Genomic DNA, 45,456 nt, shown 5'->3' with positions numbered 1-45,456 from the left:
GGGCCGGGGGTGGGGTCCAGCGGCGGAGTTCTCGCTTGGCGAGTGAGTTGCGGTGGACCTCGTCGGGGCCGTCGGCGAGGCGCAGGGTGCGGGTCTGCGCCCAGAGGGCGGCGAGTGGAGTGTCCTGGCTGACGCCCGCGCCGCCGTACCCCTGGATGGCCTTGTCGATCACCCACTCCGCCATCGCCGGCGTGCCGATCTTGATGGCCTGGATCTCGGTGTGCGCGCCCTTGTTGCCGACGGTGTCCATCAGCCACGCCGTCTTGAGCACCAGCAACCGGGCCTGCTCGATGCGCACCCGGGACTCGGCGATCCACTCCCGGACCACGCCCTGCTCGGCGAGCGGCCGGCCGAACGCGATCCGGCCGAGCGCCCGCTTGCAGAGCAGTTCCAATGCCCGCTCAGCCATTCCGATCAATCGCATGCAGTGGTGGATGCGGCCCGGACCCAGCCGGGCCTGGGCGATGGCGAACCCGCCGCCCTCGGCGCCGATCAGGTTCTCCGCCGGCACCCGCACGTCGGTGAAGTCGATCTCGGCGTGCCCGCCGTGCGACCCGTCGGTGTAGCCGAAGACGGTCATGCCCCGACGGACGTTCACCCCCGGGGTGTCGCGGGGGACCAGCACCATGCTCTGCTGGCGGTGCCGGTCGGCGGCCGGGTCGGTCTTACCCATCACGATGAAGATCTCGCAGCGCGGGTCCATCGCGCCGGACGACCACCACTTGCGCCCGTTGATGACGTACTCGTCGCCGTCGCGGGTGATGCTGGTGGCGATGTTGGTGGCGTCGGAGGAGGCCACGTCCGGTTCGGTCATGCAGAACGCGGAGCGGATCTCGCCCTCCAGCAGCGGCAGGAGCCAGCGCTCCCGCTGCGCGTCCGACCCGAACTCGGCCAGCAGCTCCATGTTGCCGGTGTCCGGTGCGGCGCAGTTGACGGCCTCCGGCGCCAGGTGCGGGCTGCGCCCGGTCAACTCGGCGAGCGGGGCGTACTGCAGGTTGGTGAGGCCGGCGCCGTAGCGCGGGTCGGGCAGGAAGAGGTTCCACAGGCCGCGCTTGCGGGCCTCCGCCTTCAGCTCGGCCAGCACCGGGGTACGCGACCACGGGTCGCCGGCGGCGACCTGCTCGGCGTGCACCGGCTCGGCCGGGTAGACGTGCTCGGTCAGGAACCGGGTCAGCTCGTCGCGCAGCTCCTCGGTCCGGGTGTCGTACGCGAAGTCCATCACCGCTCCCTGGCGGCGGTCAGACCGTGCGCGACCAGCGGTGCCACCATGTCGCCGATCCGGTCGAAGCCCGCACCGAGGGTCTGCCCCAGGGTGTGGCGGTAGTGGATGCCCTCGCAGATGACCGCGAGCTTGAAACAGCCGAGCGCCACGTGCCAGTGCAGCGGCCCGACGTCGACGTCGCTGCGCCCGGCGTACCGGTCGATCAGCTCGGTGCCGGTGGGGAAGCCGGCGCGCGGGCCGAGACCGTCGGCGACCGGGTTGCCGGCGGCCGTCTCGCTGCCACCCAGCACGTCCCAGTACGTCAGGAGCAGCCCCAGATCGGCGAGGGGGTCGCCGAGGGTGGCCATCTCCCAGTCGAGCACCGCGTGCACGGCCACCGGGTCGGCCGAGGCGAGGAGGTTGTCGAGCCGGTAGTCGCCGTGCACGATCCGGCCGGCGTTCGCCCCCTCCGGCGCGGTCGCGGCGAGCAGGTCGCGCAGCTCGTCGATGCCGGGCAGCGGGCGGCTGCGGGAGCGGTCGAGCTGCCCGGCCCAGCGGCGTACCTGCCGGGCGAGGTAGCCCTCGGGGCGGCCGAAGTCGCTCAGCCCGACCGCCGCCGGGTCGACGGTGTGCAGGGCGGCGAGGGTGTCCATCATCGCCAGGGCGAGGGCGCGGCGACGCTCGTCGCCCAGCGGGTCGGTCTGCGCGCGGGTGCGGAACACCTCCCCGGGTGCCCGTTCCATCAGGTAGAACGGGGCGCCGATCACCTCCGGGTCGGCGCAGAGCAGCAGCGCGTCCGGGACCGGCACCTCGGTCGGCGCCAGGGCCGAGATGACCCGGAACTCGCGGGCCATGTCGTGCGCGGTCGCCAGCACGTGCCCCAACGGTGGCCGGCGCAGCACGACCTCCCGGTCGCCGAGGCGCAGCAGGTAGGTGAGGTTGGACTTGCCGCCGGCGATCAGCTCGGCCCGCAGTGGCCCCACGGCCAGCCCGGGCCGGTGCCGCGTCAGATAGCCGGCGAGCCGATCGAGGTCGACGCCGGCGGGGGAGGCCGTAACCGGGTCCGGCCGCAGCGCGTCGGCGGCCGGATCGGTCATCCGACTAGTTGATGGCAGCCTGTTCACGTTGTCAAGGTCGGATTTTCCTCTCGGGACATGCCTCTGCAACAGGGACGAAATGGTCAAGGACCAGGCTGGGACCAGCCTGCCGGCCGTCGCCGGCCCGCCGAGCGGAGGGACAGACATGTTGCTGCGAGTTCGGGTCACCCTGCCGGACCGTCCGGGCACCCTCGGCCAGGTGGCTCGCACGCTGGGCGTGTCCGGCGCAGACATCGTGCAGGTGGTGGTCCTGGAGCGGCTCGGCGGGCGCGCGGTGGACGACTTCACGGTGGTCTGGCCGGGTGCGGCCCGGGTCGAGCGGCTGCTGGCCGGTCTCGCGGCGATCCCCGGTGTGCGGGTCGACGGCGTGTGGCGGGCGATCGGCGCGCCCACCACCACCGGTCAGGACGCGGAGCTGCTGGCCCAGGTCGCGGCGAACCCGGCCGACGGGCTGGCCACCCTGGTCGACGCGGTACCCGGGCTGCTGGCGGCCGACTGGGCCGTCGCCGCGGTGGTCCCGGTGGACTGGGCGTCCCGCAACGGAGGTGGTGGCGCCACCGTCGGGCACGCCAGCTGGCGTGCTCCCGTACCGCCGCGGTTGCCGGAGGTGACCCCGCTGCGCGGCCGGTCGATGACCACCCCCGACGGCACCCACCACGCGATAGTGCCGTTCGGTCGGGCCGGCCTGGTGCTGGTGGTGGCCCGCGAGCACAGCGAGACGCTCTGCGCCGCCGGGTTCCACAGCACCGAGGTGGACCGGCTCAGCCAGCTCGTCCGGGCCAGCGCGGTGATCCTCGGTGACCGACTGGACCTGGTCGGCGCGCCCCCGGTGAACGCCGGTCCCTGACCTGCACGAGGAGTTCCCGGGCCGACACCGGTGAGCAACCGGCCGGCAACAGCCGGGGGCGAGGCTCTTGGGTGGGGAAGGGAGCCAACCATGACGTTGTGGCGGATCCGAGCAACGGTGGACGACCGGCCGGGTTACCTGTCGGTCCTCACGGCGAGCCTCGCGCTGCGCGGGGTCAACATCCTCACCGTGCAGGTGCAGCCCACCGAGCAGGGCGCGGTGGACGATTTCCTGGTCGACGCGCCGGACGCGCTCGACGAGACCGAGCTGATCGCCGCCGTCGAGCGCGGGCGTGGACGGGACTGCTGGGTGGCGCGCAGCGAGGCGCGCGGCCTGGCCGACCAGCCCACCCGGGTGCTCGGGCTGGCCAACCGACTGGTCCGTGACCCGGACGCGACGGGCGAGGCGCTTCGGACGCTGCTCGGCACCGACTCGGTCAGCTGGCGGCCCGCGTCGACCGGCTTCGACCGGGGCATCACCGGCACCAGCATGCTGTTGGCCGACCCGGCGGGCGGCTCGTTCGCGCTGCGCCGGGCCGCGCCCGCCTTCACCCCGGCGGAGTACGCCCGGGCGCAGGCCCTGGTCGAGCTGGCCGCCACCGTGGCGCGCCGGGCCGCCGAGCAGGTCACCCTGGTGCTGCCCGACGGTGCCGAGGTGGCCGTGCGGCCGGCGTGCGTGGACGACCTGTCGGGTGTGCTGGAGCTGCACGAGGCGTGCTCTCCGCGCAGCCGGCACCGGCGCTACTTGGGCGGGGCGGCGTTGCCGCAGCAGGCTCGGCTGCGGCGACTGCTGGAGCCGCCCCGAGGGTTGACGCTGGTCGCCACGGCCACCGGCCCCGACGGTGCCGCGGAGTCGGTGGTGGCGATGGCGAACCTGCTCGGCGAGGGCGACGAGGCCGAGGTGGCGCTGCTGGTACGCGACGACTGGCAGCGGCGTGGGCTCGGCTCGGCGTTGCTGCGCCGGCTGGCCCGGCACGCCGACGCCGCCGGGTACGCGGCGCTGGTGCTGCACGTCCAGGCCGAGAACACCCCGATGCTGCGGACGCTGCGCCGGCTCGACCGGCCCAGCTTGACGGAGCGCGACGGGCCTCTGCTCACTCTCACCGTCCCGCTCGCCTCCCCGGTCCCGGTCGGTCGGACGAACACCGCCCTGTCGTCCGGCGCGTAGGTAGGGCCGTACGCCGTTCCCCGGTCCCCGCCACCGTGGCGGGGACCGGGGGTGTCGATCAGGTGGCGGGGTAGCTGTTGTAGTCGGGGAAGTTGCCGTAGAGCCGGTCGTCGCCGCCGACGGTGACGGCCTGCACCAGCAGGTCGCCGCCGACGAACGCGCCCTTCCACGAGGCGCCCCGGCCGCCGAACGCCTCGTCGCGGTCACCCCGCGAGCGCGGCTTGTTGATGCCCACCTTGAACGCCTGCAGGTCCACCGCGAGCTTGCCGGCCACCTCCTCGTCGTCGCAGGCCAGGGACGCGACCAGCGCGCCGTTGGAGGCGTTCATGGCGGCCAGCAGTTCGTCGGTGGTGTCCACCACGACGATCGTGTCGACCGGCCCGAACGGTTCGGCGTGCATCAGCCGGGACCGGCCGGGCGGTGCGAGCAGCACCGACGGCGCCACGTACGCCGAGGTGTCCTGTCCGGGCAGGAACGGGGCGCCGGTCAGCTTGCCGCGGTGCAGCGGCACCGCGCCGCCACGGGCCGCCTCGTCGACCTTGCGGTGCAGCTCGTCGGCCTTCGCGGCGCTGATCAGCGGCCCGAAGTCCAGCTCGGGCAGCGGGTCGCCGGCGGTCCAGGTGTCGTCGACGGCGAGCGGGTGGCCGAAGCGGACGCTGCGCACGACGGGCAGGTACATGTCGAGGAACTCGTCGACCAGGTCACGTTGCACGACGAACCGGGGGTACGCGGTGCAGCGCTGCTTGCCGTACTCGAAGCCTTTCTTCAGGTGCGTGGCGAGTAGGTCCCACTGGGAGAAGTTCCAGATGCCCCAGGCGTTGAGGCCCTCCTGCTCGATGAAGTGCCGCTTGTCGCTGTCGAGCAGCGCGGCGGCCACCTTGCCGCCGTTGGAGCGTCCGCCGACGAACGCCACCGCGCCGATCTCGGGTGCCCGGACCAGCACTTCGGACAGTTCCTCGCCGCCGCCGGAAACGAGGGTGGCGGGCAGCCCGGCGCGGCGCATCAGCGCGTGCGCGACGGTCAGGCAGACGGCGCCACCCTGAGACGGGGTCTTGGCGATGACCGCGTTGCCGGCCAGCAGTTGGACCAGTTCGGCGTGCACGAGGACGCTCATCGGGTAGTTCCACGACGCGATGTTGCTGACCGGGCCCGGCAGCGGCTCGCGGCCGTCGGCGAGCATCCGGTCGATCTCGCCGGCGTACCAGCGGACGCCGTCGAGCGCGCGGTCCACGTCGGCGCAGGCCAGCCGCCACGGCTTACCGATCTCCCAGACGAGCAGCAGCGCGAGCAGGTCACGGTGGGCGTCCAGGGCGTCCAGGGCGTCGGCGACCCGGGCCTTGCGCTCGGCGAGCGGGGTCTGCGCCCAGTCCCGGTGCGCGGCGGCGGCGTGCGCGACGGCGGCGCTGGCCGTGTCGGCGTCGATCCGGGGCAGGTTGATCACGACGGTGTTGTCCACCGGGGTGCGGGCGGGTGTGGGACGGCCGACGGCCCGCCATTCTCCGTCGACCAGGTTGTGCAGGGTGGTGACGCCGTCCACGGCGGCGCCGAACGCCTCTGGCGTGGCGGTCACCGCGCGGGTGAGGACGTCGGACCAGGCGGTGCCCTCGGCGAGTCGTCGTGCCATCGCGTTCTCCTCAGGGTCGACCGGGGAGCGGCGGCGTCGATGGCACCGCTGGTGATCCGTACTGTCTCGCGGACAGTAGTGGGTCAGCAACAGTACGTTTGTCTGGCTGAACGCCGTCGGCGTCGTCGGCCCCGACGGCTGTCTGAGCGGCGAGCCTCTGAACTGCGAAGACGGCCACCTTTGTATTGAGATCGATCGATGGTGCGATGTCCTCGATGGAGTTACCCGCGAGTACGCTCGTGCCAGCGTTGCGGCGCTGGCGGCATTGGCGGGCTTCCCAAGTGACGGTGCGCCCATTACATTGTCGATTATCCATGGGAGCGCTTCCACGGCTGCCCCTGGTCACACCGCCACCCCGCTGTCGCCGGTGGCCGCGCCGCCCCAACGCCGTCCCGCGTCGGTGCGACCACCGGCGGCGCCTGGAACAGGAGCCCGCCATGCGCCATCTGACCCGGCCGGTTCCCGGCCACGGCGGCCGGTCGCCGGTCGTCGACCAGCCCTGGCCGCGGCAACTGCTGGCCGCCGGCATCGCCCTGCTCACCGGGCTGTCCCTCGCGGTCGCCGCCCCGCTGGCCGCAACCGCGTCCGCCGCTCCGGCGAGCTTCAACTACGCCGAGGCGTTGCAGCAGTCGCTGCTCTTCTACGAGGCGCAGCAGTCCGGTCGACTGCCCGATTGGAACCGGGTCTCCTGGCGCGGCGACAGCGCGCTCACCGACGGCGCCGACGCGGGACTGGACCTCACCGGCGGCTGGTACGACGCCGGCGACCACGTGAAGTTCGGCTTCCCGATGGCGTTCAGCGCCACCATGCTCGCCTGGGGCGCGGTGGAGTACCGCGGCGGCTACACCGCCTCCGGGCAACTGCCGCACCTGCTCAACAACCTGCGCTTCGTCAACGACTACTTCATCAAGGCGCACCCGTCGGCCAACGTCCTCTACGGACAGGTCGGCAAGGGCGACGACGACCACAAGTGGTGGGGTCCGGCCGAGGTGATGCCGATGGCGCGGCCCGCGTACAAGATCGATGCGAGCTGTGGCGGCGCGGACCTGGCGGGGGAGACGGCGGCCGCGATGGCCGCCTCCTCGATGGTGTTCCGGCCCACCGACGCGACCTACGCCGACAAGCTGCTGGGCCACGCCCGGCAGCTCTACACGTTCGCCGACACCGTGCGGAAGTCCTACCACGAGTGCATCACCGACGCGACGAGCTTTTACCGCTCGTGGAGCGGCTGGCAGGACGAGCTGGTCTGGGCCGCGATCTGGCTGCACCGGGCCACCGGCGAGGCCAGCTACCTGACCAAGGCCGAGAGCGAGTACGACAAGCTCGGCACCGAGAACCAGTCCACCACCCGCTCCTACAAGTGGACCATCGCCTGGGACAACAAGCAGTTCGGCGCGTACGTGCTGCTGGCCAACCTGACCGGCAAGCAGAAGTACGTCGACGACGCCAACCGGTGGCTCGACTACTGGACCGTGGGAGTTAACGGGCAGCGGGTGCCGTACTCGCCGGGCGGGATGGCGGTGCTCGACTCGTGGGGCGCGTTGCGCTACGCGGCCAACACCTCGTTCGCCGCCCTGGTCTACAGCGACAAGACCACCGACACGACCCGCAAGGCGCGCTACCACGACTTCGCCGTCCGGCAGATCAACTACGCGCTCGGCGACAACCCGCGCAACTCCAGCTACGTCATCGGGTTCGGCGCCAACTCGCCGCGCAACCCGCACCACCGCACCGCGCACGGCTCCTGGTGGGACAGCCAGACCGTGCCCGTCGAGACCCGGCACACCCTCTACGGCGCGCTGGTCGGCGGCCCGTCCGCGGCCAACGACGCGTACAGCGACAGCCGGTCGGACTACGTGATGAACGAGGTGGCCACCGACTACAACGCCGGCTTCACGTCCGCGCTGGTCCGGCTGACCTCCGAGTACGGCGGCACCCCGCTGGCGAACTTCCCGGTCGCCGAGACGCCGGACATCGACGAGCTGACCGTGGAGACCACGGTGACGCAGGCCGAGCCGCGAGCCACCGGGCTCAAGGTGATGGTCTACAACAAGTCGGCGTTCCCGGCCCGCGCCCTGACCAACGGCACGTTCCGGTACTACTTCCGGCCCGACGGCACCGGCGCGGTGCAGGTCACCGCCGGCTACACCCAGGGCTGCCCGTCCCCGACCACCGCCAAGCAGTTCAGCGGTGACATCTGGTACGTCGAGGTGGACTGCACCGGGTACACCATCGCTCCGGCGGGCCAGTCGCAGCACCGGATGGAGGTCCAGTTCAAGATCGGTGTGCCGGAGGGCGGCACCTGGGATCCGACCAACGACCCGTCGTACCAGGCCACCGCCGGGCCCAACCGCAAGGTGCCGCTCTACGCCGGCAGCACCCGTGTCTGGGGCGAGGAGCCGGGCCCGGTCGTACCGGACACCACCAAGCCGACCGTCCCCGGTACCCCGGTGGCGTCCAACCTCGGCCCCCGCACGGTCACCCTGACCTGGGCGCCGTCGACGGACAGCGGCGGCAGCGGCCTCGCCGGCTACGACGTCCGCGAGTTCATGGTCGGTAACGACGTGGTGGCGACCCGGCGGGTCACCGAGAACTCGATCACCATCACCACGCTGCTGCCGAAGCGGACGTTCGAGTACACCATCGTGGCGCGCGACGGCGCGGGCAACGAGTCGGCGGCCTCGCCGAAGCTCACCGTGACCACGCCACCGGCCGGCACCGCCGACACCACCCCGCCGAGCACCCCCGGCACCCCGGTCGCCTCGGCCGTCACCGCCACCGGGCTCACCCTGGCCTGGACCCCGTCGACCGACAACGTCGGCGTCACCGGTTACCGGGTCTACCGCGAGGCCGGTGCGACCGACGTGCTGGTGGCCTCGCCGACCGGCACCACCCAGGCGGTGACCGGCTTGACCGCCTCGGCGGCGTACCAGTTCTACGTGGTGGCCGTGGACGCGGCCGGCAACACCTCCGCGGCGTCCGCGCCGGTCGCGGTGACCACCGCGCCCCCGCCGGTCGGCGGCACCTGCTCGGTGGGGTACGCCACGAACGACTGGAGCACCGGCTTCACCGCCACGGTGACGATCACCAACACCGGCACCAGCGCGATCAACGGGTGGACGCTGCGATTCAGCTTCCCCGGCGGGCAGACCGTCAGCCAGGGCTGGTCGGCGACTGTCAGCCAGACCGGCGCGGCGGTCACCGCCACCAGCCTGTCCTACAACGGCACGATCGCGCCGGGGGCGTCGGTGAGCTTCGGCTTCAACGGCAACCACAGCGGCAGCAACCCGAAGCCGACGGCCTTCACCGTCAACAACGCCGCCTGCACGGTGGCCTGACCCGCACCCGCGTTCGAGATCTTGGACAGTTTCCGTTCCGCGCGGACGGAAACTGTCCAAGATTCATTTTTGGGCCGGGCGTCGACGGGGTGCGGTCGAGGTCCAGCCTGCGGCTATGAGAGCGCAGCGGACCGTCTCGGCGACTTCGCCGGGGCGGGCGCGGACCAGCCAGACGGGAAAGCGCAGAATCCGGTCGCCGCCGGCCCAGACGTCGTTCTGCCGGCGCATGTCGTCCGCCCACTGCCGGGCGTCCATCTTGTGCGCGCCGTCGATCTCCACCTGCACCCGTCACTGGCGCGAGTACGCGTCCCGCCAGCGGTTCCGACCCGCCGCGTCGACCCGATGCTCCCTCAGGTCCGGAGCGGGCAACCGGTGCCGGTCAACACGATTCCTCGACAGATCGATCGCCACCGTCCGGAGCGGATCCGACCCCACACCGTGCCTTCGCTGAGCAGACGGGACACCTGCGCGGTCGTCAGGACACCCGACTGCTCGGAGGCGAGCCAGTCGAGTTCGTCGGCGTCGTCGGCGGGCAACATTCCCGGGAGTCTCGTCACCGTCCGGCGTTCCCGCCACCAGATCTTGGACAGTTAGCGTTCGCGCCGAACGGAAACCGTCCAAGATCTCGTCAGTCGGTCAGGTCGTCGGCGAGCAGGTCCATCAACAGGCCGTCGTGCCAGCGGCCGTCCTCGCCGCGCTCGTAGCGGCGCAGCACCCCCACCGGACGGAAACCCACCTTGGCGTACGCCCGGATGGCGGCGCTGTTCGCCGCCGCCGGATCGATGGTGAAACGGTGGTGGCCGTACTCGTCGATCAGGTGCCGGGCCAGCGTACGGATGGCGTCCACGCCGAGCCCGGCACCGCGCGCCGCCGGATCGAGGAAGATGTCCAAGCTCGCGTGGCGGTAGTCCGGGTCGGACTCGGCGTACCACTGGATCGCGCCGATCACCCGGCCGTCGTGCTCGATGGCGTACAACGTCAGGTCGTCGTCGTCCAGGTCGGCGCGGACGGAGTCGGCGAGGTCGGTGCCGCCGCGCCACCACCGGCGTACCTCCGGGTCGGCCCGGATCGCCGCGAGGGCCGGCACGTCGGCGACCGTCGCCGGCCGCAGTGTCACCGCCCGCCCTCGCAGCATCGGCTCAGCCCCGGATCTCGCCGTGCTCCACGCAGACCGCCGACCAGCCGACCGGCAGCACCTGCACCTTCATCCGGCGGCGGCACCGCTGGCAGAACCGGGGCGGCTCCAACTGGCGGGCGGACACGCAACCCGGATGGGCGGTGCCCGCCGTCGCCGGCTCGCCGCACCGGTCGCACCACAGCTCGGTCGTCGTCATGGTGGTCACAGCGTGGCAGAGAGCGCCTTGACCGGCATCTTCAATTCGTCGAGCAGGTCGAGGTCGGCGGTCGCCGGCCGACCCAGCGTGGTCAGGTAGTTGCCGACGATCACCGCGTTGATGCCACCGAGCAGACCGTCGCGGGTGCCCAGGTCACCGAGGGTGATCTCCCGACCACCCGCGTACCGCAGGATGGTCCGCGGCATGGCCAGCCGGAACGCGGCGATGGCCCGCAGCGCGTCCTTGCCCTCGACCACCGGGCGGTCACCGAGCGGGGTGCCCGGCCGGGGGTTGAGGAAGTTGAGCGGCACCTCGTGCGGGTTCAGTTCGGCGAGCTGCGCGGCGAACTCGGCCCGCTGCTCGACGGTCTCACCGAGGCCGAGGATGCCGCCGCAGCACACCTCCATGCCGGAGTCGCGGACCATCCGCAGCGTCTCCCAGCGCTCCTCCCAGGAGTGCGTGGTGACCACGTTGGGGAAGTACGACCGGCAGGTCTCCAGGTTGTGGTTGTAGCGGTGTACGCCCATGTCGACCAGGTCGTCGACCTGCTCCTGGGAGAGCATGCCCAGCGACGCGGCGACCTGGATGTCGACCTCGGCCCTGATGGCGGCGACGCCCTCGCGCATCTGCTTCATCAGCCGCGCGTCCGGGCCGCGCACCGCGGCCACGATGCAGAACTCGGTCGCCCCGGTCTTCGCGGTCTGCTTCGCCGCCTCGACCAGCGACGGGATGTCCAGCCAGACCGAGCGCACCGGCGAGGTGAACAGGCCGGACTGGGAGCAGAAGTGGCAGTCCTCCGGGCAGCCGCCGGTCTTCAGCGACACGATCCCCTCGACCTCGACCTCCGGGCCGCACCACCGCATCCGCACGTCGTGGGCGAGTTGCAGGGCGGCGGGCAGGTGCTCGTCGGGCAGGTTGAGCACAGCGAGGATGCCGGCCTGGTCGAGGCCGACACCGTCACCCAGGACCTGGGTCCGGGCCTGGTCGAGGATCTCTGGCATGGCTCGTACCCTACAAGGCCCCCCGATCAGCCGGAATGACCTGGCAGGTCGTCGGCCCCTCGCACCGAGTGGGATTCGTCGGGCCGATGGTGGCGGGTGGTAATTTCGCCCGGCGGGTGTCGGCGTGACCGGCGCGGACGGCGGCGAAGGGGTGACGGTGGCGGACTGGCTGGCGGCGCTCGACCGCCGTGCGGAGCTGCGGGCGAAGGCCGGGCTGACCCGGCGGCTGCACCCGCGTCCCGCCGGCGACGGTATGACCGACCTGGCCGGCAACGACTACCTCGGCCTGGCCACCCACCCGGAGGTCATCGCCGCCGCCGCGGCGGCACTGTCGGCGTACGGGCTGGGGGCCACCGGGTCGCGGCTGGTGCGCGGCTCGACCGACGCGCACCAGGCATTGGAGGACGAGCTGGCGCGCTGGCTGGGCACCGACTCATCGCTCGTCTTCTCCTCCGGGTACCTGGCCAACCTGGGCGCGCTGCGGGCCCTCGTCCAGCCCCGTACGCTGCTCGTCTCCGACGCGCACAACCACGCGTCCCTGATCGACGGCGCTCGGATCTCCGGCGCGGAGACCGTGGTCACCGCGCACGCCGACGTGACGGCGGTCGCGGCCGCGCTGGCGGCGGCCCCGGGCCGTCCGGCGGTGGTGGTGACCGAGTCGGTCTTCTCGGTCGACGGTGACCTCGCTCCGTTGGCCCGGCTGCACGCGGTGGCTCGCCGCCACGGCGCGCTGCTGCTGGTCGACGACGCGCACGCGCTCGGCGTGACCGGTCCGGCCGGCGCCGGCGCGGTCGCCGCGGCCGGGCTGGCCGGCGAACCGGACGTGGTGGTCACCGCCACCCTGTCGAAGGCGCTGGGCGGCGCGGGGGGAGTGGTCGCCGGCCCGGCCGAGTTCGTCCGGCACCTGGTCGAGACCGGCCGGACGTTCATCTTCGACACTGCGCTGCCACCGGCGGTCGCCGCCGGGGTGCATGCCGCGCTGCGGCTGACCCGGGCCGGTGACGACCTGCGCGCCGACCTGGCCGAGCGGGTGGCGTTGGCGGTCGGCCGGCTGCGCGCGGCCGGGTTGGTCGTGTCCGCGCCGGACGCGGCGGTGATCTCGGTGACCGCTCCCGGGCCGCAGGCGGCGACCGCCTGGGCCGCCGCCTGCCGGGACCGGGGCGTCGCGGTGGGCTGTTTCCGGCCGCCGTCCACCCCGGACAGCCGTTCCCGACTGCGACTCACCGTCAGTGCCGGGGTCCCCCGGGCGGACTTCGAGCGGGCCGTGGACGTCATCGTGGAGTGTGCGCCCGTGCCGGCGAGGGAAACCGAGGTGGTCACGTGAGCGCGAGGAGTGAGCCGGGTTTGCGAGCCCCGCAGTCGCGAACAGAGGTGGCACCGTGAGCGCGTGGCAGGGTGTGGTGCTGGTCACCGGGACCGACACCGAGGTTGGCAAGACCGTGGTGACGGCGGCGATCGCGGCCGCCGCCCAGGCCGCCGGGCTGCGGGTGGCGGTGGTCAAACCGGGTCAGACCGGTACGGCCGGTGGTGAGCCGGGTGACGTGGACGCGGTGAACCGGCTGGCCGCGCCGTTGACCGGTCGTACGTTGGCGAGCTACCCGGATCCGCTGGCGCCGTTGGCCGCCGCCCGGGTGGCCGACCTGCCGCCGTTGGAGTTGTACACGGCGGTGGACGCGGTCCGCGACGAGACCGACAAGCATGACCTGGTGCTGGTCGAGGGTGCCGGTGGGCTGTTGGTGCCGATGGGGCTGCGTCCGTCGGGGGAGCCGTGGACGATGGCCGACCTGGCGGTGTCGCTCGGCGCGCCCGCGGTGGTGGTCGCCCGCGCCGGCCTGGGCACGCTCAACCACACCGCGTTGACCCTGGAGGCGCTGGACCGTCGGGCGGTGCCGGCAGGTGTGGTGATCGGCGCGTGGCCGGCCACGCCGGAGCTGGTGCACTGGACGAACCTCACCGATCTGGTGCCGAACCTGCTCGGCGCGGTGCCGGACGGCGCCGGTGCGATGGATCCGGGTGTGTTCCGGCGCTCGGCGCCGGGGTGGCTCACTCCGGACCTGCACGGAGTGCTCGACGACTGGCGGACGTGGGCCGAGGAGAGCGGCTGAACACCTGACTTTCGTCGGTGTCCGCGCAGGTCGGGCGTGGGTAGCCTGGCCGCCGTGAGGATTTCGGACCGCTCGTGGCCGGGTTCGCCGGCGTGGGCGGACCGGTCACCGCACGTAGTCCTCCAGCAGTGCCGGCGTGAGCCCGGCCCGGTGGATCGCCTTCAGCGCCGCCAGCAGGTCGTCCATGAGTGCCGGCCGGAAGTGCATGAGCAGCACGTCGCCGGGGCGGACGACCTTCTCCGGGGTCTGGTAGCGCACCTTGCCCTCGTGGACGGTCTCCGACCAGTGGAAGACCGCCTTCATGCCGCAGTCGTGCGCGGCGCTCAGGGTGCTGGCGTCGCGGTTGCCGAACGGCGGACGGAACAACGTGGGGCGCTTGCCGAACAGGGTTTCCAACCGGTCCGCCGCCCCGCAGATCTCCTGCTTCTGGTAGGCGTACGACCGGCCGGACAGCGAGGTGTGCGTGATGGTGTGGTTCTCCACGACCCCGCCGGCCGCCTCGATCTGCCGGAAGTAGTCGGTGTGCTCCGCGGCCGCCGGTGAGTTGAGGAACAACGTGACCGGGATGTGTGCCTCCCGGATGAAGTCGATCACCGCGGGTGGTCGGGCCAGCCCGCCGTCGTCGATGGTGATGAAGGCGACCTTCTGCTCGGTCGGCAGGCGGTGCCAGAACGGGACCGGACCGGTCGTCGGCAGCGGCACCGGTTGCGGTGGCGGCACCAGCGGGAAGGTCGGCACCTGGGACACGTACCAGGCCAGACTCCCCGGTGCGGGCGTCGCCGTCGGGGACGGCGACGCCGAGGGGACGGGGACCGGGCTGGACGGGCTCGGCGCGGCGACGGTGATCCGTCGGGCGTGCAAGGCGGGGCCGGCTGTGCAGGCACTCAGCGCCAGGAGCGCCAGAAGCGTTGCGACGACACGGATCCGACGGGCAGGGATGGCTGACACGCCCGGAAACATACCGAGCGGATGTCAGGATCCGGTCAGCTCGGTGCCACCGGAGCGCCGGATGACGAAGGCGTCCGGCATCCGGAAGGTGAGATTGTCCGGGCACCAGGGCGGGCGGACCACCCGTACGCCGTCCAGCAGGTGCACGGCCTCGGCCACCACCACGGCCGCCTCCATCCGGGCCAGCACGTCACCGACGCAGCGGTGCGCGCCCGCCCCGAACGCCAGGTGCCGGCGCGATCCGCGCTGGCCCGGTCGGAACTCGTCGGGCGACTCGACGACCGCCGGATCCCGTCCGGCGCGGGCCAGCCACAGCACGATGCTGGTGCCCGCCGGCACGGCCGTCCCGCCCAGCGTGGTGTCCGCCGCGGCGACCCGCCGCCACGTGACGATCGGCGGTTCCAGCCGCAGCCCCTCCTCCACCACGTCGCCGACGGCGATCTCGCCGGTGCGCAGCCCGGCCCGCACCGCAGGCTCGCCGGCCAACCGGTGCAGCAGCAGGGTGAGGAACTGCGAGGTGGTCTCCTGCCCGGCGACCAGCAGGAAGAAGAGCGCGCCGACCACCACGTCCGGCGGGTGCCCGGCCGTACGCAGGTCGGCGGCCAACCCGCCGCCGGTGGCCGCGAAGTCGCGCAGCACGCGGTGGAACCGGCCCACCTCGGTGGCCAGCGCCACCTGCCGGTCGCCGTCCAGCGGCGCCCAGAACAGCTCCAGCGCGGCCCGCGCGAACTCCTTCACGGCGCCGACCGGCGCGTCCGGCAGCTCGACGAGGCGGGCCAGGACCAGCAACGGCAGGTCGGCGGCGAGGTCCGCGTACAGGTCGACGGGCCGACCGGCGTCGAGCGTGGCGCCCAGTCGGGCGACCCGGTCCCGGACCAGCGCCGTGAGCCAGGGGCGTTGCGCGGCGACCCGGGTGGGGTGCAGCGCGTCCGCGACGATCGCCCGGATCGACGGGTGGCTGGCGCCGGAGTTGTTCGCCAGGGTCGGCGGCAGCCGGAACCGGTGCCCGGCCAGCATCCGCAGCGCCGTCACCGGCATCGGGGTCACCGCGTCGAGCGCGTTGTCCGGCCGGTAGCCGACCGGGTCGGCGAGGACCTGCCGGACCAGCGCGTGCCGGGTGACGAGCAGGTGACGTACGCCCACGTGGTCGGTCACCTCGGCGACGTCCGGCCAGGGTGCCTCGACCGCGGACTCCCAGCTGGAGAACAGCACGGCGACACGCTAGCGGGCGGCTCCGGGCAGCTCGGTGCGCAACTGCCAGACGGTGGTGCGCTTCACCCGGACGCTCTCCAGCGCCTCCGGCACCGGCACGTCGTAGTTGGCCAGCTCGTCGAAGCGGTCCCGGGGCAGGAACGCCCGGCCGGGGTCACCGACCAGCGCCGGCGCCCCGGCCCGGGCGGCGCGCAGCAGGAACCGCAGCACCCGACGGGCCATCGCGTCGCTGTAGAACACGTCTCCGGCGAGCACCACCTCGGCGTCCCCGGCGTCGCCGTCGAGGATGTCGCCGAACTGGGCGTCGACGCGTACCCCGTTGGCCTGGGCGTTGAGCGCGACCGCCGCGACCGCCAGCTCGTCCACCTCGACGGCCCGCACGGACGCCGCGCCGGCCCGGGCGGCGGCGATGGCCACCAGGCCGGAGCCGGAGGCGAGGTCGAGCACCCGGCGCCCGGCGACCACCTGCGGGTGGTCGGTCACGTAACGGGCGAGGGCCTGACCGCCGGCCCAGGCGAACGCCCAGAACGGCGGCGGCCGATCGGAGGAGAACTCGCCCTCGGTCAGCTCCCAGAGCCCGATCGGCTCGTCCGCCTGGTGCAGGCGCACCTCGGGAACGAACGGGACCGGGGCCAGTCGGGCGTGCAGCCGGACGAACGTGCTGGAGAGCTCGGACACCTGCCCGATTGTTCCAGCGACCGGCCGCCCGGCGTGTCGCGGGGGACCGGTGACCGGTTCACCACCGTCGGTGAAAACCCGGCCCCCGCTTGCCGCCCGGTGCGAACACACCCGTCTGGTCGCGGCGGTGCGCCGCTCCTAGCGTTGCGAGGTGGGGACGACCGAACGGAGGCGGCGGTGGCGACGGTGTGGCGGAATGCGCTGCGGGTCGGGGTGGTGCTGGCCGGCCTGACCGGGGTGGTGCCGATCCTGGCCGCACCGGCACAGGCGGCCTTCGCCACCGAGATGAGTGGCCTGCCGGCCCGGTTCACCGCCGGCGGTCAGGTGCGGACGATCTCGGCGGTGGTGTCGCAGACGGATCGGCGCGGCGGATGCGCGAAGGTGCGCTGGTCGATGGTGCTCAGCGTGCAGGGCATCCGCCTCGACCAGGTGAAGATGGACCGGGTGGAGGAGTCCGGCGACTTCCCCCTCGAGGTCCGGACCGAGGGCGATGTGGCCCGGCTGACCGACCGGCAGCTCGACCCGGGCACCCTCTGCCCGGGCCGTACCGTCACGGCCCGCTACCGGGTGGCGTTCGACGAGGACGTCACCCAGGGGCGGGTCACCCTCGCCGCCGAGGCGTACGACGCGAACCTGCGTCTGCTGGCCCGACAGACCGCCACCCGCTCGGTGGTGGGTGCGGGTGCCACACCGACCGGCGCGGCGCAACCGAGCGCGACGCCGGCACCGCCCAGCGACCCGGCGAGTGAGCCGGCCGAGGCCGAGGACACACCGTCCGAGGAGCCGGTGGCCGACCAGCCGGTCGACGCCGCGCCGCCGGCGGACGGGCGTCCGGTCGCGCAGACCGGCGGGTTCGGCGTGGTGCAGGCCGCATTCCTGCTCGGCGGGCTGCTGCTCTCGCTCGGGGTGGGGTTGCTGCTGCGGCTGCGCCACCTGACCCGGGCCGCGACGAACGAGGCCGAGGACCCGCCGGTGGACCGGCGCTGGGAGAGGCCGGCGCCGCCCGGCCGCTGGCGGCCGGCGCGACGGTGACCGGCGGCCCGCCCGTCGCCGAGCTGGCGGCCGGCACGCCGCCGACATCGGGGGCCGTGGGACCGGCGGGGGTCCGCCGGCCCCACGGTGTCACCGGGAGAACGCCTGGAACTCGGCGATCCTGACCTGGTTCCGGGCCGTGCTGGCGGTCGCGCAGTCCGTCGTCGTGGCCGGGTCGGCGTCCTGCTCACCCGCGTACTGCGGGCCGTCGGTGCACTGGCTGGCGAGCACCTCCAGCCGCAGGTGGGTGGCGACGGTGGTGGGTACCGCGAACGACCGCAGGTTGATGTCGCGGCTGTACGCCCGGTACGCCCCGCCGGGGAACGCGTCGGTCGCGCTGGTGTAGATCCGCTGCCAGCGCGACGGATCCGCGCAGTCGGTGGTCGTCGCGTTGCAGGCCGACACCGCGAACGAGCGCAGCGCGCTGAGCGCGTTCTGACTGCCGGTGTCGGCGTCCCCGGTGATCGCGGGACGCAGCATCGCGCTGACGTTGAGCCGCTTCACCGTCTGCGGCGCGTCTCCCGGCAGCGCCACGGTGACCTGCCGGCCGGCCACCCCGTCCAGCGAGGCCCAGTTCGTGGCCTCGGTGTCGTCGGCGATCCGGTCCAGGTTGACCCCGTCGCCGGTGATCGTCGCCCCGGACGTCGTGGACGCGAGGTTGCGGCTCATCCGCAGGTCCACGTATCCGCTCCGGCCGGCCTCGGCGACCACGCTGAGCCGCTGGTGCCCGAAGCCGGGCGCCACCGCGAGGAGGTCGTACGTGCCGGCCACCAGCTCCAGCGTGTCCGGGATCGGCGTCGCCGGGTCGGTGTCCGCGATCGGCGTCGCCCGAGCCTCGTACGCCCCGACGTACACCCGGATCGGCGCGTCCACGCTGTCGCCGCGCGGGCGCAGGGTGAGCGTCGCGTTGCCGCCGCGCGGCGAGGCGAAGCTCGGCGTCGGGTCGGTGTCGCCGGCACCGAAGGTGGCGGCGTCACGGCCCATGCCGGAGCGGGCGAACTCGGCCCAGATCAGGTCCTGGTTCGCGCCGCCGAAGCGCAGCAGGTCGGCGGTGAGCATGTTGTCCCGCATGTCGAGCATGCTGACCTGGCTGGCCGCCTGGAGCAGGAACGAGTCGAAGACCAGCTGCGACCAGCGCCGGTTGCCGGGGCACTGGTCCGCCGCGACCTTCCCCTGCGCGCAGTCGAGCTGCCGCTGCGGGGTGCCGAGACCGTACCGCTTGACCAGCGCCGAGCGGACCCGGAAGTTGGTGGCGCCCCAGATCTCCCCGTCGGCGTGCACGGCGGGGCCGGCGGTGTTGTAGCCGATGTCGGAGTAGTTCAGCGGGCTGCGGCTGAGGTCGTAGTTGCGGATGCCGCTGACCAGGTTGCCGGTGACGTAGCCGCCGGTGACGAAGGGCGTCTCACCGGGCGCGCGTAGCCCGTTCTGGTACAGGTACTCGGCGGCCAGCAGGTCGCCCCACGATTCACCCATCGCCCCGCCCTGGTGGCCGCCGATCCCGCTGTCCGGGCCGGCGATCATCCGGTTGGTGATGGCGTGCGTGTACTCGTGGCCGATCACCGTCATGTCGTAGTCGCCGTCCACGCACGGCGGGTACGGCCCACCGGCCTGCGGCTGCCACAGGTACATGTTCGTGGTCGGCGGCAGCCCGTCGCGCCCGGTGCCCTGGTTGGCGTTGTTCCGGTTGCCGGTCAGCGCGCCCTGCTGGGCTCGGCCCTGCTCGGCGTCGCCGCCCAGCCCGGCCGGGGTGAGGTTGACCGCCTGGAGGTTCCACGCCGACTCGGTGAAGCCCAGCTGGTACGACCAGTCGTGCATCCGGTTGTGCATGGCGAAGAGGTTGGCGATCGAGGCGTCCGCGTCGTTGCGCTGCGCGGAGGTGAACACCTCCGGGTTGCACTTCGCCTGGTGCCACTGGTCGGCGAACGGGTACTCGTAGCGGCGTTCCGGGCTGGTGTAGGTCGGCGTGCCGGTGCCGGCGCCCCAGGAGAGCACCGTGTTGGCCGAGTTGCCGCGCGAGGTGAAGGTGGGCGTGCCGGTGGCCGCGTCGACGTCCCACGGTTGGCCGGTGGCCGGGTCGCGGAAGGCTGCCTGGCAGCCGGGCGCGGGGTCGCCGCACCAGCGCACCCGGGGGTCCTGCCCCGGGCCGAGGTCGCGGGGCGGGGTGGCCGGGAAGACCGCCCAGCTCGGATTGTCGGAGTCGAAGTCCACGAGGTCCTCGCGGACCAGCACCTGGCCGGTGATGCCGTCCACGTAGCTGGTGTACGCGGCCGGGTGGTCGCTGTCCGCGCTGATGAGGGTCACCTCGTACGCGGCGCGGGGGCCGTCCAGCGGGGTGGGCACCGCCACGGTCCGCACGGTGTGGCTGCTCACCGCGCCGGCGTCCAGCCCGGCGTCGGCAAGCGCGGCGGCGTACGCCTGCTCGGCGCTGCGGGTGGCCGGCGCGGGTGCGCCGGTGTCGCGGGCCAGCGAGGAGCTGACCGAGAGCACCGTGCCGCCGGCGACCGCGACGGTGACGAGGCCGTCCGGTCCGGCCGGCAGGTCGCCGAAGCGTTGCCGGAGGGTGACCACGGCGCCGCTGCCGATGGGGCGCACCAGCACCCGTTCCATGGCGGCGACGGTGGCGGCGTCCATGGCGAACAGGTCACGGTTGGCGGTGAGGTAGGCGCGGGCGGCGGCCTCCGGGTCGGTGGGCAGCCCGGTGGCGAGCGGCGTGCGGCCGGGGCCGAGCGCGTGCGGGGTGCCCAACCGGTTCCACCGCACGTCGGGGTCGGCGGCGCGGGCCAGGCCGCGCTGGCGGGCGTCGGGTGCCGCCGTACCTCTGCGGTTGTCGACGTCGGCGGGCTGGTGCCCCTCGGCGAACGGTCCGGACCGGCGTTCGGCGGACGCCGGTTGTGCGCTGGGGGCCGCGGTGCTCACGCCGGTGGGAAGCAGCGCGGCGGCGGTCGCCGTCGTCGCCAGGATGGCGATGAGCCGGCGTCGACGCCGGCTCATCGGGGGTGACCACTCCGGTTGTGGCACGGGACCTCCTGGTGGGAGCGGGATGGCCGGCGGTCGCCGGCCGACGCAGCGCGGTGACGCATGCGCATCTGTGGATATCAGCCGACCGGGGTCGCGGCAAGGCCCGGAGCCCCTGATGCGGCAAAAGATCGAGATAGCTCGACTTTACAAAAGGCGGCCTCAGCTCCAGCGGCACAGCGACCACTACGCCAACCCGTTGTGCCGCTACCAGACGTTGCGCAGTTTCGACACGTCACCGCAGTTGCCGGCGGGTTGCGCCACCATGGTGGTGGTCGCGCTGGTCCCGCCGCTGTGGCGGCGTCTGATGGACCACCGGGTGCTGGCCCACTATGGCGGCGACCGTACGCGGGCCAACGTCCAGGCCCGGCGCTGATAACGCGCCGCGATCAGTCGCCCGGCGCCCAGTCGGGGTCACGGCCGAACGCGGCCAGCAGGTGATCCTGCTCGTCGGCGTCGTCGGGCACCCGCATCCCGGTCCGGACCAGGTTGTCGACGCGGTAGTCGTCGACGCGGGTGGCGAACCACCGGGCGCACGCGCGTACCGCCTCCGGGTCCATCCGCGGGTCGGCCCCGATCGCCACCGCGACGTCCCAGCCGTGCACCAGGTGTTCGGCGAGGAGCTGCTGGAAATACTCGGCGGCGGGGGTCTCGCCGGCGGAGAGGTGCACGGTGCGGTCGATCGTGCCGGGATGGGTGGCGGCGATCTCGGCCTGCGCGGCGGCCTCCCGCGCCGTCGTCGCGGGGTCGGTGCCGAGCAGGTCGCCGTCGAACCGGCCGCCGACCTCGTCGATGGTCCGGCCGGCGAGCAGCGGGACGCTCCATCGGTCCTCACCGACCACGTGGTTGATCAGCGCGCGGACGTCCCAGTCCGGGCATGGTGTCGGGTCGGCCCACTGGCCGGGCGAGACCTGGTCCACCCGGTCGACGAATTCGGCCAGGCTCCGGCGGTACGCCTCCAGCAGGTCCATACCGTCGATTGTTCCGGCCGGCGGGTGGGGCGGAGCCGTTTTGCGCGCGACGGTGGGTGCCGCCCGCCCCGGCTCAGTCCAGCTCGGCCGGGTCGAGGCCCAACTCCCGGGCGGTGACCAGCCGGACCCACTCGCCGAACTGCCGGCGGGAGATCACCCGGTCGTGCACGGCGAGCTGCACGGCCAGCCCGTCCATCACCGCGCTGATCCGCCACGCCGCCCCGTCCGGGTCGGCGCACTGGAAGGTGCCCTCGGCCACCCCGGCGGAGATCACCGCGGCCAGGTCCTGCCGCCACCGCAGGTCGAGCCGGCGGGAGACCTTCTCCAACTCGGGCGTACGCAACGACTCGGACCAGCCGTCGATCCACATCGACCAGGAGGTGGCCCGGCCGGCCGGGGTGTAGAGCTTGAGGATCCGGCGGAGCTTGGTCAGCGGCGGGGCCGGGGACCGGGTAACCGCGTCCAGTCGGGCCAGGTCCTGCTCGACGGCGTACGCGAACGCCTGCGCGAGTAGCCGCTCCTTGGTGGCGAAGTGGTAGAAGACCAGGGCCTGACTGACACCGGCGGCCTGTGCCACGTCGGCCGTCCGGGTGTTGGCCAGACCACGCTCCACGATCACGTCGCAGGCGGTGCGCAGCAGGGCATCCAGGCGGATCTCGGCCGCACGTCTCGTCACGACCGTTACCGTAGCCCATCCGAACGAACACGAACAGTTACCGCCACCGCTTGATCCGCGATGCGACAGTCGGAAGCCGGACACTTCCCGGAGGTGCGGTCGGTCGTTCTTTCCAGAGTGTTCGTCGAGGTCTGGCGCTCGCCGCCGGAGGGCCGGACCGTCCGCCGACCGGTGCCCGGCCGGTCCGCGGCGCGGCCGGTCGAACCGTGTCGGAGTGTGACGGTCGGGAGTCGTTCGCGCCACCAGACCAGCTCCCTAGGAAGCTCACGGGTGTTGGTCCCGATCTCGGTGACGATGCCCCGGGACGCGCCGAGACGCCCCCCGAGTTGGCAGTCGTTCCCGGGCTCGGCTAAAGTTCTCATCCGTCACCCGGGAACACCGGGGGCGTGCGGACGTAGCGCAGCTGGTAGCGCATCACCTTGCCAAGGTGAGGGTCGCGGGTTCGAATCCCGTCGTCCGCTCGGAGCTGCCGCCACGCATGACGGGGGCAACCTCGGTGGGGTGGCCGAGAGGCGAGGCAACGGCCTGCAAAGCCGTGTACGCGGGTTCAAATCCCGTCCCCACCTCGGCATTATGCACGGGCGATTGGCGCAGTGGGAGCGCGCTTCCTTGACACGGAAGAGGTCACTGGTTCAAACCCAGTATCGCCCACCAGCTAGACCGACAGGTCAAAGGCTCGTTACCGGAAGTCCGGTAACGAGCCTTTCTGGTTGTGCCCCTTACGTTGGGAGTGAACTGGGAGTGCATGATCACCTTTTGGCTGGTGGAGCGGCGTGACTGCGGGCTGAGCTAGGAGCGTGTCTCAGTACCGGGCAATCCGTCTTTGTCTCGTGATCTTCAAAAAGGTAACGGGTGATCCCGGTATGCGTCGTGAGGATGGGTTGTTCGAGGCCGAGCCGGTCGAGCCGGAGCCCTGGTCATGAACCACATGGCGATTCCGTCCGTTTGACAGATGAGTGGCAGGACTCGCTTGCCACCCAAGAGAGTCGCCAATCCACCTCGCAAGAAGGAGAAAAACGTGCCACAGCCAGGAGGTCAGCCCACATTGCCAGGCCAGGTCGCCTCATCGGCCGGCCCTGTGAATGAGGTCAGGGTGGTACCTGAAACTCCGGGCAGCCCTCAGCCCCTGCTGCCCTCTACCATTGCCCTCCATGCCCCTCCTCCCGTCGCTAGAATTCATCCGAGGCCCCTTCCGAGGTATTGGTCGCATCCTCTGCCGAAAGCGGGTTCCCGTCGCGACCCTCAGCCCCTGCTGCCCTCTACCATTGCCCTCCCTGCCCCTCCTCTCGCCGCTAGATCCCGCCCCACTGCTCCATCATCCAGCCCTTTCGCCCCATCAGCCGCGCTGAGGTCGTCTCAGACGGATTTGAACCGACAGGTCAATGCGCCGCGACAAGCGACCCCGAACGCCATGGATCCCCAGCCCCAGCCTCATCGTGGCAAGCCCAACCCTTCAGCCGGCGTCCTGCGCAGGTTTTGATATCGCCATGGCGCGACCCGGCAGTTCTCGATCTGATTCGTAGCGCCGCAGTGCTGCGGGGCGACGGTCCGGCCGGACGCACGTCGATCGGCCCACCGCCTCTACCTGCCGAAGCGGTGGGCCGATCGGCCTGGGCTCTCACCTGGGGGTACTGCTGCAGAAGGTCTTCGATGCCCTCGGCGCGTAGGGCAGTGACGTCGGGCATGCGTCCGGGTCGGACCGCGCCGCACCACAGCAGGCGGCCCTTGCCGTCGCTGATCACGGTGGCCTTGCCGGTGTTCTGTTTCTTCTTGCCGGAGACGAACGCGCGCCTGCCGGGTCGGCCTGCTTTCGGGCAGCGGACCTGGACTTCGGTGCCGTCGATCCGTAGTTCGACGCTCTCGGCGGCGGCGTAGGCGAACACGTCGGCAAGGGTCCGCAGCCGTACGCCGGGCTTGCCGGGTACGGCGAACCCGCGGGCGGCCAGCAGCGGACGGATCTCGCCGACGGCTCGGGTGATCGTGGACCGGTCCACCCGGTAGGGCAGGGCCAGCGCGGCGTGCGGTAGCTGCAAACGCAGCGCGACCAGGGTGACGATGACCCGGTCGGTGAACGGCAGGTCGTGGTTCGGGTCGGCGCCTTCGGCTCGGAGCCGGTCCCGGCCGCGTCGCTCGTGCAGGCGGGACTCCTGCTGAGCGGTCCACGGCTCGGTCAGTACGGCAATCAGCTTGGCCAGTACGGCAATCAGCTTGGCCAGTCCGCGTCGCAGGGTACCGGTGAAGATACGACGCGACAAGGCCGTGCGGCTTGGTCTTGACGTCACAATCATGATCGTCCCGCACGGCCACCTTCATGACCGACGCGGGTCACTCAGCTATCGCGCACCAAGTCATTAGGGGGTGTGGTGCGCTCTCGCGGGTCATCAGTACCCCGACGTCGACCAGTGCAATCGCCGGCGCCCAGGGTGCCGAACCCGCCGATCTTGGCATCGGGTAGAGTTTCCCCTGTCGCCGGCGCTCGCCGGGGACGTGCGGACGTAGCGCAGCTGGTAGCGCATCACCTTGCCAAGGTGAGGGTCGCGGGTTCGAATCCCGTCGTCCGCTCGCGATGTGTCCCACGGGGCCACCACGGGCGATTGGCGCAGTGGGAGCGCGCTTCCTTGACACGGAAGAGGTCACTGGTTCAAACCCAGTATCGCCCACCATCTATCTGACGCGAGGCTGGTAGCCGCTGGTTGCCGGCCGGTGCCGAGCGCCTCGCTCAGCCGTCGCGTCGCCGCAGGGCCGACTCGACAGGAACGACCGTGACGGCCGTCGGCAGCAGCGCCACACTCACCAGGCCCAGCAGCCACCACGGCAGGACCGCCGCCGGGTCGGCGGCTTGGCCGCCCCCTGAGGGGCCCGTCGGCGCGTTCAGGTCGGCACGGTCGGCAGGTCGAGCACCTCGTCGACACGGCGGCGGGGAGTCGGCCGGCCCGGCTGGCCGTACCCGATCCGCAGCACCATCTGCGGCGTGCCGAACCGTCCCAGCGACAGTCGCAGCTGCTCCCGGGCGGTGGGCACCTCGATCGGTTGGAAGAGCATCGACACGCTGAGCCCGGCGTCGGTGGCGGTGAGCAGCAGCCGTTGCAGCGCCTGCCCGGCGATCACCTGGTCCACGGCCGTGTTGCCCACCGAGCCGAGCACGCCCACCAGTGGCTCGGGCTCGAAGTCCCGCCCCGGGGCGGTACGCCGGCCACGGCCAGCGCGACGCGCAGGTTGAACAGGGTTGCGCCGCAGGCGATCCGTACGCCCCACCCGCTCGGGTCGGTCGCCGGCAGCCGGCGGGTGGGGTCGGCCAGCACCTCGATTCCGCCGTCACGCAGTCGCAGCCGCCACGGCTGGGTGTTGTGCAGCGACGGTGCCCGGACCGCGTCCACGGCGGCGGCCCGCAGGTGGGCCGCGGTGTAGCCGATGTCCATGGCGGTGCTCCTTTCCCGGTGGGCCGGCGGTGGGTGGTGCCGGTACGGCGGCGCACCCCTACGGTCCGTCCGCGGGGTCGGCGCTGAGCAGGGCCGGACGTCCCGATCCGCCGGGCCCGACCGGCCCTGACCGGGCGTCCCCGGCCGTCGGTCCGTGGTGGTCGGGACCTTCGGCCCGTGCGGCGGTGCGCGGGCACCGGGTAGAAACGAGGGATGATCCGCGTGTTCCTCCTCGACGACCACGAAGTCGTCCGCCGTGGCCTGGCCGACCTGTTGCAGAGCAGCGGCGACATCGAGGTGGTCGGCGAGTCCGGCTCCGCGCAGGAGGCGGCCCGCCGCATTCCGGCGTTGCGGCCCGACGTGGCGATCCTCGACGCCCGGCTGCCCGACGGCAACGGCATCGACGTGTGCCGCGACGTGCGCGCCGTGGACTCGTCCATCAAGGGCCTCATCCTCACCTCCTACGAGGACGACGAGGCGCTGTTCGCGGCGATCATGGCGGGCGCCGCCGGGTACGTGCTCAAGCAGATCCGCGGCACCGACCTGGTCGACGCGGTGCGCCGGGTCGCGGCCGGGCAGTCGCTGCTCGACCCGGCCATCACCACCCGGGTGTTGGAGCGGATCCGCAACGGCGTCGAGCAGCCGCGCGAGCTGAAGTCGCTCACCGAGCAGGAACGGCGGATCCTGGAGTACGTGGCGCAGGGGCTGACCAACCGGGAGATCGCCGGGAAGATGTTCCTCGCCGAGAAGACGGTGAAGAACTACGTCTCCAGCGTGCTGGCCAAGTTGGGCCTGGAACGCCGCACCCAGGCCGCCGTCCTGGCGACCCGCCTGCTCGGCAAGACCACCTGACCCGACCCGCGCCGCTCAGTCGCGCAGCGGCACGGCCCAGCACAACTCGGTGCCGTGCGGTTCGACCCGGCCGACCGTGAAGGTGCCGCCGTGGCGGTCGGCGCGTTCCCGCAGGTTGACCAGGCCGCCCCGGGCGGCGGCCGGGTCACAGCCGACCCCGTCGTCGGTGACCGTCACGCTCACCTGGCCGGCGTCGACACGGACGGCGACGGCGACCCGACCGGCCTGCGCGTGGCGGACCGCGTTCGACAGGGCCTCGCGCAGCACGGCGGTCAGGTCGGGGCGGATGGCGTCCGGGACGGCGCTGTCCACCGGCCCGGTCAGCTCCAGGTGTGGCGTGAAGCCCAGCGCCTCGGCGGCCAGCTCGATCGCCTCACGGATCTCGGTGCGCAGCGCGGCGGTCATCGGCGTCCGCAGTTCGAAGATGGTCCGGCGGATGTCGCGGATGGTGGCGTCCAGGTCGTCGACGGCCGCGTTGATCCGCTTGGCGACCTCCGGGCGGGTCATCATCGGCGCGGCGCTCTGCAGTTGCAGGCCGGTGGCGAAGAGCCGCTGGATCACCACGTCGTGCAGGTCACGGGCGATCCGCTCGCGGTCCTCCAGGACCACCAGCAGCTCCCGTTCCTCCTGGCCGCGGGCCCGTTCCATGGCCAGCGCCGCCTGCCCGGCGAAGCTGCCCAGCAGGGCCACGTCCTCCTCGCTGGCGCCGCCGCCGCGCTCCGGCCGGTGCGCCACGATCAGCACACCGTGCAGGGTCTCGGCCGTGGCCAGTGGTGAGATCATCGCCGGGCCGGTGTGCAGCAGCGCCGGCCACGGCGCGGCGTGCGCCAGATCGTCCACCTGGTCGTGCCGCCCCTCGGCGAGCGCCGCGCCGAAGCTGGTGTCACCCGCCGGGAGGACCGTGCCGACCAGCGCCCGCGCCTGTTCGTCGGCGCCGTCGACCACCTCGACGGTGAACTGCGCGGCGTCGCTGTCGTAGAGGAGCACCAGGGCCAGCTCGGCCTCGGCGACCTCCCGGGCACGGCGGGCGACCAACGCCAACGCGTCGGTGCGGCGGACCTCGCCGAGCAGCACCGTGGTGATCTCGGCGGTGGCGGCGAGCCAGCGTTCCCGCCGGTGCGCCAGGGCGTACAGGCGGGCGTTCTCGATGGCCACGCCGGCGGCGGCGGCGAGCGCGACGACGATCTCCTCGTCGTCCTCGGTGAACTGCGCGCCGCCCTGCTTCTCGGCCAGGTAGAGGTTGCCGAACACCTGGTCGCGGATGCGCACCGGAACGCCCAGGAAGCTGTGCATCGGCGGGTGGTGGGCCGGGAACCCGTACGAGCGGGGGTGCTGGGTGATGTCCGGCATGCGCAGCGGCCGGGGGTCGTCGATGAGCAGGCCGAGCACGCCCCGCCCGTGCGGCAGGTCGCCGATCCGCGCGTGCTGCTCGGGCGTGATGCCGTGCACGATGAAGTCGTGCAGCAGCCGGTCCGGACCGACCACGCCCAGCGCCCCGTACTGGGCGCCGACCAGCTCGCAGGCCGCCTGCACGATGCGTTGCAGGGTGGTGCGCAGATCCAGGTTGGTGCCGATGCCGACCACCGCGTCCAGCAGGGCGCGCAGCCGCTCCCGACTGGTGACCACCTCGCCGACGCGGACCAGCATCTCCTGGAGCAGCTCGTCGAGGCGGACCCGGGACAGGGGGCTCAGCCCGAGTGACGGGGTCACCGGCGATTCCGGACGGGGGTGCGGGACGCTGCTCGTCACGGGGCGATGGTAGCGCCGGTGCAACTCCTGGCCGGACCCGTCACTCGCCGCGGACCGCGGAGGTGTCGACCACCTGCTCGGTGGCGAGCCGCGGGGTGTGCGGCGGGCCGGCATGCGCCGGGTCCGCGATCCCCAACCGCAGCACCAGGTACGGGAAGCCGAGCCCCGCGAGCAGCTGACGCAGGATCTCCCGGGTGCCCGGCACCTCCACCACGGCGCTGAGCGGCACCACCGACACACCGAGCCGGGTGGCGGTCAACCAGCCGGCGGAGAGCGCCTCACCGGCACGCAGCCAGCTGTCCGGTTCGTCCTCGTCGCCGTGCAGCAGCGCGTACACGGCCGCGCGGTCGTGACCGGGACCGACCGGCAGGCTGCCGGGGCGGCCGAAGTCGCGGGCCGGCACGGTGGTCTGCGGTGGCTGCTCGGGCAGCACCTCCGCCGGCAGCCCGGTGCCCGCGCCGGCCCGGCCCGTCCAGTACGCCAGTTCGGCGCGCAGCTCCGGATCCTCGGCCTCGACCGTGTCGGCGTGCCCGGCCGTGGCGGCCAGCTCCAGCACCTGGTCACGGTCGAGGATCTGCAGGCGGCCACCCTCGCCGGTGACCGCCCGGGTGATCTGCTCGATCGCGGCGGTCGGCACCGGCTCGTCGCTGACCGGCCGCCGGTCGGTGTGCCGGACCTGCATGCACTGCACCATGTGCATGGCGTCCGGGTCGGCGTCGGCGCGGCTCAGGTCGGTCAGCCGGGCCAGCAACTCGCGGTCGCCCGGGTCGGGTAGTCGTTCCACCACGGCGCGCCATCCCTGCGCGGCCAGCGCCAGGCGGGCGTGGTGCAGGGCGGCGCCGCAGCTGATCGCGAGCAGCCGGCCCTCCGGATCGGTGGCGGCGAGCTGCCGGTCGGCGACGGTGCGCAGCTCCAGCGCGTCGGGCAGCACCCGCCAACGCCACGGCTGCGTGTTGTGCACCGAGGGCGCGTGGCCGGCGGTGGCGGCGGCCTCCGCCAGCGCGGTGGTCAGCTGGCTCTCCTGACTCATGGTCACGACCTTTCCGTCTCTGCCCATCGTGCCTCACGGGTGCGGTGCCGCGCGTGGCTTGCCGCACCATCGTGTGGCATCCGGTGCCGTCGCACAGGGGCCGCAGGTCCCGACCCCGTCGGGTCGTTACGCCCGTCGGCCGGGTCGGCCCGGTGGCGAATCGGCCGGTGTCCGGCCGGAGACGGCAATGGGCTGCGACGATGCGCAGGTGAGGGCCGAGCCGACCGAGTGCGTACCGGAGCGGCCGGTCCGCAGCCGCGTCCGGCGGTGGTGGGCGTGGACGCCACTGCTCGGGCTCGGCGTCGCGGTGCTGGTCGGCGCGGCCCTGCGGATCGCTGGTCGACCGGGCGCGGCCGACCTGATCTGGGCGGCCGTCACGGTGGCCGCGCTGCTGCCCGCCGCCTGGTCGATGCTGCGGGCGTTGTGGCACCGGCACTTCGGCGTGGACGTGATCGCCGTGCTGGCCCTGGCCGGCGCGCTCGGGGTCGGGGAGTACCTGGCCGGGGCGGTGATCGCGGTGATGCTGGCGACCGGGCGGTCCCTGGAGTCGTACGCGCAGCGTCGCGCGACCCGTGACCTGCGGGCGCTGCTGGCGCGTGCCCCACGTACCGCCCGTCGGCGTGGACGCGACGGCGCGATCGAGGTGGTGCCGCTGGATCAGGTGGCGGTGGCGGACCGGTTACTGGTCGGGCCGGGTGACGTGGTGCCGGTCGACGGGACCGTCGACGTCGCGGTCACCCTGGACGAGTCGGTGGTGACCGGGGAGTCGCGCCTGGTCCAGCGGGCGGCCGGGGAGTCGGTGGCCAGCGGCGTGGTCAACGCCGGCGCCGGGTTCGGGATGCGGGCGACGACGAGCGCGGCGCAGAGCACGTACGCCGGGATCGTGCGACTGGCCGAGGAGGCGACCGCCCGCAAGGCGCCGATGGTCCGGCTGGCCGACCGGTACGCCGCCGCGTTCGTACCGTTCACCCTGGTCCTGGCCGGCCTGGCGTGGCTGCTCTCCGGTGACGTGGTCCGGGCGGTGGCGGTGCTGGTGGTCGCCACCCCCTGCCCGCTGCTGCTGGCTACCCCGATCGCCATCGTCTCCGGGCTGTCCCGGGTGGCCCGGCGTGGGGTACTGGTCCGCGACGGTGGCTCGCTGGAGCTGCTCGGCCGGGCCCGCACCCTGCTGGTGGACAAGACCGGCACGCTCACCGCCGGCCACCCGCGTGCCGCCGAGACGGTCGTCGCCCCGGGGGGCGACCGGGACGAGGTGCTGCGGTTGGCGGCGTCGGTGGAACAGCTCTCCCCGCATGTGCTGGCCGCCGCGCTGGTCCGGCAGGCCCGCGAGCGAGGGCTGGCGCTGACCGAGCCGGCCGACGTGACCGAGGAGCCGGGCCGGGGGGTCAGCGGCCGCGTCGACGGGCGGCTGGTCCGGGTCGGGCAGTTCGCCGGCGAGTTGCCGGCGTGGGCGGACCGGGCGCGCGCCCGCACCGAGCTGGCCGGCTGGTCGGCGGTGTGGGTCAGCGACGATTCCGGGCCGCTCGGCGCGATCCTGCTGGAGGATCCGGTACGCCCCGACGCCCGCCGGACGGTGCGTCGGCTGCGCGCGGCGGGGCTGCGCCGGATCGTGCTGGTCACCGGGGACCGTCCGGCCACCGCCGCGCAGGTCGCCGCGGCGGTCGGCGTCGACGACGTCCTCGCCCGCTGCACGCCGAGGGAGAAGGTGGCCCGGGTCCGGGCGGAGGCCGAGCGGGCGGTCACCGTGATGGTCGGCGACGGGGTGAACGACGCGCCGGCGCTGGCCGAGGCGCACGTGGGTGTGGCGATGGGCGCGACCGGTGCGACCGCGTCGGCGGACGTGGCCGACGCCGTGCTGACCGTCGACCGGCTGGACCGGCTCGCCGACGCCGTGGAGATCGCCCGGTACGCCCGTCGCATCGCGGTGCAGAGCGCCACCGTCGGGATGGGGTTGGCGGTGCTGGCGATGCTCGCGGCGGCAGCCGGCCTGCTGCCGCCGGTGGTCGGCGCGTTCCTGCAGGAGGGCATCGACGTGCTGGTCATCCTCAACGCGTTGCGGGCCCTCGGCGGCGGGTTGAGTCGCCGGGACGTCTCGCCGCACACGCGGGCGCTGCTCGCCCGGTTCGCCGGAGAACACCAGGCGGTCCGCGACGTGCTGGCCGGGCTGCGCGACACCGCCGACCTGGTCGCCACCGACGCGGGTTCGGCGCGGTGCCTGCCGGCGCTGCGGGAGACCCACCGCCGGCTGACCGAGCAGGTGCTGCCGCACGAGGCCGGCGAGGAACGGCAGCTCTATCCCGCGTTGGCCGACCCGTTGGGCGGCGGCGAGGCGACCGCGACGATGAGCCGGGCGCACGTGGAGATCCGCCGCCAGGTCGACCTGCTCGGCGTCCAACTCGCGCAGACCGACGACGGGCGGCTGCGCCCGGATCAGGTCCCCGACCTGCTGTCCACCCTCTACGGCCTGGACGCCGTGGTCCGCCTGCACCTGGCGCAGGAAGAGGAGGAGTTCTTCTCCCTCGACCCGTCCGACCCGGTGCCCGAGCGGCCGTGACTCCCGCCCGGCCGCACCCGCCCGAGGGTGCGGCCGGCGTCAGCGTTCCCGGACCACCGCGATCGGGCAGTGGGCGTGCTGGATCAGTTGTTGGCTGACCGAGCCGAGCAGCATGCCGGCCAACCCACCCCGGCCCCGGGTGCCGACCACCACCAGCCGCGCGGCGCGGCTCGCCTCGATCAGCATCGCGGCCGGGCTGCCCGCCACCAGGTCGACGCTGATGCTCAGCTCCGTGAACGTGCGCCGCCACGGCTCCAGCGCCTCCTCCACCGAGGCCCGCTCATCGGGCACCCCGGCCTCAGCGTTGGGGCCCGGCGTCCAGGCGTGCAGGACGCGCAGCGGCACCTGCCGCTGCGCCGCCCGTTCCGCCGCGAAGCCGAGCGCCACCAGCGACGGCTCCGAGCCGTCCACACCGACCGTCACCGGGCTGGGCGGCGCGTCGGTCGTCGCGGCGACCGCCCCGTCGCGGACTACCACGACCGGACAGTGGGCGTGCGCGGCGACCGCCACGGCCGTCGACCCGGCCAGCAGGCCGCCGAACCCGCCGTGGCCCCGGCTGCCGAGCACCAGCATCCCGGCCTCGGCCGAGCGTTCCTGCAACACCAGGGCCGGCGGCCCGTCGTAGACCTCGCCGGTGACCGTCAGGCCAGGATTCGCGGCTGCGGCGTCCCCGGCGGCCTTGCGGACCAGGTCCTCGACCTGCCGTCGGGCGGTGTCGTCCGGCCAGACGCCCGGCGCCACGCCCGGGCCGACCCAGCCGGCGACGGTCAGCCATTCGAAGACGTACGCCAGTCGCACCGGCTGGCCGCTGTGCCGGGCCTCCTCCAGCGCCCAGTTCAGGGCCGTCGACGCGTCGGTGGAGCCGTCGTAGCCGACCAGGATGTCCGCGTCCCGCACGTCGTCCTCCTCAGGGGTTCGTCGGGTCGGTTTCGCGGATCCAGCGCCACTCCGCGACCCGGGGGTCGTCCTTGCCGTACCGGCGGGTGTAGTCGCGGGCCGCCTGCCGGGCGTCGACCATCTGCTGGCGCAGGTGCGCGGCGCGGGCGGCCAGCCCGGGCACCCGGTCGATGACGTCGATGACCAGGTGGAAGCGGTCCAGGTCGTTGAGCATCACCATGTCGAACGGGGTGGTGGTGGTGCCCTCCTCCTTGTAGCCGCGCACGTGCAGGTTCTCGTGGTTGGTACGGCGGTAGGTGAGCCGGTGGATCAGCCACGGGTACCCGTGGTAGGCGAAGATGACCGGCCGGTCGTCGGTGAAGATCGTGTCGAACTCGTTGTCGGTGAGGCCGTGCGGGTGCTCGGTGTCCGGCTGGAGCCGCATCAGGTCGACCACGTTGACCAGCCGCACCTTCAGCTCCGGGAGGTGCTGGCGCAGCAGTTCCACGGCGGCGAGGGTCTCCAGGGTGGGCACGTCACCGCAGCAGGCGAGCACGACGTCCGGCTCGGTGCCCGCGTCGCTGCTGGCCCACTCCCAGATGCCCAGGCCGCGCCGGGTGTGCTGGATGGCCTCGTCCATCGTCAGCCAGTTCGGCGACGGCTGCTTCCCGGCGACCACCACGTTGATGTAGTGCCGGCTGCGCAGGCAGTGGTCCATCGTGGCGAGCAGGGTGTTCGCGTCCGGCGGCAGGTAGACCCGGACCACCTCGGCCTTCTTGTTGACCACGTGGTCGATGAAGCCGGGGTCCTGGTGGGAGAAACCGTTGTGGTCCTGGCGCCAGACGTGGCTGGACAGCAGGTAGTTCAGCGAGGCGATCGGCTGCCGCCACGGGATGGACCGGGTCACCTTCAGCCACTTGGCGTGCTGGTTGACCATCGAGTCGACGATGTGGATGAACGCCTCGTAGCTGGTGAACACGCCGTGCCGGCCGGTCAGCAGGTAGCCCTCCAGCCATCCCTGGCACAGGTGCTCGGAGAGCACCTCCATCACCCGGCCGTCGGGGGACAGGTGGTCGTCGCCGGGCACCGTGGCGGCCACCCAGGCCCGGTCGGTCACCTCGAAGGCGGCGCCCAACCGGTTGGAGGCGACCTCGTCGGGCCCGAACAGCCGGAACGTCTGCGGGTTGGCGGCGATGACGTCGCGGATCCACGGGCCCAGCACCCCGGTCGCCCCGGCCATCGGTTGGCCCGGCTCGGGGACGTCCACGCGGTAGTCGCGGAAGTCGGGCAGGGTCAGGTCGCGCAGCACCACTCCGCCGTTGGTGACCGGGTTGGCGCTCATCCGCCGGTCGCCGCGCGGTGGCAGGGTCCGCAGCTCGTCGACTGGCGCGCCGGTGGCGTCGAACAGTTCCTCCGGGCGGTAGCTGCGCAGCCACTGCTCCAGTTCGGCCAGGTGTGCCGGGTTGTCGCGGACCCCGGACAGCGGCACCTGGTGGGCGCGGTAGGTGCCCTCCACCTGGGTGCCGTCCACCTCGCTCGGGCCGGTCCAGCCCTTCGGCGTCCGCAAGATGATCATCGGCCAGCGGGGCCGGTCGACGACGCCGCCGGAGCGTGCCCGACGCTGGATCTCGGCGATCTCGTCCATGGCCCGGTCCATCGTCGCGGCGAGCGTGCGGTGCACCTGGGCCGGATCGTCGCCGGCCACCACGTACGGCTGGTAGCCCGAGCCGCGCATCAGCTCGAGCAGGTCCGTCTCGGGGATTCGGGACAGCACCGTCGGGTTCGCGATCTTGTAGCCGTTGAGGTGCAGGATGGGCAGCACCGCGCCGTCGCGGGCCGGGTTGAGGAACACGTCGGACAGCCAACTGCCGGCCAGCGGGCCGGTCTCCGCCTCGCCGTCGCCGATCACACAGGCCACCACCAGGTCCGGGTGGTCGAACGCGGCGCCGTACGCGTGGCTCAACGCGTACCCCAGCTCACCGCCCTCGTGGATCGAACCCGGCACGTCCGCCGCGACGTGGCTGGGGATGCCGCCGGGGAACGAGAACTGCCGGAACAGCCGGGCCATCCCGGCCTCGTCGCGCGCCACGTCGTGGTAGCGCTCCGACCAGGTGCCCTCCAGCCAGGTGTTCGCCACGATGGCCGGGCCGCCGTGCCCGGGGCCGGTGACCAGCATGGCGTTCAGGTCCCGCGCGACGATCACCCGGTTGAGGTGGGCGTAGATCAGGTTGAGCCCGGGGCTGGTGCCCCAGTGCCCGAGCAGCCGCGGCTTGATGTCGTCGGCGGTCAGCGGCTCGCGCAGCAGGGGGTTGTCCAGCAGGTAGATCTGCCCGACGGTGAGATAGTTCGCGGCGCGCCAGTAGGCGTCCAGCCGGCGCAGCTCGTCATCGGTGAGTGCGCGGTGCACGTCGAGAGCGGTGTCCATGATGCTGCCTCTCGCGGGTAGGGGGCGTCCGGCGTCCAGCCTCGCCGCTGGCGGTGCCCCGGGGTCAGGGCCGTTGGTCCCGCCCCGGGCGGGCGTCGGGCCCGGTCAGCGGCATCTCGGCCAGGCCGCGGACGATGATCACCGGGGCCGGTGAGTGGTAGAGCAGGGACTGGGCGACCGAGCCGAGCATGGCCCGGCCCGGTTCGTCGCCGCGGGCGGCGACCAGTGCCACCTGCGCCGAGCGTGACGTGTCGACGAGCACCTGACCGGGGTCGCCGCGTACGGCGCGACACTCGGAGGGCACCCTGGTCTGCTGGCCGACATGGTGTGCCAGGGCCTCGCCGAGCTGCTCGGTGACCGCGTCGGTGTCCTCGTCGCTCTCCACCACCCGCAGCGCCAGCAGGCGGGCGTCGCGTCGGGACGCGCAGTCCACCGCCCACCGCAGGGCGAGGTGTGAGCTGGGGGAGCCGTCCACGCCGACCAGCACCGGCCCCTGCGGCGGCGGCTCGCTGCGGACCACCAGCAGCGGGCATCCGGCGCGGGCGGCCAACTGCACGGCCGGTGTCTCGGCCGGGACGCACTGGCCGCTGCCGGCCATACCGCTGTCGCCGACCGCCAACAGGTAGGCCGACTCCGAGCGGCGGATGAGGGTGGGCAGCATCGCGCCCTCGACGATCTCGCCGCGGACGGTGAGCCCCGGTTCGGTCTGGTGGGCGAGCTGGGCGGCCTGGGTGATCAGCTGCTCGGCCGCGTCCCGGGGTGCGGCGACGGTGTCCGCGGCGAAGGCGGCGTGCCAGTCGAAGGTGTGCAGCAGGTGCAGCGGGCGGCCCTGCCCGGCGGCCTCCCGTGCGGCCTGCTCGACGACCGGGAGGTCGCGGTCCGAGCCGAGGCCGACCAGCACCTCCGCGTCGGCGGATGCCGCCATCCGATATCACCTCCCGGGCGTCGCGCCCGGCACGACCGCGCTGTCCCTGACCGAGGGTAGTCGCGTGGTCGCGGCGGCGGGCCGGATCAGGCCGCGCCGCCGTCGACGGCGAGGGGTCAGCGGAACTGGAGCCGGTTGACCGCGTCGAAGAGCCGGGCGCCGAAGAGTCGCCGGGTGTGCACCATCGCCCGCGCCGCGGCGGTCACCACGTAGCGGGTGCGCGGACGACGGGCGGTCACCGCCCGCTCGATCACCCGGGCCACCGTGTCCGGGGTGGCGGCCAGCAGCCGGTTGTCGTACGACGACGCCATCACCCGGTCCACGGCGGCGACCATCGACCGGTACGGCCCGGAGGCCGCGGTGTCCGCGCCGAGCGATTCGGCGGCCACCGCGCCGAAGCCGGTACGGATCAGCCCCGGCTCCACGATCGCCACGCCGATGCCGAAGGGGCGCACCTCCTGCCGCAGGGCGTCGGAGATGGCCTCCACGGCGTACTTGCTGGCGTGGTAGTAGCCGCCGCCGGGGAAGACCAGCCGCCCGCCCATCGAGCTGACGTTGACGATCCGGCCGCGACCGGCCCGGCGCATCCCGGGCAGCACCAACTGGGTGAGACGGCTGAGGCCGAAGACGTTGGTCTCGAACTGTGCCCGCACCCGGTCCATCGGTGCCTCCTCGATCGGGCCGTACTCGCCGTAGCCGGCGTTGTTGATCAGCACGTCGACCTGACCGTGCTCGGCCTCGATCGCGGTGACGGCGGCGCGCATCGACGTCTCGTCGGTGACGTCGAGCGGGAGCAGTCGGGCGCCGGCCTCGGCCAGGTCGGCGATCGCCTCCACCTTGCGGGCCGTGGCGTAGACGGTCAGCTCCGGGCGCCGAGCCAGCCGACGCGCGGTGGCCCGGCCGATGCCGGAGGAGGTGCCGGTGATGAGGACTGTGGTCATGATGGGTCTCCCGGTGCGATGGGCAGCCCGGCGACGATCAGCGCGACGCCGTCGCGCAGCCGCTGCCGGGGCAGGTCAGGGTCGGTGAGGTCGGCTTCCAGGCCGCGGGTGAGCGCGACCAGCACCTCGGCGACGACGCGGGCCCGTGGCCCGGCGGCGTCGGCGAGGGCGCCGGTCACCAGGTCGGTCAACTCCCGGGTGTACGCCTCGACGAGGTCGCCGCTGAGCTTGGTGCTGGCGTCGAGCAGTTCGGCGGCGTGCCGGCTTTCCCGGTGCAGCCTCAGGGTCAGCTCCAGTTTGGCGTCGAGCACCGCGTGCAGGCGCTGTTCGGTCGACGCGCCGGGGTCGGTGGCGGCGGTGCGCGCCTCGGCGATCGAGCTGGTGAAGATCCGTTCGGCGAGCCGCCGGTAGGCGTCGTCCTTGTTGCGGACGTACTGGTAGACGGCCGGGCGCGACATGCCCGCGGTGGCCGCGATGTCGTCCATGGTGGTCCGGCGTACGCCGTGCCGGGTGAAGCACTCGTAGGCGGCGGCGAGGATCAGGTCCAGCCGGTCGTGCGACATGCTGACAATAATTGCATTGTTTGTCAGGTTGTCAAGCCCCGGGCTGTCGTCAACAAAGGTTGACAGAGCGCCGCTGTCAACGTATGTTGACGGCATGAGTCAGGCAACGGAACTCGCGGCGGCAGCCGGCAGCACCGACCCCCGGGTCGGGCTGCGCGCCGTCCGCGCGCTGCGCCGGCTGCTCGAGCGGCTCGAGGTCGTCCAGGTGGACAACGCCCGCCGACAGGGCTGGTCCTGGCAGGAGATCGCCGACGTGCTCGAAGTCAGTCGGCAGGCAGTGCACAAGAAGCACGCCGGGCGACCGGCGGTCAACTCATCCTGGGAGGCGTGATGTTCGAACGATTCACCGACCGGGCGCGTGGCGTGGTGCGGCGGGCACTGGAGGAGGCGCGGGTCGAGGGGCAACGCCCCGTCGGCACCGAGCACCTGCTGCTCGCCCTGCTCGACGACGAGGCCGGCCTGGCCAGCCGCGTGCTGAGCGACGCCGGGGTGCGCGCCGACGACCTGCGCGAGCGGGTCCGCCGGCACACCGCCAGCGGTGGCGCCGGCCTCGGCGACGCGGACGCGGCCGCCCTGCGGGAGATCGGCATCGACCTGGCCGCGATCGTGGCCCGCATCGAACAGTCCTTCGGCCCGGACGCGCTCCGCGAGGCCGTGCCGGCGCCGCGCCGCCGCTGGGGTCGCAAGCGGTACCTCGGCGGCCCCTTCTCACCCCGGTCCAAGAAGGCCCTGGAGCTGTCCCTGCGGGAGGCGTTGCGCCTGCGTCACAAGCACATCGGCACCGAGCACATCCTGCTGGGCGTGCTCCGCGAGGGCAACGGGCTGGGCGCGCAGGTGCTCACCGAGTCCGGTGTCGACCTCGACGATCTGCGCCGACGGGTGGAGACCGCGCTGCGGACCGCCGCGTGACGGGCGCCCACGCGTTGAAACCTGTCTGTGGCACTTCCGACGCCGGCCGGTCATCGGGTCGCTGAAGCCGGCCGGGTGCTGCACACTGGCGCCGTGGATGCTGGACAGGACAGACGGCCCGCCGGCGGCGACGGTGGGCTGCGCTCCGCCGTGGTGGTCAACCCGGTGAAGGTCGACGATCTCGACGAGCTGCGACGCACCGTCGACGGCGCCCTGACGGCGGCCGGCTGGCCGGCGCCGCAGTGGTACGAGACGACCGCCGAGGACCCGGGCCGCGGCCAGACCGAGCAGGCCGTCAAGGACGGCGTCGACCTGGTCTTCGCCTGCGGCGGGGACGGCACCGTGATGTCCTGCGTCAGCGGGCTGGTCGGCACCGACGTGGCCCTCGCCGTGCTGCCACAGGGTACCGGCAACCTGCTCGCCGCCAACCTGGGGCTCTCCACCGACCTGGCCGCCGGCCTGCAGGTCGCCATCGAGCGAGGGCGGCGGCTGCTCGACGTCGGCGCCGTCGAGCACAATTACTTCACCGTCATGGCCGGCATGGGCTTCGACGCCCAGATGCTCGAGGCCACCAACGAGACCACCAAGGCCCGTATCGGCTGGCCCGCGTACGTGGTGGGCGCCGCCCGGCACCTACGCGACCGGCCGATGCGGGTGCAGATCCGCATCGACGACCGGCCACCGGTGCGCCGCCGCGCCCGCTCCGTCCTGATCGCCAACGTGGGCCGCCTCCAGGGCGGCGTGACCCTGCTGACCGAGGCCGAGCCGGACGACGGCTGGCTCGACGTCGCGGTGCTCACCCCGCGCAACCTGCGGCACTGGCTCGCGCTCGGCTGGGCGTTGGTCCGCCGCAGCGGCCAGGTGCCGAAGATGGAGGTGTTCCGCGGCCGAAAGGTGGTCGTCACCAGCAACCGGGATCAGCCGCGGGAGCTCGACGGTGACCTCATCTCCCCGGGCCGGCAGCTGCGGGCGGACATCCGACCGCAGGCGCTGTGGCTGTGCGTCCCCCAGCCCGAGGGCGCCCCCGACCTGGCCGTCGACGCGCAGGGCGCCGGGGAGCGGGGCGAGCAGCTGATCGAGGAAGCGCGCCGTGAGTAGCACCCGCATCGTGCCGGAGACCCGGCTGATGGCCGACGCCGAGCTGTCCGCCGACGACGCCTGGCACACACTGCGCCGGCAGGGCGGCTGGCACCTGCTGCGCGACGCCTTCATCCGGTTCCGCTACGGCGACGGCTTCAGCCACGCCCGGGCGTTCGCGCTGCAACTCTGCCTCGCCGTGGTGCCGTTCCTGATCGCCCTCACCGGCCTGATCAGCGAGCTGGGTGTCGAGGAGGGCGGCCAGGTGGTCGCCGACACCGTGCTGGCGCTCACCCCCGGCCAGAGCGCGCAGGTCGTCGCCGAGCTGCTCGGCGAGGGCGAACGCGTCGAGGACGCGGGGGAGCTGGCACTCACCCTCGGTCTGCTCACCGGCCTGGTCGCGCTGACCACCACGATGGCCCAGATCGAGCGGGGCGCCAACCGCATCTACGGCGTCGAACGCGACCGCCCCGCCTTGTGGAAGTACCTGCGTGCCGCCGTGCTGGCCGTCACCGCCGGCCTGCCCGCGCTCGCCGGCTTCCTCATCCTCGTCGGCGGCGGCGCGATGGGCGACTCGGTGCGCAAGCACTACGAGTGGGGCGACGTCGCCCACGGCGTCTGGGACGTGATCCGCCTCCCGCTGAGCCTCGGGCTGACCGTGCTCGCCGTGGCCGTGCTGTTCCGGCACGCGCCCCGCCGCCGGCAACCCGGCCTGTCCTGGCTGCTGTTCGGCGCGGGCATCGCCACCGTCCTGTGGTGGCTGGCCAGCCTCCTGCTCGCCGCGTACGTGCGGTTCAGCGACGGCTTCGGGCAGACCTACGGCGCGCTGACCGGCATGATGGCGCTGCTGCTCTGGGCCAACCTGACCGGCATGGCCCTCTTCGGTGGGCTGGCCTTCGCCGCCCAGCTGGAGGCGCTGCGCATCGGCGTGCAGGAGCCCGCCCAACCGGACCTGTGGGAGCCCGACGCCGACCGCGTCGAACTGCTCGACACCGGGGACATGACCGCGCTGTAGCGGCGTGTCGCGTGTACGCGCGACGCGGATCGGGTACTGCGCCTCGCCAGAGCCGACAAGGGAGGTGCGGGGTGACCGCGGTCAAAGAGGTGGCGCGGCGTCCGATCGGTCATTTCGCCGAACGGAGCATCGCTGGTCTGGTGGCCGTCACCGGCGCCGGGGTGGCCTTCGGGCTGCTGTTGCTGCTCGTCCGGGTGCGGTGGAGCCCGCTGCAGGACGCCGACCACGCGGTCGCCGAATGGTTCAACGGGCTCGTCGCCCCGCACCACGCACTCGTCACCGTGCTCCAGGCGGTGACCGATCTGGGCGGCCGGCCGATCCTCATCTGGCTGGTCACCATCGCCGTCGTCGGGCTGCTGATCCGGCGGCAGCCCCGACTGGCCGTCTACCTGATCATCACCGGGGTCGGTGGGCTGATCCTCGACCCGTCGCTCAAGACGCTGGTCGGCCGGCTCCGCCCGGTCGTGGACGTGCCGATCGCCAGCGCGCCCGGCAACAGCTTCCCCAGCGGGCACGCGCTCGGCTCGTTCGTCGCGTACGGGGCGCTGCTGCTGGTGTTCCTCCCGGCGATGGCACCACGCTGGCGAAAGCCGGCGATCGTCGGCGTCGGCGTGCTGGTGGCGCTGATCGGCCTGACCCGGATCGCGCTGGGCGTGCACTTCATCTCCGACGTGCTCGCCGGTTGGCTGCTCGGCGCGGCCTGGCTGGGCGTCACCGCGTACGCCTTCCGGCTGTGGCGGCGCGAGCGGGGTCGGCCGGTGCCGCCGCTGAGCGAGGGCCTGGAGCCGGAGGCAGGGTACGACATCGCCCCCGCCCCGGCCGAGGAACACGTGCTGGCCCACCCCCGCTCGGCGGTGGCCGAGCTGCTGGTCGGCTGGGTTCTCGTGTTCGGTGCGCTGTACGGCTTCGGCATGTACGTCAGCTACCACGCCAAGGGCACCTTCTTCGCCACCCTCGACACGGAGGTGCCGCGCTGGTTCGCCGAGCGGCACACCGAGGTGCTGACCGAGGTGAGCTGGTGGTGGAGCAAGTTCGGCGACACCCACGCCATCCTGATCATCTCGCTGGTGTTCTGCCCGCTGGTGCTGGCGGTGTGGCGGCGCTGGCGGCCGGTGCTGTTCGTGGCGCTGGCGATGGTCGGTGAGCTGACCCTCTTCCTCGTCTCGGCGCGGGCGGTCGACCGGCCGCGCCCGCCGGTGGAGAACCTGGACGGGCAGATGCCCACCTCGTCGTTCCCGTCCGGGCACATCGCGGCGACGATCTGCGTCTGGCTGGCGATCACCCTCATCGTGTTCCCGCGTACCGACCGGTGGTGGCGTTGGATCTTCGTGGCGCTGGCCGTGATCATGCCGGTCGGTGTCGCCACGTCCCGCATGTACCGGGGGATGCACCACCCGACGGACTTCATGGGCGCGATCCTGCTCTCCGCGCTGTGGATCGGTCTGCTCTACCTGATCATCCGTCCGAACGCCGACCTCAAGGAGGGCAACCAGCCGGCCATCGAGTCGGAGGACGTGGACACCCTCGACGACGAGCTGGCGCGGGCCGGCCGGGCCGACTGAGCGACGCACCGTGCTGCGGGTGATGACCTGGAACATCCGTACCGGCGGCCGCGACCGTGGCGGCTCGGAGCGGCTGGATCAGGTGGTCGAGGTCGTCGCCGAGCAGGCGCCGGACGTGCTGGCCCTGCAGGAGCTGCGCGGCTTCGACCGCGGCGGGCTGATGGCCGAGGTGGCGGGCCGGGTGGGGATGAGCCCCCACCTGGCCCGGTCCTGCTTCGGGCAGCCGGTGGCGGTGCTGGTCCGACCGCCGTACCAGGTCATCGAGGCGGGGTCGCTGCGCCGGCCGTTCCACCACGCCGCCGCCCGGGTCGTGGTGGACACCTCGGACGGCCCGCTCACCGTGCTCGGCACCCACCTCTACCCGTACTCCGGGGGTCGGCGGCGGATGGAGGTCGACTGGCTGGCCGCCGCGGTGCGACGCGCGCCCGGGGCGCTGACGCTGGTCGCCGGTGACCTCAACTCGCTCGACCCGACCGTCGACCACACCGAGCGGCTGGCCGGGCTGCCCACCCTCTACCGGCGGCGGCACCTGCGCCGGGCCGGTGGCGGCGTGGACACCCGCGCGATCGCCCGGTTGCTCGCCGCCGGCCTGGTCGACCTCTGGCCGTCGTCCAACAGCGGAGCACCGGAGGCCGACGGACTCACCGTGCCCACCCGGTTCGGCGGGGCCGAGTTCGCCGGGATGCGGCTGGACTATCTGCTCGCCACCCCCGCGGTGGCGCAGCGGGTCCGCGACTGCCGGGTGATCCGTGGCGGAGCGGCGGACACGGCCTCCGACCACTATCCGTTGCTCACCGAGCTGGATCTGACCGCCCGCTGACCCCGGCTCAGAGCACGAGGTTGAGCAGGACGGTGAGCACGACCGAGGCCACGATCGAGAAGAGGATCATCAGGAGGCAGCCGAGGCCACCGCCGAGCGGGCGGATCTCCGTGTTGCCGAAGCGCATGACGTTCACCTGTCCGTGAGTGCGTTCACAGTTGCCGCAGCCGGGGCAGCAGTTGCTCCTGCGCCCAGTCCAGGAACATCGGCTGGGTCTCCCCACCGACCTGGACGATCGCCACGTGGGTGAAGCCGGCGTCGACGAACCTGCGGAACGCCTCGACGTGCGCGTCCACGTCCGGGCCGCAGGGGATGCCCTCGGCGACGTCGTCCTCGCGAACGAACTGGGTGGCGGCGGCAAAGGACTCCGGGCCGGGCAGGTCGGCGTTGACCTTCCAGCCCAGCCCGAACCAGCGGAACTGGTCGTGCACGATCTTGCGGCACTCCGCCTCGTCCGGGCCGTAGCAGATGGCCACCTGGCCGTAGCGGGGTTGACCAGCGCCACCGGCGTCGTCGTACATCTCGATGATGCGTCGGTCGGGCTCGGTGGAGATGATGCCGTTGCCGTACTCGGCGGCCAGCGTCGCGGACTGCCGACCGGAAGCCGCGACGGCCATCGGCACCGGCCGCTCGGGGCGGTCCCAGACGTAGGCGTCGGGCACGTCGAAGTGGTTGCCGGAGAAGGTCAACGTCTCGCCGTTGAGCAGCGGCCGGATGATCTGCAACGCCTCCTCGAACATCTCGTGCCGCTGCTGCACGTGCGGCCAGCCGCCGACGACGTGCTCGTTGAGGTTCTCACCCGCGCCGAGGCCGAGGGTGAAGCGGCCGTCGGAGAGCGCCCCGACCGTGCTGGCCTTCTGCGCGACCACGGCCGGGTGGTAGCGGCGGATCGGGCAGGTCACGAACGACATCAGCTCGGCGCCGGAGGTGGCGTGCGCGACCGCGCCGAGCACCGACCAGGCGTACGGGGAGTGGCCCTGGGAGTCCAGCCAGGGGTAGTAGTGGTCGGACATCACCAGCTGGTCGAAGCCGGCCGCCTCGGCCCGGACCGCGTGGTCGACCAACTGCTTGGGACCGGCCTGTTCGCACATCAGGGTGTAGCCGACGCTGACCATCCTGGTTTCCCTTCCACCGACGGATCGTTCCCGAGATACCCAGGCTGGCCGCCGTCAACCCTCCCGTCCGGTTCGCGGCCGGCGGTGCTTGACGGATGACGGCGACCTGCCTACCGTCGCTCTTAACCGGTTAAGACCCGGTTGTGGCGCACATCCTGTGGTGGGGATGACCGCCCCGTGACGGCCCGCGTTCGCGTGGGCCGTCACGGCTGTCTGCGGCCCCCGTGCAGCCACTGAACCGGTTGCGCCGATCAATCCATCGTCCTACGCTGATGCCTGCGCCATCGGGAGCCGGGTGGCGGCTGCCGGGCTGCAGCCGTCCTTCCCCTGTCACGTCCCACCCCTGTCGGGCACCGGGGGTCCTCCCTGAGGAAGGCCATGAAGACTCGTCTTTCCGCCGCTGGCGCGGCGCTGCTCGCGCTGCTCGTCGCGGTGCTGGCGTTCGGCCAGCCGGCGCGCGCCGCGGCTGGTTTCACCGTCGCCGACGGCAGGTTGTACGACGCCAACGGCACCGAATTCATCATGCGCGGGGTCAACCACGCGCACACCTGGTATCCGCAGCAGACCGGCTCGTTCGCCGACGTGAAGGCGCTCGGCGCGAACACCGTACGGGTGGTGCTCTCCAGCGGCGACCGGTGGACCCGCAACACCAACGCCGACGTCGCGAACGTCATCTCGCTGTGCAAGGCCAACCGGTTGATCTGCGTGCTCGAGGTGCACGACACCACGGGGTACGGCGAGCAGAGCGGCGCGATCACCCTCGCCCGGGCGGTCGACTACTGGATCAGTCTGGCCGACGTCCTCGCCGGCCAGGAGAAGTACGTCATCGTCAACATCGGCAACGAGCCGTACGGCAACCAGAACTACGGTACGTGGACCACCGACAACTCCGCCGCGATCAAACGGCTGCGCACCGCCGGGCTGACACACACGATCATGGTGGATGCGCCCAACTGGGGTCAGGACTGGTCGTTCACGATGCGCGACAACGCCGCCTCGGTCTTCGCCGCCGATCCGGCCCGCAACACGGTCTTCTCCATCCACATGTACGGGGTGTTCGACACCGCCGCGGAGATCAGCGATTATTTGGGCCGCTTCCGTGCCGCGAGGCTGCCCATCGTGGTCGGTGAGTTCGGTTTCAACCACTCCGACGGCGACCCGGACGAGGACACCATCCTCGCCTACAGCCAGGCCAACGGGATCGGCTGGCTGGGCTGGTCGTGGAGCGGCAACGGCGGCGGCGTCGAGTATCTCGACCTGGCCACCTCCTTCAACCCGGCCAGCCTGACCACCTGGGGTCAGCGGCTCTTCAACGGCGCCAACGGCATCCGGCAGACCGCCCGGGAGGCCAGCGTCTTCGGCGGCACCCCGCCGCCCA

General features: G+C 72.8%; 37 protein-coding genes, 5 tRNA genes and 4 pseudogenes. 22 read left to right on the top strand and 24 right to left on the bottom strand.

Annotated features, from left to right (window positions below; all coding sequences use genetic code 11):
* On the bottom strand, positions 1–1,219 hold a 1,219-nt coding region (locus F8271_RS07305; protein ID WP_151488879.1), incomplete at its 3' end, for an acyl-CoA dehydrogenase family protein.
* Positions 1,219–2,298 (bottom strand): phosphotransferase family protein, encoded by a 1,080-nt coding sequence (locus F8271_RS07300; protein WP_151488878.1) that lies wholly within the window; start codon positions 2,296–2,298, stop codon positions 1,219–1,221. The genes F8271_RS07300 and F8271_RS07305, both read right to left, overlap by 1 nt.
* 145 nt (positions 2,299–2,443) lie before the next feature.
* Between F8271_RS07300 and F8271_RS07295 the strand changes: the two genes are divergently transcribed.
* Positions 2,444–3,145, top strand: coding sequence for an amino acid-binding protein (locus tag F8271_RS07295; protein WP_151488877.1), 702 nt, complete (start codon positions 2,444–2,446; stop codon positions 3,143–3,145).
* 90 nt (positions 3,146–3,235) lie between these two features.
* Positions 3,236–4,312, top strand: coding sequence for a GNAT family N-acetyltransferase (locus F8271_RS07290; RefSeq protein WP_151488876.1), 1,077 nt, complete (start codon positions 3,236–3,238; stop codon positions 4,310–4,312).
* Positions 4,313–4,370: 58 nt separating this feature from the next.
* Here the strand turns inward: F8271_RS07290 and F8271_RS07285 are convergent, their stop codons facing one another.
* Entirely contained in the window at positions 4,371–5,936 is a 1,566-nt protein-coding gene (locus F8271_RS07285) for an aldehyde dehydrogenase family protein (protein WP_151488875.1), read from the bottom strand.
* Positions 5,937–6,373: 437 nt separating this feature from the next.
* Here F8271_RS07285 and F8271_RS07280 point away from each other — a divergent pair, with 437 nt between their 5' ends.
* Positions 6,374–9,274: a glycoside hydrolase family 9 protein gene (locus F8271_RS07280; RefSeq protein ID WP_192580178.1), complete on the top strand. Its 2,901-nt coding sequence runs from the start codon at positions 6,374–6,376 to the stop codon at positions 9,272–9,274.
* A 63-nt stretch (positions 9,275–9,337) separates the two neighbouring features.
* On the opposite strand, the gene F8271_RS07275 is transcribed toward F8271_RS07280, so the two are convergent.
* The 5 genes from F8271_RS07275 to bioB all read right to left on the bottom strand — a co-directional run bounded on the left by F8271_RS07275 (position 9,338) and on the right by bioB (position 11,609).
* The gene (locus tag F8271_RS07275; protein ID WP_151488874.1) at positions 9,338–9,553 is read right to left on the bottom strand and encodes a hypothetical protein; all 216 of its coding nucleotides are present in this window, start codon (positions 9,551–9,553) and stop codon (positions 9,338–9,340) included.
* Positions 9,554–9,624: 71 nt separating this feature from the next.
* The gene (locus tag F8271_RS07270; RefSeq protein WP_151488873.1) at positions 9,625–9,813 is read right to left on the bottom strand and encodes a hypothetical protein; all 189 of its coding nucleotides are present in this window, start codon (positions 9,811–9,813) and stop codon (positions 9,625–9,627) included.
* Positions 9,814–9,902: 89 nt separating this feature from the next.
* Positions 9,903–10,409 carry a GNAT family N-acetyltransferase gene (locus tag F8271_RS07265; protein ID WP_151488872.1) on the bottom strand — a complete coding sequence of 169 codons (507 nt, stop codon included), beginning with the start codon at positions 10,407–10,409 and terminating at the stop codon, positions 9,903–9,905.
* Positions 10,410–10,413: 4 nt separating this feature from the next.
* Positions 10,414–10,653, bottom strand: coding sequence for a hypothetical protein (locus F8271_RS07260; RefSeq protein WP_370461879.1), 240 nt, complete (start codon positions 10,651–10,653; stop codon positions 10,414–10,416).
* Entirely contained in the window at positions 10,614–11,609 is a 996-nt protein-coding gene (gene bioB / locus F8271_RS07255) for a biotin synthase BioB (RefSeq protein WP_151488870.1), read from the bottom strand. The genes F8271_RS07260 and bioB overlap by 40 nt, the downstream gene beginning before the upstream one ends.
* 157 nt (positions 11,610–11,766) lie before the next feature.
* Between bioB and F8271_RS07250 the strand changes: the two genes are divergently transcribed.
* Together F8271_RS07250 and bioD are read left to right on the top strand one after the other, a co-directional pair.
* Positions 11,767–12,933, top strand: a complete 1,167-nt coding sequence (locus tag F8271_RS07250) for an 8-amino-7-oxononanoate synthase (protein ID WP_151488884.1) — start codon at positions 11,767–11,769, stop codon at positions 12,931–12,933.
* Positions 12,934–13,009: 76 nt separating this feature from the next.
* Positions 13,010–13,714: a dethiobiotin synthase gene (bioD, locus tag F8271_RS07245; RefSeq protein ID WP_151488883.1), complete on the top strand. Its 705-nt coding sequence runs from the start codon at positions 13,010–13,012 to the stop codon at positions 13,712–13,714.
* A gap of 105 nt (positions 13,715–13,819) precedes the next feature.
* Here bioD and F8271_RS07240 read toward each other — a convergent pair whose 3' ends face one another.
* From F8271_RS07240 to F8271_RS07230, 3 genes are read right to left on the bottom strand one after another with little or no spacing between them, the layout of a single operon-like run.
* A complete protein-coding gene (locus tag F8271_RS07240; protein WP_225854213.1) occupies positions 13,820–14,662 on the bottom strand; it encodes a polysaccharide deacetylase family protein in 843 nt (280 codons plus the stop codon).
* A 24-nt stretch (positions 14,663–14,686) separates the two neighbouring features.
* A complete protein-coding gene (locus F8271_RS07235) occupies positions 14,687–15,874 on the bottom strand; it encodes a cytochrome P450 (RefSeq protein WP_151488868.1) in 1,188 nt (395 codons plus the stop codon).
* Between the two features lie 9 nt (positions 15,875–15,883).
* On the bottom strand, positions 15,884–16,552 hold the full coding sequence (locus tag F8271_RS07230) for a methyltransferase (protein WP_151488867.1): 669 nt from the start codon (positions 16,550–16,552) through the stop codon (positions 15,884–15,886).
* 177 nt (positions 16,553–16,729) lie between these two features.
* Here F8271_RS07230 and F8271_RS07225 point away from each other — a divergent pair, with 177 nt between their 5' ends.
* Positions 16,730–17,584, top strand: a complete 855-nt coding sequence (locus tag F8271_RS07225) for a hypothetical protein (protein ID WP_151488866.1) — start codon at positions 16,730–16,732, stop codon at positions 17,582–17,584.
* A 90-nt stretch (positions 17,585–17,674) separates the two neighbouring features.
* Here F8271_RS07225 and F8271_RS07220 read toward each other — a convergent pair whose 3' ends face one another.
* The gene (locus F8271_RS07220) at positions 17,675–20,602 is read right to left on the bottom strand and encodes a M36 family metallopeptidase (RefSeq protein WP_192580176.1); all 2,928 of its coding nucleotides are present in this window, start codon (positions 20,600–20,602) and stop codon (positions 17,675–17,677) included.
* A gap of 115 nt (positions 20,603–20,717) precedes the next feature.
* Here F8271_RS07220 and F8271_RS07215 point away from each other — a divergent pair, with 115 nt between their 5' ends.
* A complete protein-coding gene (locus F8271_RS07215; RefSeq protein ID WP_370461878.1) occupies positions 20,718–20,975 on the top strand; it encodes a hypothetical protein in 258 nt (85 codons plus the stop codon).
* A 13-nt stretch (positions 20,976–20,988) separates the two neighbouring features.
* On the opposite strand, the gene F8271_RS07210 is transcribed toward F8271_RS07215, so the two are convergent.
* Entirely contained in the window at positions 20,989–21,570 is a 582-nt protein-coding gene (locus F8271_RS07210) for a TIGR03086 family metal-binding protein (RefSeq protein ID WP_151488865.1), read from the bottom strand.
* A gap of 73 nt (positions 21,571–21,643) precedes the next feature.
* Positions 21,644–22,246: a TetR/AcrR family transcriptional regulator gene (locus F8271_RS07205; RefSeq protein ID WP_151488864.1), complete on the bottom strand. Its 603-nt coding sequence runs from the start codon at positions 22,244–22,246 to the stop codon at positions 21,644–21,646.
* A 388-nt stretch (positions 22,247–22,634) separates the two neighbouring features.
* On the opposite strand from F8271_RS07205, the gene F8271_RS07200 reads away from it, so the two are divergent.
* The 3 genes from F8271_RS07200 to F8271_RS07190 all read left to right on the top strand — a co-directional run bounded on the left by F8271_RS07200 (position 22,635) and on the right by F8271_RS07190 (position 22,900).
* Positions 22,635–22,707 (top strand) — tRNA-Gly (locus F8271_RS07200).
* Between the two features lie 34 nt (positions 22,708–22,741).
* Positions 22,742–22,812 (top strand) — tRNA-Cys (locus F8271_RS07195).
* 13 nt (positions 22,813–22,825) lie between these two features.
* A tRNA-Val gene (locus F8271_RS07190) sits at positions 22,826–22,900 on the top strand.
* A 725-nt stretch (positions 22,901–23,625) separates the two neighbouring features.
* Here the strand turns inward: F8271_RS07190 and F8271_RS07185 are convergent.
* Positions 23,626–24,534, bottom strand: a complete 909-nt coding sequence (locus F8271_RS07185; RefSeq protein ID WP_225854212.1) for a transposase — start codon at positions 24,532–24,534, stop codon at positions 23,626–23,628.
* A gap of 201 nt (positions 24,535–24,735) precedes the next feature.
* Here F8271_RS07185 and F8271_RS07180 point away from each other — a divergent pair.
* Together F8271_RS07180 and F8271_RS07175 are read left to right on the top strand one after the other, a co-directional pair.
* Positions 24,736–24,808 (top strand) — tRNA-Gly (locus F8271_RS07180).
* Positions 24,809–24,834: 26 nt separating this feature from the next.
* Positions 24,835–24,909 (top strand) — tRNA-Val (locus F8271_RS07175).
* A gap of 208 nt (positions 24,910–25,117) precedes the next feature.
* On the opposite strand, the pseudogene F8271_RS07170 reads toward F8271_RS07175, so the two are convergent.
* Positions 25,118–25,665 (bottom strand): annotated as a pseudogene (locus tag F8271_RS07170) (hypothetical protein).
* A gap of 213 nt (positions 25,666–25,878) precedes the next feature.
* Between F8271_RS07170 and F8271_RS07165 the strand changes: the two are divergent.
* Positions 25,879–26,517: a response regulator transcription factor gene (locus F8271_RS07165; protein WP_151488863.1), complete on the top strand. Its 639-nt coding sequence runs from the start codon at positions 25,879–25,881 to the stop codon at positions 26,515–26,517.
* Positions 26,518–26,532: 15 nt separating this feature from the next.
* Here F8271_RS07165 and F8271_RS07160 read toward each other — a convergent pair whose 3' ends face one another.
* Positions 26,533–28,209, bottom strand: coding sequence for a GAF domain-containing sensor histidine kinase (locus tag F8271_RS07160; protein WP_151488881.1), 1,677 nt, complete (start codon positions 28,207–28,209; stop codon positions 26,533–26,535).
* A gap of 97 nt (positions 28,210–28,306) precedes the next feature.
* A pseudogene (locus F8271_RS07155) lies at positions 28,307–29,422 on the bottom strand (nitroreductase); the annotation flags it as partial.
* An 82-nt stretch (positions 29,423–29,504) separates the two neighbouring features.
* Here F8271_RS07155 and F8271_RS07150 point away from each other — a divergent pair.
* Positions 29,505–31,850, top strand: coding sequence for a heavy metal translocating P-type ATPase (locus F8271_RS07150; RefSeq protein WP_151488861.1), 2,346 nt, complete (start codon positions 29,505–29,507; stop codon positions 31,848–31,850).
* A 39-nt stretch (positions 31,851–31,889) separates the two neighbouring features.
* Here F8271_RS07150 and F8271_RS07145 read toward each other — a convergent pair whose 3' ends face one another.
* The 5 genes from F8271_RS07145 to F8271_RS07125 form a co-directional block, all read right to left on the bottom strand.
* A complete protein-coding gene (locus F8271_RS07145) occupies positions 31,890–32,747 on the bottom strand; it encodes a universal stress protein (protein ID WP_151488860.1) in 858 nt (285 codons plus the stop codon).
* 10 nt (positions 32,748–32,757) lie between these two features.
* Positions 32,758–35,151 carry a phosphoketolase gene (locus tag F8271_RS07140; protein ID WP_151488859.1) on the bottom strand — a complete coding sequence of 798 codons (2,394 nt, stop codon included), beginning with the start codon at positions 35,149–35,151 and terminating at the stop codon, positions 32,758–32,760.
* Between the two features lie 64 nt (positions 35,152–35,215).
* On the bottom strand, positions 35,216–36,076 hold the full coding sequence (locus F8271_RS07135; protein ID WP_151488858.1) for a universal stress protein: 861 nt from the start codon (positions 36,074–36,076) through the stop codon (positions 35,216–35,218).
* A 116-nt stretch (positions 36,077–36,192) separates the two neighbouring features.
* Positions 36,193–37,017, bottom strand: a complete 825-nt coding sequence (locus F8271_RS07130; RefSeq protein ID WP_151488857.1) for an oxidoreductase — start codon at positions 37,015–37,017, stop codon at positions 36,193–36,195.
* Positions 37,014–37,580, bottom strand: coding sequence for a TetR/AcrR family transcriptional regulator (locus F8271_RS07125; protein WP_192580175.1), 567 nt, complete (start codon positions 37,578–37,580; stop codon positions 37,014–37,016). The genes F8271_RS07130 and F8271_RS07125 overlap by 4 nt, the downstream gene beginning before the upstream one ends.
* A gap of 94 nt (positions 37,581–37,674) precedes the next feature.
* On the opposite strand from F8271_RS07125, the gene F8271_RS07120 reads away from it, so the two are divergent.
* The 7 genes and pseudogenes from F8271_RS07120 (at position 37,675) to F8271_RS07095 (ending at position 42,963) form a co-directional block, all read left to right on the top strand.
* On the top strand, positions 37,675–37,911 hold the full coding sequence (locus F8271_RS07120; RefSeq protein ID WP_151488855.1) for a helix-turn-helix domain-containing protein: 237 nt from the start codon (positions 37,675–37,677) through the stop codon (positions 37,909–37,911).
* Positions 37,911–38,093, top strand: a pseudogene (locus F8271_RS34105) (Clp protease N-terminal domain-containing protein); the annotation flags it as partial. The gene F8271_RS07120 and the pseudogene F8271_RS34105, both read left to right, overlap by 1 nt.
* A gap of 189 nt (positions 38,094–38,282) precedes the next feature.
* A pseudogene (locus F8271_RS34100) lies at positions 38,283–38,462 on the top strand (Clp protease N-terminal domain-containing protein); the annotation flags it as partial.
* Between the two features lie 120 nt (positions 38,463–38,582).
* Positions 38,583–39,587, top strand: coding sequence for a diacylglycerol kinase family protein (locus F8271_RS07110; protein WP_151488854.1), 1,005 nt, complete (start codon positions 38,583–38,585; stop codon positions 39,585–39,587).
* On the top strand, positions 39,580–40,581 hold the full coding sequence (locus tag F8271_RS07105) for a YihY/virulence factor BrkB family protein (RefSeq protein WP_151488853.1): 1,002 nt from the start codon (positions 39,580–39,582) through the stop codon (positions 40,579–40,581). Before F8271_RS07110 ends, F8271_RS07105 begins: the two co-directional genes overlap by 8 nt.
* A 71-nt stretch (positions 40,582–40,652) precedes the next feature.
* A complete protein-coding gene (locus F8271_RS07100; protein ID WP_151488852.1) occupies positions 40,653–42,143 on the top strand; it encodes a phosphatase PAP2 family protein in 1,491 nt (496 codons plus the stop codon).
* A 10-nt stretch (positions 42,144–42,153) separates the two neighbouring features.
* Positions 42,154–42,963, top strand: coding sequence for an endonuclease/exonuclease/phosphatase family protein (locus F8271_RS07095; protein WP_151488851.1), 810 nt, complete (start codon positions 42,154–42,156; stop codon positions 42,961–42,963).
* Positions 42,964–43,115: 152 nt separating this feature from the next.
* Here the strand turns inward: F8271_RS07095 and F8271_RS07090 are convergent, their stop codons facing one another.
* Positions 43,116–44,078 (bottom strand): TIGR03557 family F420-dependent LLM class oxidoreductase, encoded by a 963-nt coding sequence (locus F8271_RS07090; RefSeq protein WP_151488850.1) that lies wholly within the window; start codon positions 44,076–44,078, stop codon positions 43,116–43,118.
* Between the two features lie 378 nt (positions 44,079–44,456).
* On the opposite strand from F8271_RS07090, the gene F8271_RS07085 reads away from it, so the two are divergent.
* A partial coding sequence (locus F8271_RS07085) for a glycoside hydrolase family 5 protein (protein WP_151488849.1) occupies positions 44,457–45,456 on the top strand: 1,000 nt, incomplete at its 3' end.

The organism is Micromonospora sp. ALFpr18c (assembly GCF_008868155.1).
Lineage (GTDB): Bacteria > Actinomycetota > Actinomycetes > Mycobacteriales > Micromonosporaceae > Micromonospora.
This window is presented reverse-complemented; position numbering and strand designations above follow the sequence as displayed.

Bases quoted from the DNA above. Each gene is read 5' to 3' on its own strand.
- F8271_RS07290 (WP_151488876.1), top strand. From the start codon at position 3,236: ATGACGTTGTGGCGGATCCGAGCAACGGTGGACGACCGGCCGGGTTAC.
- F8271_RS07165 (WP_151488863.1), top strand. From the start codon at position 25,879: ATGATCCGCGTGTTCCTCCTCGACGACCACGAAGTCGTCCGCCGTGGC.
- F8271_RS07285 (WP_151488875.1), bottom strand. From the start codon at position 5,936: ATGGCACGACGACTCGCCGAGGGCACCGCCTGGTCCGACGTCCTCACC.
- F8271_RS07140 (WP_151488859.1), bottom strand. From the start codon at position 35,151: ATGGACACCGCTCTCGACGTGCACCGCGCACTCACCGATGACGAGCTG.
- F8271_RS07215 (WP_370461878.1), top strand. From the start codon at position 20,718: ATGCGGCAAAAGATCGAGATAGCTCGACTTTACAAAAGGCGGCCTCAG.
- F8271_RS07270 (WP_151488873.1), bottom strand. From the start codon at position 9,813: ATGTTGCCCGCCGACGACGCCGACGAACTCGACTGGCTCGCCTCCGAG.
- F8271_RS07185 (WP_225854212.1), bottom strand. From the start codon at position 24,534: ATGATTGTGACGTCAAGACCAAGCCGCACGGCCTTGTCGCGTCGTATC.
- F8271_RS07130 (WP_151488857.1), bottom strand. From the start codon at position 37,017: ATGACCACAGTCCTCATCACCGGCACCTCCTCCGGCATCGGCCGGGCC.
- F8271_RS07280 (WP_192580178.1), top strand. From the start codon at position 6,374: ATGCGCCATCTGACCCGGCCGGTTCCCGGCCACGGCGGCCGGTCGCCG.
- F8271_RS07125 (WP_192580175.1), bottom strand. From the start codon at position 37,580: ATGTCGCACGACCGGCTGGACCTGATCCTCGCCGCCGCCTACGAGTGC.
- bioB (WP_151488870.1), bottom strand. From the start codon at position 11,609: ATGCCAGAGATCCTCGACCAGGCCCGGACCCAGGTCCTGGGTGACGGT.
- F8271_RS07135 (WP_151488858.1), bottom strand. From the start codon at position 36,076: ATGGCGGCATCCGCCGACGCGGAGGTGCTGGTCGGCCTCGGCTCGGAC.
- F8271_RS07295 (WP_151488877.1), top strand. From the start codon at position 2,444: ATGTTGCTGCGAGTTCGGGTCACCCTGCCGGACCGTCCGGGCACCCTC.
- F8271_RS07090 (WP_151488850.1), bottom strand. From the start codon at position 44,078: ATGGTCAGCGTCGGCTACACCCTGATGTGCGAACAGGCCGGTCCCAAG.
- F8271_RS07300 (WP_151488878.1), bottom strand. From the start codon at position 2,298: ATGACCGATCCGGCCGCCGACGCGCTGCGGCCGGACCCGGTTACGGCC.
- F8271_RS07120 (WP_151488855.1), top strand. From the start codon at position 37,675: ATGAGTCAGGCAACGGAACTCGCGGCGGCAGCCGGCAGCACCGACCCC.
- F8271_RS07210 (WP_151488865.1), bottom strand. From the start codon at position 21,570: ATGGACCTGCTGGAGGCGTACCGCCGGAGCCTGGCCGAATTCGTCGAC.
- F8271_RS07265 (WP_151488872.1), bottom strand. From the start codon at position 10,409: ATGCTGCGAGGGCGGGCGGTGACACTGCGGCCGGCGACGGTCGCCGAC.